Raw genomic sequence first — 49238 nt, 5'->3', positions numbered from 1 at the left:
TCGGCCCCCCCCTTCTGCATCGGCGGCGCGTGCCCCAGTCTGTGAGGGTGCCGTAGGACATCCTGTACGGGGGTGCGCACGGTGCGTACGCGTCTGGACGTTTGAAGAAGCAGGGGAACGTATGGCCACGGTCACGGAGGGACTCGAAGGAGTCCGGCGCGAGCTGGACAGACTTGAGCGCAAAGTCGTGCGGCTCTTCGAGCCCGGGCTCGCGCCCGAGGCGGTGCGGGCCAAGCTCGACGGCGCCCCCGAGGAACTGGTCGCGTGGTTCGGCTGGGCCGACGGCACGCGGGCCGAAGAGGATCAGACGGTGGACGACGCCTCGTTCATCCCGGGCTACGTGCTGGTCAGCCTGGACGAGGCGCTGGAGTTCCGCGACGAGGTCGAGGTGGAGTCCGACGGCGACGAGGAGTGGCTGCCGCTGCTCGTCTCGCCCGCCGGGGACTTCTACGCGGTCGCCTGGACCGCCGACGAGGGCATCGTGCAGGTGTGGAGCTATGTGGACGGCGCCCCGGTCCAGACCGACTACCCCGACATGGAGCGCATGCTGCGGACCTTCGTGGAGAGCTTCCGGACGGGGGCGTTCGAGGTCGACGAGGAGGGTTACCTGGACATGCACCCGGAGCTCGCGGACCGCGTCTACGAAGCGGTCACCCGGGCCTGAGGGCACGGCGGCCGTCGGCCGGGCGTGGCCGGGCCGAGACTCCTGGAGCCAGGGATTCCCAGGCCGGAACCATGGTTGTGCTACGATATGACTGCCTTCGGCGCGCTCAAGCGTAGGATCCATGACTGAGCCCGGAGGACCAGACTTCCGACGAGCCCCGGCCCCCACGGCCGGGGCTCGTCGCTTTCCGGCGCCGGCAGCCCCGGCGCAACCCAGCCTCCGGTCGGCCGCCGGGACCCGGCAGACACGGCAGACACGGCAGGCGCGGCCTAGCCTTCGGCCGCGGCGTTCATCCCGGCCGACCCCGGCTCCGCCGCCCGTACCTCGACCACGTCGTCGACGCCGAAGACCCCGGGCCGCACGACCGACGCGTACATCCCCACGTTGTGGCCGGTCCTGGCGTGCACGGTACGCAGCAGTGCCCGGTCCGCGGCGAGGTCCGCGTGCGGCAGCGGGTGGCTGATCATCACGCACCGCGGGCACTCGCCCTCGACGCGCAGGACGGCAGTGCCGATGTGCAGGTCGAGCCCGGTCCACGCGCGCTCCGGGAAGTCTCCCTCGATCCCGTCCGGCACCGCGACGAAGACGTTGGGGCGGAACCGCCGGACGTCCACGTCGCTGCCGGGGGAGAGCTTGCGCAGCGACTCCAGCGAGCGGTCGGTGAGCACGTGCACCGGGAACGCGTCGTAGTGCGTGCCGGGCATCGTCTGGTTGGTCCACAGCGCGTCCGGGAAGAGGTTCAGGTCCGGCACCTCGGCGCCCTTGTCGACGCCGAACAGCTCCTCCAGGAAGCGCACCCAGTCGCCGTCCTCGGGCGGGAGCCGCCGATAGTACGCCTCGTCCGAGGCGGGCCGCCGGGACCGCAGCGAGGCGGGGCGGCCCAGCACCCGGCTCAGCTCGCCGTGCACGGCGGCGTCCGTCGAGCTGATCACGCTGCCGTCCGGCAGCGTGATCTCGACCGGCGGCACCGGGTCGGCGGCGCTCACCGGGCGCAGGTAGCGCGGGTGCAGGCCGAGCAGGACCGGGTTGCGGCGGGCGTCCGCGATGAAGTCGCCGTCCTCGTCGCGGACCGCCCATATGCGGTCGCCGCGTACGCCGTCGGGGTCCAGCCGGGCCAGTTCGAGCGGTTCGCCGATCATGCTCTTGACCGGGTAGCGCCACAGCGCCGAGACACGAAGTGCGTTGGGGTTTCCGGCCGTTCCGGAGCTCTGCGGGGACACGGGCCACTCCCTTCCCGGCACGTCGGCCAAGACCTCGGTGCCCGGGTCGTCATCGTGGTGGGAGCGGCCGTACGTTATCCCGACCTCCCCCAACAGGTAAGGGTAGTCGGGCAGTTGGGCGGTACGGGAGGTGCCGCGGGACTCAGGCGAAGCCCTTCGCGATGTGCTCCAGCCACCACGCGGGGGCCGCGTTCATGAGCGTGTTGAAGTCCCAATAGTCGTGCCAGCGCACGAGTTTGCCGTCCGGGCCGATTTCGTGGACCGACACGAACGGCAGCAGCACGCTCTCGCCTGATTCCCAGAACCATTTCTCCGCGTGCTCGGTGATGACGACGTCGCCGTCGGCCACGATGTGCTTCAGGTGGTGCTCGTAGCCGGACAGCATCTCCAGACCGAGCCGGAGGCGGGCCGCTATCTGCTCGGGACCGTAGGCTCCGGCTCCCGGCGCCGGCACGTCGGTGTAGTGGCCGTCGGCGGCGAAGTAGGCGCCGACCTTGTCGAAGTCCCGCTCGTACAGGTCCTGCCAGAACTGCTCGATGAGCCGCTTGTTGTCGACTGCGCCGGTCATGCGGTGCCCTTTCGGAACGCGGATGCAGGGTGCCCGCGCAAGCAGGCGTAGCGGAGCCTAGGCACATCTCCGATCAGAAGACAGCATCGAATGGTCCGGTTCCGAACGGCACCGTGATCGGGTGGGTTAGCGTGTGCCGGTGCACATACCCTCCGCCCGGCGATTCCGGGTCGTCGTCGGCGCCTGCGCCCTGGCACTGCTCACCGGATGCTCCCTGGTCGGAGGGTCCGACGGGGGATCGGACGACGACGTCGCGCCGGTCGCCTCCGCGGGTGCCACCGCCCCCGCCGCACCCCAGGCCCCCGGCTCGCCGGCCGCCCCGACCGGCTCGGGCGCGCCGAACGGGGGTTCGCCCGGCACGGTGACCATCGCCTTCGGCGGCGACGTGCACTTCACCGGCCGGACGGTGTCCAGGCTCGGTACCGGGGCCGACACGCTCGGCCCGATCGGCAAGACGCTGGGGCAGGCCGACATCGCCATGGTGAACCTCGAGTCGGCGATCACGGAGCGCGGGGCGCCGGAGGCCAAGACCTACACCTTCCGGGCGCCGAAGTCCGCGCTGGACGACCTCAAGGCGACCGGCGTGGACGTGGTCAGCATGGCCAACAACCACGCGGTGGACTTCGGTCAGCCGGGGCTGACCGACTCCCTCGCGGCGGCCGACGGCGGCGCGCTGCCCGTGGTCGGTTTCGGCCGGAACGCCGAGGACGCGTACACGCCGTGGACGACCGAGGTCAACGGCGTCCGGGTGGCGGTTCTCGCGGCGAGCCAGGTCAACGACCTGACCAGCCAGCGGTATCCGGCGGGGGCCACCAAGCCCGGGATCGCCACCGCGCTCACGTCCACCCGCCTGGTCAAGGCGGTGCGCGACGCGAAGGCGGCGGCCGACGTCGTGGTGGTCTACGTGCACTGGGGCATCGAGGGCGACAAGTGCCCGTCGGCCACGCAGAAGGACCTCGCGAAGGACCTCGCAGAGGCGGGCGCGACCGCGGTGGTCGGCACCCACGCGCACGTGATGCAGGGCGCGGGCATGCTCGGCGACACGTACGTCGGCTACGGCTTCGGCAACTTCCTCTGGTACGGCACCTCGCCCTACCCGAACTCCAACGACACCGGTGTCACCACGCTGACCGTCACCGGCGGCAAGGTGGTCAAGGAGGTCTTCACGCCGGCGCTGATCGACTCGCGCGGCGTGCCGGTGCCGCAGAAGGCCGGCGAGGCCAAGCGCATCACCGACCGGCGGGCGTCGCTGCGGCCGTGCACGGGGCTCGCGGCGGCGCCCAGGTAACGGGCGCGGACGGCGCGGACATGCGAGGGGCTGGCGTACGGGGTCCCGTACGCCCGCCCCTCGTATGTCCGCCTGACGGCGGTCAGCCCATCCCGGGGGTGGGCGGGGCTATGTACATGTAGCCCTTCTCCTCCACCCGGGACTTGATGCGCCACTGCCCGTCCACGCGCACGAACGTGTCGAGGTACCACAGGCCGCAGAGCATCAGGCTCTGCTGCCCGTCCTCGCCGGGCATGACCATCGGGTTGTGGCACATCGTGCGGCCGGTCGCGGTGTCGCCGTCGAGGGTGACCGCCGAGTTGCCGACCATGTGCTGGAACGCCGGGAAGTTCGGCATCACGTCGGCGAGGAACTTCTTCGTCGACGCCAGATCGCCCGTCGAACCGCCCATCGCCGAGTAGTCGATGTGCGCGTCCGCCGTGAAGACGTCGTCGAGCAGGTCCCACTGGCGGGTGTCGACCGCGTGCGAGTAACGGACCATCAGGTCCTGGATCTCGAACCGGTCCGAGATCTCTTGCAGCGACAGCATGGTGCCTCCGGGTTGCGCTGGTCCATGAGCCCGGCGGGCACGGAGCGGCCCGCCGCGTCGCAATGTCACCCGGGTTCGCCCCAGGAAGCAAGGGGGCGGCCTCGGTGGACAGGGCCGGGCGGGTGATTCCCCGGCGTTTCTTTTTCCGGCATTTCGGGCATTCGTGAGCGGATCCGGAAGAGGTTCGGACGGGATCCGGGCGGGGCCGGGTCCGGGTATGCGAGGGAGTCTGCGGTGTCTGCACGGACTTGGGCGGGACTGGGACGGCGGCGCCGTGCGGCCGCGGCGCTGGCCGCCGCGACGGTGCTCGCGGTCGGTGCGGCCGGCTGCTCGGACGACGGCGACGACAAGGGCAGCGCCGCCAAGAACGCCCCCGCGCGGGCGTCGGCCGACGCGGCGCAGTCGCCCGGGCAACCCGCCGCGGACGGCGGCACGGACGGCCTCCAGAACGCGTACCGCAAGGTCGTCACCGACGTCCTTCCGTCGGTCGTGCAGATCACCACCTCGGACGGCCTCGGCTCCGGAATCGTCTACGACGACAAGGGCAACATCGTCACCAACGCGCACGTGGTCGGGAACGCCACCGCGTTCCAGGTCACGCTGGCCACCGGGGCGCAGCCGCTGACCGCGAAGCTGGTGGCCTCGTACCCGCCCAACGACGTCGCGGTGATCCGCCTCGACAATCCGCCGGGCGACCTCAAGCCCGCGCAGTGGGGCGACTCGTCGCAGATCGACGTGGGCACCATCGTGCTGGCGATGGGCAATCCGCTCGGCCTGTCCGGCAGCGTGAGCCAGGGCATCGTGTCGGCCCTGAACCGCACCCAGAGCGAGTCCGCGGAGCAGGGCTCGCCCGGCGCGACCATCCCCAACCTCATCCAGACCACCGCGGCCATCAATCCCGGCAACAGCGGCGGCGCGCTGGTCGACCTGGAGGGCAAGGTCGTCGGCATCCCGACGCTCGCGGCGGCCAGCGGGGCCGGCAACAGCCTCGCCCCGGGCATCGGGTTCGCGATCCCGTCCAACACCGCAAAGAACCTGGCCGACCAGATGATCAGGGACGGCAAGGTCACCGACTCCGACCGGGCCGCGCTCGGCATCACCGCGACCACGGTCGTGGGACGCGGCGGCAACGCGGCCGGGGTCGGCGTCGTCACCGTCGACCCGGCCGGCGCGGCCGCCAAGGCCGGGCTCCAGGCCGGCGACGTCATCACCGCGGTCAACGACACCGAGACGCCCAACCAGGCGGCGCTGGCCGAGGTGTTGGCGGGCCTCAAACCGGGCGACACCGCGAAGGTGAGCCTGGTACGAGCGGGCGGCGGGGACGCGACCGTGGACGTGACACTCGGCGAACTGTCCTGAGAGCGGCGTGGCGTGGCTTGACGCCCCGGGCGACATCGCGGGACCGTCCGGGGCATGACGTTCCCTCAGCAGCCGGGGCCGAATCGGGGGCAGTACCCCGGAGGCGACCCGGGAGCCGATCCCGGGGCAGCCCCCGGACCGCAGCCCGGGCAGTCGCCGGGGCCGTATCCGGGGCAGTACCCCGGCCAATATCCGAGCCCGCCGCCCGGCGGCCAGTACCCGGGGCAGCCGCCCGGTCAAGTCCCGAGCCAGCCGCCCGGTCAAGTCCCCGGCTATCCCGGCCAGTCCGGCCCGGTGCCGGGCCCCTACCCCGGTCAGCCGGCGGCGTGGGACCCGCAGGCGCCGACCGCGACTGCCTGGCAGCCGCCGCCCGGGCAGCCGTACGACGGTCCGCCCGGTGCGCCGGGCGCCGCCGAGCCGCCCGCCGATCTCCCGCCCGCGTCACGGCTGTTGCGGCTCCTCGCGCGCACCGTCGACTACCTGCTGATGACCGCGCTCGTCGTGCCGCTGTGGTTCGTCGCCTACAACTACCTTCAGGGCAAGGCCGCAGAACTCCAGAACACGACGTTCGAGAAGACCTTCCGCGCGCTCCTGCTCGGTGACGCCGACAAGGCGCAGCGCGCGCCGCTCGACGCCGTCGACGGCCTGTGGGACAAGACGAAGCTGATACTGCTCCTGCTCGTGCTCGCGCACCTGCTGGTGCCGACGATCTACGACTGGCTCATGCACGCCAGGTTCGGACGCACCCTCGGCAAGATCGCGTTCGGCATGAAGGTCGTTCCCGCACAAGGCGGTTCGAGCCGCCTGGGCGTCCTGCGCTCGGCCCGCCGCACCTTCGTCGCGGTGCTGCTCCCCTGGGGCGCGCTCATGCTGATGTGGTATCAGATCATCCTGCGCGACGGGCAGTTGGCGCTCGTCTTCGGGCTGGTCAGCCTCGTCGGGTTCTTCGACCCGCTGACGGTCCTCGGCCCGCGCCGCCGCACCTGGCACGACCGCACGGCCGGGACCGTCGTCGTCAACGTCAAGCCGCTGGCCCGGGCCGCGGCGCTCGGCCGCGGCGCCGGGGGCGCGGTGCGGCAGGCGTACCAGGGCTCGTCGATCCCCGGGCAGGCGTCCCGTATCGGCTCCGGCGCCGCGCAGCAGACGCGCGACATCCGCGACCGGATCCGCCGCCGGCGCTCCTGAACAGGGCCGGTCGGCGTCCGGCCGACCGTGCTCAGTCCGTCAGGGTGATGGCCCGGGTCGGGCAGACCCGGGCCGCCTCCTCGACGTCGGCGCGCAGTTCCTCCGGCGGGTTCTCCTGGAGGATGTAGAGGAAGTTGTCCTCGCGCACCTCGAATACGTCGGGCGCCTCCGCCATGCACAAGGCGTTGCTCTTGCACTTGTCGAAGTCGACGCTGATCTTCATCCGGCCCTCCGGTACTCGACGGCGGCCCGTCGTGGCGGGCCCCTGCACACCTATCACGCACCGCCGTTGGTAAGGCCAGACTTCCTACGCCGCCGAGCCCCTGCGACCCGCCCCGGCGGCGGGGGTGGGGACAACCCCACCGAGAACCCGGGCGGTCGCCGGATCGAGACGTGATCACGGAACAGACAGGCTGGTCACACGGTCGGAAAGCCCGGCCGCGGACAGGAGGACCGGCCATGGGCAGGCGTGCCACATCCGTCATCGAGGCCCGTGCGGCCGCCGCCACCTCGGCGGTCAGCCTCACCGGGGTCACCAAGGTGTACGGGCGCGGTGCCGAGGCGGTGCACGCGCTGCGCGGCGTCGACGCCGACATACGCAGGGGCAGCTTCACCGCCGTGATGGGCCCGTCCGGTTCGGGCAAGAGCACGTTCCTGCACTGCGCGGCGGGGCTCGACCGGCCCACCGACGGCCGCGTCGAACTGGCCGGCACCGACATCGCGACGCTGTCCGAGACCAAGCTGACGAAGCTGCGCCGCACCCGCGTCGGGTTCGTCTTCCAGGCCTTCAACCTGGTCGGCTCGCTCACCGCCGAGCAGAACGTCACGCTGCCGCTGCGTCTCGCGGGCGAGCGCCCCGACAAGAAGTGGGTGCGCGAAGTCCTCGGCCGCGTCGGCCTGGCCGATCGCGCCCGGCACCGCCCCGCGCAGCTCTCCGGCGGCCAGCAGCAGCGCGTCGCCATCGCCCGCGCCCTGGTCACCCGCCCCGACGTGCTGTTCGCGGACGAGCCGACCGGCGCCCTCGACACCCGCACCGGACGCGAAGTCCTCGCGCTGCTGCGCCAGGTGGTCGACGGTTACGGGCACACCGTCGTCATGGTCACCCACGACCCGGTCGCCGCGTCGTACGCCGACCGCGTGGTCTTCCTCGCCGACGGCCGCCTGGTCGACACGCTGGAGGCGCCGACCGCCGAGGCCGTCGCCGACCGCATGATCCACATGGAGGGCTGACCCGTGCTCCGCCTCGCCCTCGGCACCCTGCGTACCCGGCTGGCCGGGTTCACCGGTGCCTTCCTCGCGGTCGCGCTCGCCACGGTCCTGGTGACCGGCGCGGGCATCATGCTGGAGTCCGCGCTGCGCACCGACTCGCCCGTGGAGCGGTTGCAGGGCACCGACCTCGCGGTCGCCGCGTCCGACCACCTCGCGCGCACGCCGCAGATGGACAAGCCCTCCGGGGAGGACGAGGCGGAGTCGGACCCGCTGCGGCAGACCTCGCGCATCCCCGCCGAGCTGGCGGAGCGGATCGCGGCCGTGCCCGGGGTGCAAACCGCGGTCCCCGACCGCAGCGTGCCGGTCGGGCTGCCGGGTGGGCTCGGGGCGGACGTGCACGGTTGGGGCAGCGCCCAGTTGACGCCGTACCGGCTCACCGACGGCCACGAGCCACGCGCCGCCGACGAGGCCGTGGTCGACACCGCGACCGCCGCCGCGCTCGGTCTGCGGCCCGGGGCACGACTCGACCTCGGCACACCGCTCGGCCCGCGCACCGTCACGGTCGTCGGCATCGCGCAAGGGCAGGGCGCCCCCTCGGTGTTCCTGCCCGACGTGCAGGCCGCCGGGCTGAGCACGGTGCCGGCGCTCGCCGACTTCATCGGTGTGACGCTCGACCCCGGCGCGGACAAGAAGCAGGTCCGCTCCGCCGTCCGCGACATCCTCGCCGCGGCCGGACCGCAGTTCGGCGACCCGACGCGGGCGCAGCCCGAGGTCAAGGTGCTCGGCGGCGGCGCGCTCGCCCGGCTTGAGGCGCCCGCCGCCACGTCGATGCAGGACGCCACGATCCCGGTGGTCTCCGTCTTCGCCGGTAGCGCCGCATTCGCCGCGGTGTTCGTCATCGCCGGGACGTTCGGCTTCTCGGTCCGCCAGCGCGTCCGGGAGATCGGCCTGCTGCGCGCGGTCGGCGCCACGCCGGGGCAGATCCGCCGCATGGTGGCTGCCGAGGCGCTGCTGGTCGCGGCCATCGCGTCCGCGGTCGCGGTGCCGCTCGGGTACGCGTTCTCGCACGTGCTCGCCGACCTGTTCGACCGCGCCGACGCGCTGCCCACCGGATTCTCGGTGGTGCAGTCCTGGCTCCCCGGCGTCGTCGGATTCGGCAGCGCGGTCCTGGTGACCCAGGTCGCCGCGCTGGCCGCCGCGGGGCGCGCCGCGAAGGTGCGGCCCACCGAGGTCTTCGGGTCGACGGCCAAACGCCGCATCCTCGTTCCGCTGCTGCGGTACACGCTCGGCCTCGCCGCGCTGGCGGGCGGCGTCGCGCTGGTCTTCGTCTCGACGAACCTCGGCGGCGACGAAGGGGCGGGCGCCTCGGTCGGCATCGTGTTCACCTTCATGGTCGCGGTGGCGCTGCTCGGACTGCCCCTCGCCCGCGCCTCCGTCGCGGTCGTCGGCCGCCTGCTGGCACCGACCGGGGACGCGGCGGGTCGCCTCGCGCGCGCCAACGGCGCCGCCGAGCCCGGGCGGGTCGCGTCCATCGCGGTACCGATCGCGCTCACCATCGCCTTCTCCTGCTCGATCCTGTTCATCGGCACGACCGTCGCGGACGAGACGATCTCGCAGAGCAAGGCGCGCACAACGGCGGAGTTCATCGTGGACGGCGCGGACCGGGCCGGCATCCCGCAGTCCGCGGTCGAGCGCATCCGTGCGCTGCCGGGCGTCCAGGCCGCGTCCGGCACCGTCGAGACCACCGTGATGGACGGGTCGATGAACGACGCCGTCGAGATGGACGCGCGCGGCATCGGGCCGGAGACCGCGCAGGTGATGGAACTCGGCGTCCGCGAAGGCGATCTGTCCGATCTGCGCGGCGCGGACACCGTCGCGCTCGGCAGCCGGCACGCCGACGCCAAGAACAAGCACGTCGGCGACAGCATCAAGTACTGGCTCGGCGACGGAACTCCCATGAACGCGCGCGTGGTCGCGGTCTATGACAACGCGTTCGGCTTCGGCGACTTCCTGATGCCGCGCGACGTGGCCGCCGCGCACAGTACGGTCGGCACGTTCGACAAGGTGTACGTGACGACCGGGCCGGGCGCCGACAAGGCCGCGCTCGCCGCCGCGCTGGAGCGCGAGGGGCACGTCCTCGACCGCGGCGCGTACCTCGACGAGGTGTCCGACGACGCCAACGAGAGCGCGTGGGCCAACGCCCTGATCCTGGGCGCCATCGCGGTGTTCACCGCCCTCGGAGTGGTCAACACCATCGTCATGGCGACGCGCGCCCGGGCCCGCGAACTGGCGGTGCTGCGCCTCGCCGGCACCACGCGTAGCCAGGTCATGGCGATGCTGCGCCGCGAACTCGCGGTCGCCGCAATCGTCGGCGTGGCGGTGGGAACGGGCATCGCGTGGCTCACGCTCGGCGCGTTCGCGAACGGGATCACCGGCTCGTTCGACCCGTCGATGCCGCCGGAGATCTACGTGCCGCTCGTGGCGGTGGCGGTGGCCCTGGTGTTCGGTTCTGGCATGCTGTCCGGCCGGTCCGCCCTGCGGATGGACCCGGTGGACGCGGTCGGTGCGCGCGACTGACAACCCTCTCAGGGTGGTTCATCGGCATCTGATGGAATTCGGTACTGTTTGGCGGAGTTCGAGGGGTCTCTTCCGTCCGGAGGGATCCCTCGAACCCGTATGTCCGGGAACCGCGGGCGTTCTGACGGCGTGTCATCGCCAGTGGGCAGGGTGAGAGGATGCCCCGGACGAGGAGGCGGGCGCTCGGGGCCGCCTCCGGCGAGTGAGTGCGCGGAGGCGGTATGGCAGCCGAAGCCGGTGCGGGGATACGGCCGCTCGGAGACGCGGATCCGCGGACGGTCGGGCCGTACCGGCTGATAGGCCGGCTCGGATCGGGCGGCATGGGCTCGGTGTTCGCCGGGCTCGACCACTTCGAGCGGCGCGTCGCCATCAAGATCGTGCACGCGCAGTTCTCCGACGACCGCGAGTTCCGCGCCCGGTTCAGCCGCGAGGTGGCGCTGCTCCGCCGCGTGCAGGGCACCTGCACCACACCGGTGCTGGACGCCGATGTGGACGCCCCGCAGCCGTGGTTCGCCTGCGAGTACGTGCCCGGGCCCACCCTCCAGGAGCGCGTCGAGCGCCATGGGCCGATGACCGGCGACGACCTCTTCGCGCTGGCCGCCGGGCTCGCCGAGGCCCTGGTCGCGCTGCACGGCGTCGGCATCGTGCACCGCGACCTCAAGCCGCAGAACGTCGTGTGCTCGCCCGCCGGTCCGCGCGTGCTCGACCTGGGCATCGCCCGGTCGATGGAGGACAGCAACCTGACCCGCACGGGCATGATGATCGGTTCCCCGGCGTGGATGAGCCCCGAGCGGTTCCGCGGCCAGACCAGCACCCCGGCGGCGGACGTCTACGCGTGGGCGATGATGGTCGCGTACGCCTCCACCGGAGTCATTCCCTTCGGCACCGGCGCGCCCGAGGTGGTCGCGCTGCGCGTGCTCCAGGAGGACGCCGACACCGGCGGTGTCCCGCAGGCGCTCCGCGGCATCGTCGACTGGAGCGCGGACAAGGACCCGCTGCGCAGACCGTCCGCCCACCAGGTTCTCGAGACGGTCACGGGCACCTGGCGCGGTGCGCTGGGCGCGGGCGCCCCGGCGGCCGACCTCGTCTCGGACGCCACGTCGCTGATCCATCTGCACTGGAAGGCCCCGGTCATGGACGGGGGCTGGGGCGCCGAGGGGGCGGCCGCACCTCCCGCACCCGGCACGGGCAGGCGCCGGGCCGGACGCCACGCGGCGGCGCCCGCGGCGGAGTTCGGGTCGGCGGCCGGGGACGGCCAGGCCGGACCGGCTGCGGCGCACGGCTTCGGGCAGCCGGGCGGGGCGGCGGACGGCGCCACGGTCCCCGCGCCGCTCCCGGCGCCGCCGGGCGTCCCGCAGCCGCGCGGCCCGGTCGGCTCGGTGCCGCCCCCACCGCCGCTTCCGCCCACTCCGCCGCCGATGCCGCCGCCCGCGTCACCGCCGGGCGCCGCGATGCCGGGGGGCGGCGCGACGGGCTACCCGCCGTACAGGAACGACGCGTTCCCCACCGCGACCGCCCCCGGCTTCCCGCCCGGCCAGGCGCCCGGAATGCCGCACATGTCCACGGCCGACGACGGGGACACGATCGTCGGCGACTCGCTGGCCGGGCTGTTCGCCGACGGTGGCCTGGGCGGACCGGGTGGACCGGGCGGCGCCGCCGGTCGCCGTCGCGGGCGCGGCCCGGGTGACGGCTCGGGCGACGGCTCGGGCCCCGCGGGCGGCGCGTTCGGGCGGCACCGCAAGCCGCTGATCGCCGCGGCGGCCGTCGTGGCCGCCATCGTCGGCGTGGTCGCGGCCGTGGCGGCGCTGGGCGACGACAAGAAGGAGAAGCCCGTCGCACCGCCCGTCGCCAAGCCGGACACCCCGCCGCCGGGCACCCTCGTCGGACCGGGCGTGTTCGAACTGGCCGGTCTCAAACTGACCATCCCCGCAGGCTGGGACGCGCGGCCCAACGGCCCCGCGACGGTCTGCGTGGCCCCGATGGAACTGCCCGCCGACGTGCGCACCGACTGCCTGCACGGCGGACTGCGCGTGTGGGTCGGCAGCGACCCGAACCGCAAGGTGGACCTGGACGACGCGGACGGCTGGACGCTGGGCACCCCCGCGCCGTGGTGCCAGCCGCTCGCCCCGGGGGCCTCGCCGAAGCCGAAGACCACGGGACGGACGTTCCAGAAGCTCGGGTCGCTCACGTACGAGTACGCCCGCTACAACATCACCTGCGGCGACGGCACCGAGATCGAGCCGCAGGTGTGGTGGCTGCCGCAGTCGAAGATCTCGTTCAGCACCGGCGGACTGGCGAAGAAGTACGACGACGTCGTCAAGGACCTGGTGGCGACGATGGACAAGAAGTCCTACAAGGCTCCCAAGGCCAAGTAGCCGCGGGGACCCCGGCCGGAGCCCGGCCGGGGCGGGAGCGCCGCGGGGTCAGAAGACCGCGACATCGGTCGTGGCGACGAACGGGTTGTCGGGCCCGGCGGGGAAGGAACTCCAGCCCTGCGCCTCGTAGACGTCCATGAGCTCGTGCTCGGACTTCTCCTCGTCGGGCCACTCCGCGCGCACCACGACGTGCACGGACGGGTGCGGGTACTGCTCCCACCACTCCACGATGTGGCCGTCCAGGTCGACGGGCACCGGGTGGTGCTCGACGCGGTGCACGAGCATGTAGGGGCCGCCGGTCCACGGGCCGACGTACGCCCCGCCCAGCGGTATCGCGGAGATCGAGTCGCCGCCGCGCGGCAGCGCGGGGCCCGCGAAGTCGCCGGACAGCAGCGACCCCACGTACCCCGTGGGGGCCCGGTCCTCCGGGACGTCCTGATAGAAGTCCACCCGGAGTCGGTACCGGATCACGCGCTGCCCCTCTGGTTGCCGAGTCAGGAACCGGCGCCCAGACGGCCGGTTCCGTGAGTCTCATACGTATACCAGCCAATAGCGCTTACGCCGAAGGGCTAGGGCATTTCTCCGTTTTCGCCCTTGTTCGCACCGCCGTTGGTGCCTTCGTCGGCACTCTCGGGCGCGTCCTCGGGGGCGGTGAAGTCGTGCCAGGTTTTCCACAGGCTGGGGACGGTGCCCCACCCGTACGACCGCTCGGGCCAGTTCGCGGGCGGCAGTCCGGCCGGGTTCGCGCCGGCGTTGGCGCCGTACCAGAGATCGTGGCGGCGGCGCACGAAGAACCAGCGGCCGCCCCGCCGCTCGTACACGTCGCGGTACAGGATCGCCTGGTGGATCCAGCGCGGCCCCTCCTGGATCTCGCCCTTGCAGTAGACGTGCCCGGTCGCGTGGTCCTCGTCCAGCAGGTCGATGACGTGTGTGCCGACGTTCAGGATCGTGACCCCGAGCGGCCGCAACTGCTCGGCGAAGGACGCCCGCAGGGCCTCGCGCCCGGAGGCCTCGCGGGTGACGCGCACGTCGTCGACGAACAGCCCGCACAGCGCGTCGAGGTCCCTGCTGTCGAGCGCGAGCGCGTAGCGCGCGGCCAACTGGCGGATCTCCTCGTACGCGAGGAGCCTGCCCACGTCCCGCACCGCGCCCTCGTCCATGCCGTCTCCGCTCCGTGTCCCGATGGACCGATCTTGATGATCCGTCAGTTCCTTGATACCCGATAAGGGCAGGGAAAGGATCCGCGGGTATGCGTGGGGGCACGCGCGGGAGATTGCGCGGACACGCGCGCGGAAGTTGGTGACGTCGATGAGCGGGAGCCTGGACGGACGGGTCGCGGTGGTGGCCGGGGCGGGCGAGGGGATCGGCCTGTCGACCGCACTCGCGCTCGCGGGCGAGGGCGCCGACCTGGTGCTTGGGGCCCGGCGGGCCGAGCCGCTGCGCGAACTCGCCGACCGGGTCGCGGCGCGGACCGGCCGCAAGGTGCTCGCGGTGCCGACCGACATCGCCGACCGCGACGCGTGCCACGCGCTGGTCGACGCCGCCGCGGACGGGCTCGGGCGGGTGGACGCCGTGGTTAACGTCGCCACGTACAACCCATCCGGACGCGTCGAGGACCTGGACCGGGACGAGTACCGGCGGGCGTTCGACGTGAACGTGCTGGGCGTCCTGGAGGTCAGCCGGGCCGCGCTGCCGCACATGCGGGCGGTGGGCGGCGGATCGATCGTGCAGATCAGCACCGAGGCGCCGCGCATGAAGCTGCCCTACATGGCGGCGTACGCGTCGACCAAGATGGCGATGGAGATCGCGTCGGCGACCATGGCGCGCGAGGTGGGCCGCGACAACATCCGGGTCAACGTCGTCGTGGCCGGCTACACCGACAATGCGAAGCTCGCCAAGTACCTGGAGGAGGTCGCGGAACGCCGGGGGCTGACCGCGGAGGAGGTCCGCGCCGAGTTCGCGGCGAGCGCCGCGCTGCGGCGCGTCACGCAGCCCGAGGACATCGCCGAGGCCGTGCTGTTCCTCGCCTCGCCGCGCTCACGCGGGATGACCGGCACCGTGACGCACGTGACCTCGGGAGTCGTCCTGGAGCCGTGACGCTCCCCATGACCGTGACGCTCCTGGTAGCCGTGACGCGCGAACGCGGGCGTGCCGCGGGTCGTGTCCTCACATTCCCGCCGGGCCCGTGGGCCGTCCGACGGAAACGTGAAGACACTCCCTTGCGGCATGCCCGCGCGCGTTCCGGGCATCTACCCCGAAAGGGTGTGGGTGCAAGGTGGGAGGGGGCGGCCGGTGGGGCGGAACCGACTCTCGGAACGGGCGGGCGACGCCGCGGCGCTGACCTTCGTGTTCTTCGCCATGACGATCGTCTCCGGCATGGTCGCGGCGTTCGGGGTGATCGCGCACTCGTGGCTGTGGGTCGTCGCGCTGATGTTCGCCGCGTTCTTCCTGCTCGCCTGCGGGTGGAGCGCGCTGGAGGTCGTCATCGCGCGGCAGATGGACCGCGAACGGCGGGCCCGGGCGCGCGGGGACTACGCGGTGCGGCCGATGGACCGGCGCTGAACGGGCGGCTTGTCGGCCCGCGGCTCAGCTCCGCGACAGGCCGCGCTCGCGCAGGAAGCCGCCGATCTCGGCGTTCTGCTCGGCGCTGAAGATCCGGTGCGGCACCATGATCGCCTGCGCCGGGTTGAACTCGAAGATCCACTGGTCGTCCACCGACCGCAGCTTGCGGAAGGTGCTCCACGGGATCTCGGCGCGGTTGGCCCCTATCGCCGACCGGTACACCTCGTCGGTCAGCGTGACCTCGCACACGTCGCCGTGCATGTGCCGGTTCTGCCGGGCCGCCTGGAGCGGGGCCCACAGCCGCAGCCCCAGCATCGCGGCGCCGAAGGCCAGGAAGATGAACGGCCAGAACGCGACGCCGCCGTCCAGCGCGCCGATCAGCAGCACCACGAGACCCGCCGCCAGCAGGATCGCGCCTCCCGCGGTCAGCCCGCGGAACAGGCCGCGGCGGAACGCGATGACACCGTCGGCGATGTCGCGCTCGGTCGGGATGTAGTTGACGCTGATGTGCACGGGCAGTCTCCAGTCGGGCCCACGGGCGGGCAGCGGGCGGGGACCATAGTCCCACGTGCCCGGACCTGCGGCGGACGCACCCGCGCTCGGCGTCCGGTACGGCTCGCCGGGTGCTTCCGCGGCGGTTTCAGCCCGCCGCCTCACCCGCGGGGGTCGTCGTGTGGGGGCGCGGGGAGTGCGGCTGCGGCGTGTACGCGGCATAGGGGTGCGCCGCGAACGGTTGCGGGGCGTACGGCTGCGCGGCATATGGCTGTGGGGCGTACGGGTGCGCGACATATGGCTGCGGCGCGAACACGGGTACGGGCGCGGGGGCCGCGTAGGGGTTCGTCGAGTACGGAGCCGATTGCGGCATCCAGGCCGGCCCGTACGGCGGCCAAGCCACAGCCTGCGGCGGCCACCCGTACGCGGGCGTCGGCCCCCAGCGCGGCGTCGGCATCGTGCGCTCCGGCACCTCGCCGAGCGCGCGGCGCAGCGCCCAGAGCCGGTCGAGGAACACCCGCTCCTGCGGTGTGAACTCCTGCGCGGTGACGCCGCCGCGGACCGCGCGCTGCCGCAGCTCGGCCAGCCCGGTGGCGTTCCAGTGGTACTCCCGTGCGGCGCGTTCGCCCGGCTTGCCGTACAGCGCGAGCGCCGCGCGGCGCTGGCGGCCGCGGTCGGCGATCGAACCCAGCACGTGCGGCTCGTTCCAGGTGAACCACCCGGCGGCGACGTACTGCGGCAGATGCGTGCGAACCGCGGCGAGCTGCGCGCCGCGAAGCTTGCGGCCGGTCACGAACACCCCCGCCAGCAGCGGCGCCATGACGAGGAAGTAGACCGCGAGCATGATCGCCGGGTTGTCGTCGGCCGTGGTCTTCCACGCCGAGCCGTTCCACGCCGAGTGCAGACCGACGGCCACCAGGTAGCCGCCGAGCGACACCAGGACTGCCCGCGAACGCCGCCGCAGCAGCACCGCGACGCCGAGCGCGAGGCCCGTCGCGGCGGTGAACAGCGGGTGGGCGAACGGCGTGAGGATCGCCCGGCCGAGGAAGATCGCCGCGGTCTGCGCGGCGGCGTCGCCCTCGTCGCTGCCCTCCCCGAACGCCCGTCCGAAATACAGCACGTTCTCGGTGAAGGCGAACCCGGCGGCGGTGGTGGCGGCGAGCACGAGGCCGTCCAGCGGGCCGCGGAACCACGGGCGGCGGAACACCAGCAGGAGCAGGACCGCGGCGCCCTTGGCCAGTTCCTCGACGAACGGCGCGACCACGGTCAGCCCGAGCAACTCGCCCTGGTGCTCGCCGGAGCGGTCGACGATCGCGTCGATCGACCACGAGTTGGCGTACAGCGCGGCGAGCGCCCCCGCACCGGCGCCCCACGACAGTGCGAAGGCCAGGTGCTGCCACGGCTGCGGCCGGGCCCGGGCGAGCAGCAGGAACGCGCCGACCACCAGGGGCACCGGGGCCGCCGCGAGCGGTATGCCGACCGCGAGCCCGTCGAGGCCGGTCACCTCGCTCATCTTGACCGCGGCGGTGATCCAGCACGCCGCGAACAGCAGGCCGAAAACCACCACCCGGTTGCGGGGCCTGGCGAAGAACGCCCGCAGCGCCCGCGCCTCGGCACCGCCGGACGGGCCGGCGGCGCTCAGCGCGTGATCGGGCGTGTCCATATGGTGTGACGATAGCCGGGCGCGGCGACCGGTTCGTTTCCTTGGCCCAAAATGCGTCGTCCTGTGTCTCGCGGACCGGACGGTCCGAGGCGTCGAACCCCGCGGTCCGGGAAGGCCCGCGGCGCGGTCGGAACGCGTCGTCCCGTGCCCGCCGGACCGGTCCACGGCAGGGGGCGGATTCCCGCCGGAAGCCCGCGTGGACGGCGGGGGCAGCAGCGGGTTGACCGTCGCGCGAAATGCCCGCGCCGCGGTCAGACGCGCCGGAAGACGAGGTCGGCGACCTCGTGGCCCTTGGCGAGCCCCTGCCGCTCGAAGCGCGTCATGGGCCGCCAGTCCGGGCGCGGTACGCGGCCCCCGCCCGGCCCTGCCGTGTTGGCGAGCGCGGGTTCCGCCTCCAGGACCTCCAGCATCCAGGCCGCGTACGGGGCCCAGTCCGTGGCGCAGTGCAGTGTGCCGTCCGGCGCGAGGCGCGACGCGGCCAGCGCCGCGAAGCCGGGCCGGATCAGCCGTCGCTTGTGGTGGCGCGACTTGGGCCACGGGTCCGGGAAGTACACCCGGATCCCGGCTAGCGACTCGGCCGCGACCATGTCGGTCAGCAGGACGACGGCGTCGCCCTCGGCGATGCGCACGTTGGCCAGGCCGCGGTCCTCGACCAGGTGCAGCAGATTGCCGATGCCGGGGGTGTGGATGTCGGTGGCGAGGATGTTGACGCCGGGCTCGGCCGCGGCCATCGCCGCGGTCGCCTCGCCCATCCCGAACCCGATCTCCAGGACGACCGGATTCCCGTTGCCGAAGAGCGCCGCGAGGTCGCGAGGCTTGCCGTCGACGGGCACGCCGTACGCCGGCCACAGCCGCTCGATCGCGTCCTGCTGCTGCGGGCTGAGCCGCCCTCGGCGCGGGTGGAACGTCCGCACCACCCCGACCGGCGGCCCGCCGAAGGGATCGGGCGTCAGCGTCGACTCGGTCCCGGGAGGCGGCGACGCGGGCCTGCGCGCGGCGGCCGGGCGCTCGCCGGGCGACGCGGCGCCGGACTCTGCGGAGGACGGGGCGGAGGACCAGGCGGAGGGCAAGGCGGAGGACATGGAGGGGAGGCCGTCGGTTCGGGGGCACGGCACGCGGAGGCCGTGCCGGGAGACTCTTCGATGCTACGGGAGACGCGGTGCGCGCCGGTCAGCCCTGTTCGGAGTGGTTGGGGTGCGGCTCGGCGGTCCGGTGCGCGTCGCGCGCGTCGCCGGTGCGGGCCTCGGTCCGGCGTCCGCGGGCGAGGAAGTCGAGCGCGACCAACTGGACGGCGTCCTGGGGGCTCTTGGTGCCGGTCATCAGCATGAGCTCGATCGCGAGGTCGGCGTCGAGGGAGATGGAGACCTGGGCCATTGCCGCTCCTCGGGTGTCAGTTGAGTAGGTCGGGCACGAGACGTCGGGCACGCGACGCCGGGGACGCATGCGGGGCACGCATGCCGAGCTCATCACGTGCCCGCCGCGAGGCGTTCGCATACGCGGTCGGCGATCTCCTCGCCGATCGGGAGGGACGCGGTGGCCGCGGGCGACGGCGCGTTGAGCACGTTCACGATCCGCTCGCCGCCGGTGAAGAGGAAGTCGTCGACGAGTTCGCCGTCCGGCCGTACCGCCTGCGCGCGCACGCCCGCCGGGGCGCGGACCAGGTCGGCCGCGGTGACGGCCGGGAGCATGCGCTGCACGGCGCGGGTGAACGCGGGCTTGGCGAGGGAGCGCAGCATCTCGCCCGCGCCGTACCGCCAGTGCCGTCGGGCGATGTGCCACATGCCGGAGTAGCGGAGTGTCGCGGCGAGTTCGAGGGGGCTGGCCTGCGTCCACGCGTACCCCTCGCGCCGCAGTGCCAGGACCGCGTTCGGGCCCACGTGCACGTCTCCGTGGATGCCGCGCGTCAGGTGCACGCCGAGGAACGGGAACGCCGGGTCGGGCACCGGGTAGACCAGCCCCCGGACCAGGCCGCGCCGGTGCGGCGCCAGCTCGTGGTACTCGCCGCGGAACGGCACGATGCGGACCGGCGGCGGGGGACCGCCCTCGGCCCGGGCCGCCATCGCGGCGATGCGGTCGCTGTAGAGGCCCGCGCAGTTGACCACGACCTGGCCGCGCACCTCGCCGAGGCGCGTCTGCACGACGACCTCGCCCGGGTGCACCGCGAGCGAGGTGACCGCGGCGCCGGTGCGCAGCGACACGCCCTCGGCGTGCAGCAGGCCGACGAGCGTGCGGCAGACCTCGGTGTAGTCGACGATCCCGGTCGTGCCCACGTGCAGCCCGGCGATCGCGCGCACGTTCGGCTCGTACTCGCGGATCTGATCGGACGTCAGCTCGCGTACGGGCACGCCGTTGGCCTCGCCGCGCTGGTACAGCGTCTTCATCCGCCCGAGCTCGGACGGATCGGTGGCGACGACAAGTTTGCCGGTGACCTCGTGCGCGATGCCGTGCTCGGCGCAGAACCCGACCATGCGGCGGGCGCCCTCGACGGCGAACCGGGCCTTGAGGCTGCCGGGCTTGTAGTAGAGGCCGGAGTGGATCACGCCGCTGTTGCGCCCGGTCTGGTGGGCGGCCCAGGAGGTCTCCTTCTCCAGGACCGCGACGGTGGTGCCGGGGGCGCGGCGGAGCAGGGCGTACGCCGTCGACAACCCCACGATGCCGCCGCCGATGACGATCACGTCGTACCTGAGCATGCGCCCTCCGCGTTCCCGGCCCGCCCCCGGCCGACCTCCGATCGGCCCCGGCCGACGCCCAGTATCGCGCGGACACGCGCGGGCGCGGCGTCAGGCGGTGACGCCGATGGAGCCGCGGACCTGCTCGGTGAACTCCCGGACGACCGGCTCGCGGCCGTGCGCGGCCTGGAGCCCGGAGACGAGGTCGCGTATGTAGGCGCTGTTGCGCGCCGAGTGCACCCGCTGGGCGACCGCGAGCGCGCGCATGCCGCCGCCGCACGCCGCGTCGATGTCCCCGGCCGCGAGGTCGGCCTGCGCCCCGACGGCCAGGCGCAGGCCGTGCGAGCGGATGTACGCGTCGCTCCGGCCGGCCAGCGCTGTCGCGGTGAACCGCCTTGTCTGCTCGGGCAGTCGGAGGTCGCGGTAGCACTCGGCGCCGTCCGCGCAGAGGCGGTCGTACGAGAAGAAGTCGATCCACTCGGGGTCCTCGTCGCCGGGCCGGGCGCGTTCGAGGTGCGCCTCGGCGGCGTTGAGCGACCGCGCGCAGGCGCCCGGGTCGCCCGCTCGGGCGTGCGCGCGCGCCTCGACGAGGTGGAGGAATCCGGTGACCTTGGCGGTCGCGACCCCGCGGTTGCGCTCCACGGCCGCCTGCGCGAGGTCGACGGCGGTGTGCGGGTGGCCTCGGTAGGTGGCCTGGAGGCTCATCGTCGCGAGGACGTACCCGCCGAGCGGCACGTCGGCGGCCGCGCGGGCCAGCCGCAGGGCCTGGATGTAGTAGCGCTGGGCCATCTCGTGCTGCCCGGTGTCGAACGCCATCCACCCGGCCAGCCGGGACAGTTCGGCGGTCGCGCCGAACAACTGGCGTCCCACCGAGTCCTGGTAGGTGCCGCGCAGCAGCGGTGTGGCCTCGGCGCGCAGGCACTCCGGCACCATCGACGCGCGCCAGTCACCACCGCCGTACTTGCTGTCCCAGCGCCTCGCCTCGGCCGCCGCCTCCCGGAGTTTGGCCACGTCCGTCTGGCCGACCCGGCGGTCCGAGCCGCGGTGTTCGGCCAGTGCGTCCGCCGGGGCGATGAGCCAGCGTGCCAGCGGGGTCGCGAAGGCGGTGACGGCGAAAGTGCCGGTCAGGAACTCGCGGCGGTTCACGTGGTCGTGCCTCCACAAGTCGGTGGCCTTGACGACGGCTTCGGCAAGGTCGCGCGGGAAGGAGAGGCCCAGGTCGGGATCGGTCGGGCCGCTCTCGTCGAGGCCGATCTCCGCCAACGGCACGGGGCGTCCGAGCCGTTCTGCGAGGACCGCGGCGATGAGGTGGGGGACGGGACCCTGCGGGGTCATGCCCTTGCCGACCCAGCGGGCCACGGACGTCTTGTCGTAGCGCAGGGTGAGGCCGCTGGCGGCGCCGAGGTCGTTGACCCGGCGCGCGAGACCGGCGTTGCTCACCCCGGCGCGTGCGAGGAGCGCGCCGAGGAGCCCGTTCGGTCCGCGGGTCGGCTGGTCGCGGCCGGGCGGTGCGGCCTTGGAACGCTCGGGGCCCGATTGTCCGGCGCCTTGCCCGGCGTCGGGCTGCCCCGCCGCGGACTGCCCGGTGTCCGAGGGCTCGCGGCCGGATCGCCGGCGGGCGGACCGGCGTGCCGGTGACGCGCGTACGGGCGTCTCGCGTAAGGACTGCTCCGCGGATACCGGTGCGGCGTCCGGGGGTTCGTGGGCGCGCAGCTCGCGCGGACGGGGCAGCGGTCGCGGGAGGCGGGAAGCCGTCACCGCGGGTCGGAGTGCGGCTTGCCCCGACCCGTCGCTCTTAGGACCACTGCGCATGGCTTGCCCCCAAAGGCGACTTCCGTCTACCTCAGAGTAACCGGCGGGGGTGGCGCGGGTAAGGGGAATGACGCATTCGTACGCGTGCCGGTCAACGTGTGTACGAGAGGCGTCAGGACGGTACGCATCAGGTAGCTGATAGGCCGTCAAAATCCACCATCAAATGGTGAAAAACCCAACAAAAGAGCGTCTCTCGGGCGCGATGATGTGCCGTGCGCCGGTACCGTGTGCCTGTGCGCCCGCCCGTGCGCTCTGCACAGGGTTGCCTAACCTTGCTTCACTGGTAAGGGTTTGGTGCCGGCAGTGGGTGGCCGGTGCCGTGGAGGACCGCGGTACAGGGGGATCTGACATGCGCTGGTTCGCTGGGACGAGCGGCAGCCACTCGGCGCCGCGACCCGACCACTCGACGGTCGTCTGGGACGGCCCCGACCCCCTGTGGCTGGTGGGTGACTGGCCGCGGGACGAGGTGCGCACCGTCACCCGGGGCCGGGACAGGATGGCCGTCCTCGGCGACTGCCGGGCGACGGACGCCGAGCTGGAGGTCGGCCTCGCCGTGGCGCGCGGCGGCGGCCTGCGGCATCTCACGTGCTGGCCGGGCAGCTACCACGTGGTCCTGCGGCTGGGGCGCCGCACTCTCGTGCTCGGCGATCTCGCGGGGCTGCGGCAGGTGTACCACGCGCCCTTCGAGGACGGCGTCGTGTACGCCTCGCTGGCCCTCCCGCTCGCCGACCTCATCAGCGCGCGCCTGGACCGCGACCTGCTGGCGGCCCGCGTGCTGTGCCCCGACGTCCCCGAACTGACCGCCGGGCGCTCGCTGTTCGCGGGCGTCGACTGTCTGGGACCGGGCCACACGCTGGAGTTGACCGGCTCCAAGATCCGGCTGCGCCTGCACGAACAGGGCGCCGCCCCCCTCGACTTCCCGGCCGCCGCGGCGGCGCTGCGCGAGGCGCTGACCGCCGCCGTGGACCGCCGCGTCGGCGCCGCCGCCAAGGCCGGGACGGACCTGTCCGGCGGGCGCGACTCGACCGTCCTGTCGCTGCTGGCCGCGCGCGCAGCGCAGCACGAAGTCGTCGCGGTGACCTGGGCGGACCCGAGCGCGGGCGACGACGTCGAATACGCGTCGCAGGTCGCCACCAAGTCCGCGCGCCTGCGGCACCTGCTCGTGCCCGCCGACGCGGACTGCCTGCCGTACACCCGGCTCATCGACGCGTTCGACGCCCCGCCGGTCCCGGACGACCCGGCGTCGCCGCTGGTCACCGTGGCCCGCACGCAGCGGCACCTGGCGGTGGCGCAGGAGGCGGGCATCGACGTGCACCTCACCGGGTACGGGGGCGACGCGGTGCTCGGCACGCCGCTCGCGTACCTCGCCGACCTCGCGATGGACCGCCACCCGGTGGCCGCGATGCGGCACGCCCGCGCGTGGGCGCGGGTCGCCGGAGTGCGGCCGGGGGACCTGGCCGCGGCGGCCCGGCGCGTCGGGCGCACCGGGTTCGACCAGGCGCTCCTCGGGCTGGCCGAGGTCCTGGAGGCCGGCGAACCCGCCGTGTCGGCCGGGGGGATGGACGCCCTCGTCAACTGGGTCGCCCCCGGCCCCACGCTGGTGTGGGCCGAAGCGGACGCCCGGCGCGGGGTGGCGTCGGCTCTGCGGGCGTACGCCGCAGAAGCCGCCGAGGACCCCGCGTCCCGCCGCGCCGACCCGTCCGTGCACCGCAGGCCGGGCGACCGCGCGTCGTGGGTCTCGGTGCGGCGGGCGGCGGACCGGTACCGGGTGATGCAGCAGGTCGCGGACGGCAGCGGGGTCCGGATGCGGGCGCCGTACCTGGACAACGCCGTGGTCCGGGCCGGGCTCGCGCTGCCCGCGTGGGCGCGCGGCCGCGGCGACGGGCCGCGCACGCTCCTGCACACCGCCGTCGAGGGCCTCGTGCCGCGGTCGGCGCTGTCGCGAACCGGGAAGGGCGACTACACGCGCTCGGAGATCCGCGGTTTGCGCCGCAACGCCGCCGACCTGCGGGACCTGTTCGCGGCGCCGCTGCTCGCCGAGGTCGGCATCCTCGACACCGCGGCGCTGCGCGCCGCACTCGACCGGGCCACGCGGCCGGTGCTCGGCAAGGGCGGCAGCGGCGGGGACCCGGGCGAACTCCTGGGCGGCTTCGCCGACGTCGTCGGCGCCGAACTGTGGCTGCGCGGCGTCGCCGCGGGCCGGGCCACCCGCTGGGGAACCGCCGCGACGGCAGGCAGCGTGATCGCCGCGGTCGCCTGAGCGGGACGAGTTGCGACCGCCCTCACCCCGCCTTCAACCGCCTTGGCCGCGAGGCCAGACAGCGCTGCTCGGCCATGATCGCGGTGGCCCGGGCCGCGCGGCGGAGATGTCGTACGCCTCCGCCGCGTCCCCGGTGCGCTCCAGCAGGTGCGCGCGTACGGAGAGCCGGTGGTGCCCGGCCACCCGGGTGTCCTCGGTGTGTCGTTCTGTCACGCCTCCAAAGGTCCGTCGGAGAAGATGACCTGCCGAATCTCGACCCCCAGCCCGTCGACCGCGGCGTCCGGAATCCGGGCGGCGAGCTCGATCGCGCGCGCCTTGTCCTCGACGTCGACCAGGTAGAAGCCGCCCAGAAACTCCCTGGACTCCAGGAACGGGCCGTCCGTCACCACCGGCTTCCCGCTGCGGACCGTGACGACGGCGGCCTGCGAGGGGTCGACGAGCGCCTGGGTGGTCAGCAGCTCGCCGGACTCCTTCAGGTCCGCGAGCAACCTGCCGTGGCCCTCGCCGATGGCCGCCTTCTCCTCGTCGGTGAGCGCGTCCAGCACCGCCGGGTCGATGTGCATGCTGATCAGGAACTGCATCTCGGGGCTCCTCGTGGCTCGCGGGCCCCGGCCGGGGCCCTTCGCGAGGTGGTCGGAGCCGGCGGCGTCGTCTCGACATCCTCGCGGCACCGATCTCCCGAAAGCCTCCGACTCATGTGGCGCGGCACCGTTCCGCGCCCATCTCTTGATCCAGTCTTGCTCCGGACCCCGTGCGCGCCTAGCATCCGACCGGAGAGTCGGAATTCCTACCCATGGGTTGACGATGGCACCACGCAACAAGCTGATGCGCGACGAGATCCGCGGCACCGCGACGCGGCTGTTCGGCGTGCGCGGCATCGGGGCCGTCACGCTCCAGGAGATCGCGGACGAGCTCGGGGTCTCCAAGGCCGCGCTGTACCACTACTTCCCGAACAAGGAGGCGCTGGTCCGGGCGATCTTCGAGGACTGGGCGCGGGTCGGGACCGACCGCATCTCGGCGGTCGTCGTCCTCGACGAGCCCGCGTCCGTACGCCTGCGCCGCATGATCGAGCTCCACGTGCTCGGCCTCACCCGCGACCTCGACCTGTACCGGCTCGGCTTCCGGGACGAGGACCAACTGCCGGACAGCGCACGCGAGGTCTTCGACAAGTTCAAGCGCGACGTGGACACCGCGGTGCGCACCGTCATCCGCGAGGGCGTCGCGGACGGCGAGTTCATGGCGGTCGACCCGAAGATCGCCGGGTTCGCCGCCATCGGCATGTGCAACTGGATGTTCAAGTGGTACCGCCCGGACGGCGAGTACACCGCCGAAGAACTCGCCGCCATGCTCGCCCGGTTCGCCCTCGGCGGGCTGCTGCGCCGGGACCCCGCGCGGGCCGCCGACCCGGGCGCCGCGGTGGACCGCGCGGCGCTCATCGCGGAGATGGCCGCCGATCTCCAGCGCGAGGTCGACACGCTGCGCGCGGCCGCGCACCCGCCCGCGCCGCTCCCTTCGACCGCACAACCTGCGTCCATCGCACAATCTGTGTCCACCGCCCAACCTGCGTCCACCGCGTCGCCCGCGTCCGCCGTGCCTTCCGGGCCGCCCGCGCCGGCCCGGTCATCCGAGCCCAGACAGGGGGATCAGCCATGAGGGACCGTCATCTCGACCCCGAGCACATCGCGTTCCGGGAGAGCGTGCGGGAGTTCGTCCGCCGCGAGGTCACGCCGTACCACGAGGAGTGGGAGAAGGCCGGGATCGTCGACCGCGAGCTGTGGCGCAAGGCCGGCAAGCAGGGCCTGCTGGGCATCGACGTGGACGAGGAGTACGGGGGCGGCGGCGTCCGCGACTTCCGCTACCTGGCCGCCATCTCCGAGGAGATCGTGCGCGCCGGGGCCAGCGGCGTCGGGTTCGGTCTGCACAACGAGGTCGTCGCGCCGTACCTCAACGACCTGGCGACCGAGGAGCAGAAGGCCCGCTGGATGCCGGGCTTCTGCTCCGGCGACATCATCACCGCCATCGCGATGACCGAGCCCGGTGCGGGCAGCGACCTCCAGGGCATCCGGACCACCGCGGTCCGCGACGGTGAGGACTGGATCCTCAACGGCGCCAAGACGTTCATCACCAACGGCATCAACTCCGACCTGGTGATCGTGGTCGCCAGGACCGACACCGAAGCCAAGGCCAGCAAGGGCACCAGCCTGCTGGTGGTGGAGCGCGGCATGCCCGGCTTCGAGCGCGGCCGCAACCTGGACAAGATCGGCCTCAAGGCCCAGGACACCGCCGAGCTGTTCTTCAACGACGTACGCGTGCCGGGCGTCAACCTCCTCGGCGAGCTCAACCAGGGCTTCTACCACCTGATGCACAACCTGCCGCAGGAGCGCCTGGGCATCGCGGTGGCCGCGGTGACGGGCGCGGAGGCGGTGTTCGAGGGCACCGTGGAGTACTGCAAGTCGCGCACCGCGTTCGGGCAGGCCATCGGCAGCTTCCAGAACACCCGCTTCGAACTCGCCGAGATGGCCACGGAACTCGACATCGCCCGCACGTACCTCGACGACTGCATCATGCGGCACGTCGACGGCGAACTGGACGCCGTGCAGGCCTCCAAGGCGAAGTGGTGGACGACCGACCTCCAGAAGCGCGTGGTCGACCGCTGCCTGCAACTGCACGGCGGCTACGGCTACATGATGGAGTACCCGGTCGCCAAGGCCTTCATCGACAGCCGCGTGCAGGCCATCTACGGCGGCACCAACGAGATCATGAAGGAGATCATCGGGCGCTCGCTCGGCGTGTGAGCCGGATGGTCCGGGCGAGGTGTGCGGCCGTGGGGCTTCAAGGTTCGGGGCGCGTCGAGGACGATGCTTACCGTTGGTTGGTATCCGGCGGCACGAGTACGGCGCGCCGACGTCCGCGCCCCGTCCCCGTGGTTTCCGGCCGGGCTGGGAGGTGCCGGCGTGGAGCACGCGCGCAACCTGCTGGCGGCGCTGTGGCGGGCCGCCGACCACTGGCCCGAACGCCGGGCCGCGCACTGGCGCGACCCCGCAGGCCGCACCGAACGTTCGCTCACCTGGCGGGAGTTGGAGGACCGGGTGGTCGCGGTGGCGGCCGGACTCATGGCGGGGGGAGTGCTGCCGGGGGACCGCATCGGGGTCATGGTCCGGCCGTGTGTCGAGTGGACCGTGCTCGATCTCGCGGTGCTGGCCGCCGGGGCCGCGACGGTGCCCATGCCGCCCGGCCAGGGCGTCGCGGCGTGCCACCGCGCGCTGCGGGGTACGGCACCGCGCATGGTCTTCGTGGAGAGCGACGGCGACGCCATGACGGTAGCCAGGGCGACCGGCGGCGCGGCGGACCCGCCGCAGGAGATGTTCGTGCTGAGGGAAGGCGGGCTGCGCGTGCTCACCTCGTGGGCGGAGCCGCGCGACCGCGACGCGGTGCGGCCGTACGCCGAACGCGTCACCACCTCCACGGTCGCCCTGTTCGACCGCGGCGCCGCGGCGGAGACGCACGGCCCCGCCCGGCCCATGACGCACGGCGAGGTGGGTCGCGCCGCGGTCCGCCTCGGCGCGCTCCTCGGCATATCGGGACCGGGGCGCAGCCCCGGGCCCGCGGTGACGGTCGGCCCGCTGCACCGGCTGCTCCCGCACCTCGTGCAGTTCGCCGCGCTGGAGGCGGGCCGCTCGCTGGCCTTCTCCGGGCGCGCGGCTCGCCCCTACGCCGCGGCCGGCTAGCCGCCGTGTCCGGACGGCCCCGCGACCGGGGTCCGTCCACCTGTTCCGACCGCGGCGCCGCACCGCCCGACCCCGCCGCGGGCACCCGACCCACCGGCACCGACCGGCACCGACCACGCGAGAGGATGGGCACGATGGCCTGGGACTTCTCCACAGAGCCGGAGTTCGAGGAGCAGTTGGAGTGGATGCGCGGATTCGTCCGCGACGAGATCTACCCGCTCGAAACGCTCGAACTCGACGACGCCACACTGCGCGCGGTGCTGGCACCGCTGAAGGAGGAGGTCAAGGCCCGCGGCCTGTGGGCCGCCCACCTGCCGCCGGAGCTCGGCGGGCAGGGCTTCGGCCAGGTCCGCCTGGGACTCATGCACGAGATCCTCGGCCGCACGCCGTACGGCCCGGTCGTGTTCGGCAACAACGCGCCGGACTCCGGCAACGCCGAACTGCTCGCGCACGGCATCGCCGCCTCGGGTCGCGACTGGCACCGCGAGAAATGGCTCGAACCGCTCCTCGACGGCCGCATCCGCAGCGCCTTCTCGATGACCGAGCGGGACACCGCCGGCTCCGACCCGACGCTGCTGGCCACCCGAGCCGTGCGGCACGGCGACGAATGGGTCGTCGACGGCCACAAGTGGTTCACGTCGAACGGCTCCGTCGCCGACATCCTCCTGGTGATGGTCGTCACCGACCCCGAGGCCAACCCGCACAGCCGCGCCTCGATGATCGTGGTGCCCGCCGACACCCCCGGCGTCGAGATCGTGCGCGACGTGGCGACGCTGGAGGACCCGGGCCGCACCGAGCGGTTCCACGGGTTCGGCGGCCACGCGGAGATCCGCTACGACGCGGTGCGGGTGCCGTACGAGAACCTGATCGGCAACGAGGGGGACGGCTTCAAACTGGCCCAACTCCGGCTCGGCCCCGGCCGCATCCACCACTGCATGCGCTGGCTCGGGCAGGCGGAGCGCGCGATGGACATGCTGTGCGAGCGGGCGCTGTCGCGGTACGCGCACGGCTCGCTGCTCGCCGAGAAGCAGACCGTGCAGAACTGGATCGCGGACTCGTACGCGGGCATCCAGGCCGCCCGCCTGATGACCCTGCACGCCGCCTGGCGCATGGACCGCGAGGGAGCCGCCGCGGCCCGCACGGACATCTCCGCGATCAAGTTCTTCGGCGCGCAGGTCCTCTACGACGTCATCGACCGCGCCGTGCAGATCCACGGCTCTCTCGGCTTCTCCACCGACCTGCCGCTGGAGCAGATGTACCGGTACGCGCGCGCCGCCCGCATCTACGACGGCCCCGACGAGGTGCACCGCGTCAGCGTCGCCCGGCAGGTGCTGCGCAACCACCGCCCCGCGGAGGTGCCGACCGAGCACGTGCCCACGCGCCGCGAGGAAGCCCGCAAGAAGTTCGCCGCCCTGCTCGACGCACCGGAGGCCCAGGCGTGACGGAACCAGGCACCGCGGCCCCGGCCGGGGTCGACCCCGACGAGGTCACCGCATGGCTGTCCGAGCGCGTGCCCTCGCTCGTACCGCCGCTGGCCTTCACCCCCGTCGTGGGCGGCCACTCCAACCTCACGTACGTGGTCGAGGACCGCGCGGGCACCCGCTGGGTCCTGCGCAGGCCGCCGCTCGGGCACGTCCTGGCGACGGCCCACGACATGGGCCGCGAGCACCGCATCCTGGCCGCGCTCGGCGACGGCCGCACACCGGTGCCGGTGCCGCCGGTCGTGGGCCTGAGCCCGGACGCCTCGGTCAACGGCGCGCCGTTCTACGTCATGGAGTTCGTGGCGGGCGAGGTGCTGCGCAGCGCCGAGGCCGCCACCCGCGCACTGGACCCCGCCGGGCGGCGCCGCGCGGGCGAGCAGCTCGCGGACACGCTCGCCGCGATCCACGCGGTCGACGTGGACGCGGTCGGGCTCGGCGACCTCGGCCGCCGCGAGGACTACATCGGACGGCAGTTGCGGCGCTGGCACCGGCAGTGGGACGCGACGCGGCTGGACGGCGTACCGGAGATAGACGAGGTGCACGCCGCGCTCACCGCGTCGGTGCCGGAGCAGCAGGGCGCCACGATCGTGCACGGCGACTTCCGCCTCGACAACTGCATCATCGGCCCGGACGGCAGCGTGCAAGCGGTTCTGGACTGGGAGCTGTGCACCCTCGGTGACCCGCTCGCCGACGTCGGCACCACCCTCGTCTACTGGGTCGAGCGCGGCGAGACCGGGGACCTTCTGCCGTCCGACGGGACGGCTTCGGAGGGCTTCATCGACCGCACGGCCTTCTGCGCGCGGTACGCCGGGGCCACCGGGCGGGACCTGTCCGGCATCGCGTGGTACGCCGCCTTCGCCTACTGGCGCCTGGCCTGCATCCTCGCCGGGGTCCTCGACCGCTACACCGCGGGTGCGATGGGCGACCAGGCCGGGGACGGCGGGGCGTCCCGGTTCAGCAGGGAGAAACTCTCCGGTCTCGCGGCCAAGGCCCGGACCGTCCTCGAAGAAGGGAAGTTCGTGGCATGACGCTCGACTTGACGGGCCAACTGGCGGGCAAGGCGGCGCTGGTCACCGGGGCCAGCCGCGGCATCGGGCTCGGCATCGCGGCGGAGCTGGCGGCGCGCGGCGCGAAGGTGTGCCTCACCGCCCGCAAGAAGGAGGACCTGGACGCCGCGGTCGAGGAACTCGGCGGCCCTGACGTGGCCGTCGCGGTCGCGGGCCGGGCGGACGACGCGGCGCACCGCGACGAGGCGGTCGCGGCGGTGCTGGAGCGCTTCGGCTCGCTCGACATGCTGGTCAACAACGCCGGGATCAACCCGCACTTCGGACCGCTGATCGACGCGGACCTCGGGGCGGTCCGCAAGATCATGGAGGTCAACCTCGTCTCGGCGCTGGGCTGGACGCAGGCGGCGTACGGCGCGTGGATGCGCGAGCACGGCGGCTCGGTGCTGAACGTCGCCTCGGTCGGCGGCATCGTCGCGGGCCCGTTCATCGGCGCCTACAACGTCAGCAAGGCCGCGCTCATCCACCTGACCCGGCAGCTCGGCGCCGAACTCGGCCCCGGCGTACGGGTGAACGCGGTCGCCCCCGCGGTCGTCAAGACCCGCTTCGCGGAGGCGCTGTACGAGGGCCGCGAGGACGAGGCGGCCGCGGCCTACCCCATGAAGCGGCTCGGTATTCCGGAGGACGTCGCCAAGGCCGCCGCCTATCTCCTCTCCGACGACGCCGCGTGGATCACCGGCGAAACCCTGGTCGTGGACGGCGGCGTCTCCCTCTCGGGCAGCGTGGGCTGACCCGCTCTCGCACCGCCAGAACTCCGGCGGCCGGGGAAGGACTTGCGCCACCACCCCGGCCGCCGCACACGCGTCATGTTGCCGTCATCTGTTCCTAACACCCGCTCGATAGCCTGCGACCCTCCGAACCCGGCGGATGCAATCCCCGCCCCGGAGCCGAGTCCGGTCGTGGGAAGGTCCGCCGGGGGGCGCCTTCCCATGACCCCTCGCCCTGTGCCCGGATGAAGGCCCGCCACGGCCGCCTTCCGAGCCAACGCGAGCCCACGGCGCGCCACACCCTCGCCGAAAGCCGAGGCAGGTCGTGGGGGAGGTCCACCGGGCACCGACCTGGCCCCGTTGCTGCGTCGGCGCCGCGGCCGTGCATGTACCGGACCTGCGGCAGCTCGCGTGCCGGGGCGACCACACGTTCGGGAGCGGACTGCGCCCTGCCGCCGCGTCATGTCCCGTCGCCCCCGGGCCCGGGCTTCACCCTGCGGCGGCTGCACGGCGCCTGGGCGTGGCGGCCGCTCTCGCCCTCGGCCGCCGCGCCGCGAGCGCGTGCCGCGCGGCCACGCCTCCGATCGCGCCCCCTTGCCCCGCCGCCTCGCATTCGGCAGGGTCTCGCGTCCGGTTGTCGCGTTTGGTCGTCGGGGGTGTCGGCTTTGTGGGTGATCTGGCGAGTCCAATCCTCAGAAAATGTGATGAATTGTCGGTTTTGCGGTACCAGGTCTCCCAGCCTCGCGGAGACGCCGGAGGCGTGCGTACCGGGAGGACCGGCGATGGCAGAGGACGAACCGCGCGGGGTCGTGGTCGGTGTCGACGGGTCGGAGCCCGCGCGACGGGCGCTCGACTGGGCGATGACCGAGGCCCAACTGCGCGGCCTGCCGCTGTACGTGGTCAGCGCCGCACCGCCCGCCGGTGCGTACGCCGCGATGGCCCCCGGTGCGGTCTACGTCGAGGACATGCACGCGGCCCTGGAGGCGGTGCGCGGCGAGACCGACGCCCTCGTGGCCGACGTGAACCGGGCGCGCGACACCCCTTTCGAGGGGGACCTGCGCGTCCAGGTCTTCGCCGGGACGGCGACCGAGGTGCTGCTCGGCATGTCGGAGCGGCACGTGATGGTCGTCGTCGGATCCCGCGGCACCGGCGGATTCTCGCGGCTGCTGCTCGGCTCCGTCAGCACCGCCGTCGTGCACCACGCCGCCTGCCCGGTGCTCGTCGTCCGCGAATAGCCCCGTCACCGGCACGGCACGGCGTGCGGTCCGTCCCGCGCGCCACCGGCTCCCAGGTCGTGCCCGGCCCCGTGAGATCCCGCGCGTGCTCGTCCGCACGAGCATGATCATGCCCGGGGCCGCACCCGCGGCCGACCGGGTCACGCAACCCACAGCCCGCCCCGCCGGCCCGTGCCCTCGGTCGGCCACGGTTCCACGCGCACGACCGACGGGCGCAGCGTGGGCACGGCGTTCCGGCCGGTCGCGGCGAGTACCGGGTCGTACGGCGCCAGTTCGGCCAGCGGCAGAAGCGAGGGCAGCACGTCGTGGCGCGTCGTGGCCACCGCGAGACGCCCGTCGCCGAGCAGGTGCGCGGGCGCGCCGAAGATCTCCATGACGTGCTGCGCGACCAGCAGCGTCAGCCGCAGCCGCTCGTGCAGCGGGTACGCGCCGATCTGCGGCTCGATCGCGACCACCGCCGGTCGCTCGTGCGGCGCCAGCGAGGTGTCCGCGGCGATGCGCATCAGGTGGCGGCGCAGCAGCACCTCGGTCGGCAGCTCGGACACCGGGTCGTAGCCCTCGACGACGGGGCTGCGGGCGTGCCGGGCGGCGGCGTACCCGGACACCAGCGAGTCGGACGCGCCACGGCCCACCGCGGTGAGGAAGAGCAGGTCCAGGTCGGACAACGCGGTCAGCAGTGGGACGTCCGCGTCCGCCCGGTCCCGCGCCAACTGCTCGCACGCGCCGCGGACCCGGCCGGGTTGGAAGAACGCCCCGACGGCCGCCTCGGCCCCCGGGGTCAGCCACACCGCGTGTCCCGGCCACCCGGCCGCGTAACTGCGCCGCCGCCACTCGGCGAGCAGCCAGGCCAGGTGCCGGTCGGTGGCGCAGCGCGGCTCGTCGGCGGAGAGGTACGGGTTCTCGCGGCGGGCGTTCTGAGGGTTCGTCATACCCATGGAGAGCGGGCAGGCCCGGAATCGTGACGCGGGCATCGCGGTGACTTGGTGTGATCTACGTCACTCTCACGGGGCGTCGGTCGCGCACGAACCAGTCCCGGCACACCGCGGCGAACGCGGCCGCCCGCCGGGTGGGCCGGATCCCGTGCGCCTGCGCGAGGACCAGCGGCAGCGGCGGCAGGTCGTCGGTCAGCTCCAGCACCACCACGCGCCCGCCGTCGTACGTGGTGTCCGTGGCCGGACGCTGGTTCAGGATCGCGAACCCCTGCCCGCCCGCCACCAGCGCCCGCACCAGCTCGGGACTCCGGCTGCGGAACCGCACCCGCGGGCTGATCCCGGCCCGGCGGGCCAGCACCGCGAAGTAGTCGCGGTTGTGCGGCAGGTCCAGCAACACCATCGGCTCGGCGGCGAAGGCGCGCAGCGACACCGCCTTCTCCCCGGCCAGCGGGTGGCCGGGCGGCACGATCACGTGCGGGGGTATGCGGGTGAGGAGTTCGCCGTCCAGCGTCTCGCCGCCGCCGTTGCCGTTCGCGTTGTTGCCGAGGTCGTACATCAGCGCCAGCTCGCAGCCGCCTTCGAGCAGCGTCTCGCGCAGGCCGTGGTCCTCGCCCTCGGTCATGCGCACCTCGACCTCGGGGTGCCGCTCGGCGAACTCCGCGAGCAGCGGCGGCAGGTAGAACGGCGCGATGCTGTCCGCGCAGCCGAGCGTCAGTACGCCGCGCAGCGCCCCGCCGAACGCCTTGGCCGTCGCGGCCATCTCGTCCGCGTGCCCGAGCAGTCCGCGCGCCTCCGCCAGAAACCTTTCGCCCGACGTCGTCAGGGACAGCCCCTTCGCGTGGTGGCGTACCAGCAGTTGGACGCCGAACTCCCGCTCCAGGTGCGCGATCGCGGCGGAGATCGCGGACTGCGACACCATGAGCTCGCGGGAGGCCCCGGTCATGCTGCGGTGCCTCGCGGCGGCCACGAAATAGCGCAGTTGGACCAGGGTGAAGTTCATGCGGAATGCCGCTCTGCGCAGGGCTTCCCGGGTACGGACTCCATGCCGACGATGCTAAGTCGGGGCCGCGCCGACCGCCTGCGGAAGGCGGTCCGGCGCGGCCCGTTCGCTCGGTGACGTCCGGTGTGTCGTCCGGCCCGGCCGTCGCGCGTGGTGCGCGGCCGGTGCGTCCGGGGCGGGAGGGAGTCGGTGGTCGGCTGACGGCCGAGGCGGCTGACCGGTCGGTGCGGGCCGGGCCGGGCTGGTTCGGTGCTGGTTCGGTCGGTGCGGGCCGTCAGGCCGAACGGACGGGTGGGACTGCCGGGGTCGGTCCGCCGCGGTCGCGGCGCCGGGTCAGCGCGGTCCGCCGCGCAGGAACAGCATGTCCAGTTCATCCTGGGTGAAGGGCTTGCCCGGCAGCGGCGACGGCCGCTCCGCCCGCAGCCCGTCGAGGACGACCTCCAGGTACCGCGCGGCGACCGTGAGCCGCTGCGCCTTGGGCAGCCCGGGCGGCGGCAGGAGGCACGACAGCAGCAGCGAGATGTCGGCGTCCGACACGTCCTCGCGCAGGTAGCCCTCGTCCTTCGCCCGGTCGACCAGGAGGCACACCGCGTCGTTCAGCGCCGCGCGGCCGGTGCGCATCTCGTCGGTCACCGGGACGCGCCCGCTGAGCGCCGGGAAGAGGCGCCCCGCGCCGGAGGCGACCGCGCGCCGCAGGTAGCGGTTGAGCGCGGACCACGCGTCCGCCTCCTCGGCCAGTGCGGACACCGCCTCGCCGGTCAGCCGCGCCGTCTCGGTGATCATGATGCGCTGGACGAGCGACTCCTTGCCGGAGAACCGCCGGTAGATGGTGCCGACGCCGACACCCGCGCGCCGGGCTATCTCCTCCATCGGCGCGTCGTAGCCGAGCTCGCCGAAGACCTCGCGCGCGGCGCGCAGCACCTGTTCCAGGTTGCGGCGCGCGTCGGTGCGCAGCTGTGTGGTGGATTCCGGATCGGCGGCGCCGGGCGGCGCGGTGACCGCGCTCCGTCCGCGCTGTGGCCGGCGGGCCGAGGGGATCACGGCGGCGTGCGCCCCCGCCGGCCTCCCCACGGTCTCCCGATCCCGTGTCAGATCGTTGGTGAACGTACGTGAAGCGCCCATGTGCTTCCCCCGAAGGCAAGTGTTCGTGTCCCAGCCCGGACCGCTCAGTCATTGCCAGTTCGCCGAGCGTACCGGACGGAATCTCGCGTCAGAAGCGGAATCCGACGTAACGGTTGTGGAGGAACGGTGCGGTGTTGACGCTGAGTCAGCGATGACAGGCTCTCGGCGTCCCCGCGTGGACACTGCGTCGACATGCGCCGCCGGTTCACCGGCGGCCGCGACCGCCGTGTGACCGGGGTCACTCCGCGGGCCAAATGCGCACTCCGGCCCTCGCGGACAATGCGGGCGCGCGGCCGAAGAGTCCCCCGAACGGGGGGTCGGGCGCGGGGTCGCGATTCCCCTGTGGCCGAGTTTCGCCCACACTGGTGACGTCACTTGAGGTAAACCTCACGGCACATAGTGTGAATAACTCATCCATCAGGAAGCAGGCGGTTGAACATCACTCGGTGGGGCGCCCGGCTGTCCGGCGACCGGCGGCGATCCGTGCCCGCGGCGCGGATGCAGGACCGCATCGACACCTTCTCGCTGCGGGAGGTGCTGGCGCACGCGCCCGCGCTCATCGCGGTCACCCGGGGGCCCGCCCACGAACTCGCGTACGTCAACGAGGCCTACCGCGAGGTCTTCGGACCCCGCCGCATCGGCCTGCCCGCGCGCGACATCCTGCCCGAACTGGCCGACCACGGGCTGCTGGCGCTCATGGACCAGGTCTACCGGACCGGGCGCGGGCGCACCGTGCGGGCCCGCCGCGTGGACCACCACACCGCCGCGTACCCCGGGATGCCGGAGAGCGAGCGGCGGCACGGCTACTACACGTTCGTCTGCACGCCGGTGCGCGCGGAGGGCACCCAGGGCGGCGGCCGTTCGGTGCGCGGCGTCCTGGTCTTCGCGGTCGACGTCACCGACCAGGTGCAGGCCACCGACCGGCTCCGGGAGAGCGAGCGTCGGCACCGGCAGGCCGCGGTCACGCTCCAGCGCAGCCTGCTGCCGCAGCGCCTGGAGAACCCGGACGACCTGCGCGTCGCGGTGCGCTACCTGCCCGGCGGCGCGGACGCGGCGGTCGGCGGCGACTGGTACGACGTCATCACCCTCGGTGCCGGACGCACCGCACTGGTCATCGGCGACGTCATGGGCCGCGGCGTGCGCGCGGCCGCGGTCATGGGCCAACTGCGCACCGCGGTACGGGCGTACGCGCGCCTCGACCTGCCGCCGCACGAGGTCCTGCAACTGCTCGACGGCCTCGCCATGGAGATCGACGCGACACAGATCGCGACCTGCGTCTATGCCGTGCACGACCCGAGCGAGGGCGTGCTGACCTACTCCACCGCGGGCCACCTCCCGCCGCTCGTCCGCGACCCCGAGGGCCGCGTGCAGCGGCTGGACGACGCGCTCGGCCCGCCGCTGGGCACCGGCGGGAGCTGGCCGCACACGTCCGGCAGTGTGCCGCTGGAGCCCGGCTCCACGGTGGTCTTCTACACCGACGGCCTCGTGGAGCGGCGCGGCGAGGACATCGACCGCGGCATCGACGACCTCGCGGGCGCGCTGGACGTGGCGACAGGTCCCCCCGAGGCGGTCCGCGACCGCCTCGTCGAGCACATGCGGCTGCCTGTCGAGCACGACGACGACGTGGCCCTGCTGGTCCTGCAACTGCCCAAGCACGAGGGGCGCGAGGCGACGCTGTTCCGCACCGCGTCGCTGGACCTGCTGGGCGGCCATGAGGTCGCGGCCCGGGCCCGCGCGTTCACCAGCGGGGTGCTGGCGAGCTGGCAGGTCGGCGAGGAGCTGCGGGAGTCGGGGGTGCTCGCGGTCAGCGAGTTCGTCGCCAACGCGCTGACGCACGGGGCCGCCCCGATGCGCCTGCGGCTGCGCCGCACCGACCGGCGGCTGATCGTCGAGGTATCGGACGCCGACGACCACGTGCCGCGCAGGCGACGCGCGGCCGCCGACGACGAGAACGGGCGCGGCGTCGCCATCGTGGCGACCATCGCCAGCTCCTGGGGATCGCGGCTGACCTCGACCGGCAAGACGGTGTGGTGCGAGTTCCTGCTGTGAGGGCGGCGGGAGGCGCAGGACCTCCCGCCGCGTTCGGCATCAGACCGCGGCCGGGACGGGGGCGGCGGCATGCGGCCGGTCCGCCGCCGGGGCGACCGGGACGGGGATCGGGGCGGCGTCCGGCTCGACGGACCCGTCCGGGTTTGCGGCCGGGGACGTGCCGGGGCTAGGCGCCGGCTTCCCGACCGGGCTGCCGGCCGGGTTCGCCGCCGGGGTCGCGACCGGGCTGTCGACCGGCACGGACGCCGCGACCAGCACGCCGTTCTGCACCGGGCTGAGCTTGCGCCCCATCCGGACGGCCAGCACCGTGATCAGCACCGAGCAGGCCATCAGCGAGACCACGTACGGCCCGTAGGCCCCCGAGCCGACCATCAGCCCCGCGTACGCCGGGCCCGCGGCCATCGCCAACTGCTTCACCAGCGACTGCGCCGCGTTGTACTGCCCGAGCAGGTGCGCCGGCGCGAGGTCGGCGACCATCGGGCCCAGGGTCGGGGCGAGCAGGCTCTCGCCGACGCCGAGCAGCGCGTACGTCGTGATGATGGTGACCGCCGCAAGCACCGCGTTGCTGTGCACCAGGCCGGACACCGCCGTCACGATCCAGGCGAGCAGCCACACCAGGCCGGTCGCCGCGATCACCATGCTGCGGCGGCGCCGCGAGGTGATCTTCAGGACGGTGAGCTGCCCCAGCACGATGACCGCGGTGTTGGCGGCCAGCGCGACCCCGAGCATGCTCGGCGAGATGTGGCTGACCTCGGTCGCGAACGCGGCGAGGCCGGACTCGAACTGCCCGTAGCAGGTGAAGAAGACCAGCGCGCTGACCACGCTCAGGCGGACCATCGCCTTGTTGTGCAGCAGGTGCCGCCAGCCGGCACCCGACCCGGCGGCGGCCGTCCCGCCCGCTGCGCGCGGCGCGGCGGGCACCCGCGCGGTGCCGACCACCGCGCCGAGCACCAGGAACATCGCCGTTTCCATCGCAAACAGCACGGTGAAGCTCGCCGGGCGCGACGGGTCGACGATGAGGCCGCCGATCAGACCGCCGATGCCCAGACCCAGGTTGTTGAAGGTGAACTGGAGCGCGAACGCCCGGGCGCGCGTCATCGCGGTGGTGCAGCGCACGATCATCGTGGCGAGCGCCGGCTGGATCGCCGCGATGCCCGCCCCGAGCAGGGCGGCGCCGGCCATCACGAGCGTGGCGTCGACCGCGAGCCCGAGGGTCAACGAGCCCGCCGCGGCAACGACCGCACCGGCCACCGCGACCGGGCGCGGCCCGCGCCGGTCGATCGCGGGGCCGATGAACGGCAGGGCGGCGAGGGCGGCGACCGCGAGGACGCTGAACATGAGCCCGGCCTGACCGGCGGTCATGTCACGCACCCGCGTCACGTAGACGAAGAGGAAAGGAACGGTGAACCCGCTGCCGAACGCGCTGAGCGCGTTCCCGAGCTGGATCCGACGGAGCGCCGTGTTGGTCGCCACCACACACCTCCTGACTGTCGTGTGCGCGGGCCCGGCCGTTCCGGCCCCGCTCGGGGAAGCCCGCAGACGCGACCGGGCGCAACCCGACGAAACCGCCGCACCCGCCGGAAGGGCAGGGGCGACGGCTCTCGTGGGTGGTTCGGAGGCTTGAGTCTGAAGACTTCAGAACTAAACTATACGTACCTGAAGTGTTCATGTCTAATGACTTAAGCCGATGTGGGTATGCTGCACGCCATGGAGTCGGACACAGAGTCGGGCCCGGGGTCGAGCGCGGATTCGCGCGCAGATTCGGGCGGGGACGAGCCGGCGACCGCGGAGTCGTCCCGGGAGTCGTCCCCAGAGTCGTCCGCAGAGCGGTCCGAGCCGGCGGCCCTGCCGGAATCCGACCTGGAGGCCCACCTCGCGGTCTTCCAGCGCGAGTTTCCCGAGGTCGACCCGCAGGTCGAGATCATCGTCGCGGCGCTGTTCCGGCTGCACCGGCGCATGTCGGTCGCGTACAGCCGCCAGTTGACGGCGCTCGGCATCACCAACGCCGAGTGGGAGGTCCTGCGCGCGCTGGTGCTCGTGGGCGCGCCGTACCGGCTCAGTCCCGGCGAGCTGGCCCGCAGTCTCGGGCTCACGCCCGCGGCCATGACGCACCGCATCGACCGCATGGTCACCGACGAGCTGGTGACCCGGACGCGGGACGAGAACAACCGGGTGCGCGTCATCATCGAGCTGACCGACACGGGCCGGGACATGTGGGTGCGCGTCGTCCGCGAGGCGGCCGGCTTCGAGGCCGCGTTGTTGCAGGACCTCGGGTCACGGCAGCGGGACGCCCTCGCGGAGGGCCTGCGGCGCATGCTCGCCCGGATCGAGGAGACGCAGCCGGACGGGACCGGGCGTACCGAAGGCTGAGGCCGCCGGCGTTCCACGGGTGCCCGGGATCGACACGGCCGGAGACGGGCACGGCCCGGATCCAGGGCGGAGGTTGGTGGGTCGAGTCGACCGGCGGGTCACCTTACGGCCACGCGGCGGCCGACTCGGCCACGGTACGTAGAGCGTTCCCCGTCGGTGAACCCGCGATTCCGCCTGGGCGGTGCGGTTCACCCGAAGGTGTGCTTCAGCGGCGTATTCGGCGTGTCACAGGGCCTTTTCGGGAGGTCCGCCCTCCCCGGGCGGGCGCCGCGCGGTCTCCCGCCGGACCGCCTGACGCAACGTCAGACGCAGCCATATCCACAGCGCGAACCCCGCGAGGAACACCACGAGAAGCAGCATCGCGCCGAACACGATCCAGAACGTGGTCGCGGGCGGCAGCGCCTCCGGCGGCGTGTCCGGCCACGCGGCGGCCACATCGCCCGGCTCCGCGGTCAGCTCGCGGATCGCCGTACCCGAGCTGGAGAACCGCACGTTGTCCGGCCACTCCTGATGCGACACCAGGCCCGCGAGCCCGGTGGACAGCCACGTCGTCGCGGTCGCCCCCACGAGCAGCACCAGCACGCCGATCAGCGCGCCGTCGGGTATGCCGCGCTGCGGCGGCCGCCGCGGCCCCTGCTCCGCCATACGCCTCCCCTCGACCGCCGCCGGGCGGCGGCCGTCACACCGCCGGGTCGCCCGCCAGCGCCGCCTCCGCGCGCACCCGCTCCTCCAACGCGTCCTCGGTCATCGCGCGGTCCGTGTAGACCATCGGCCGCTCGGTGTCGGTGATCAGGTGCTTGACCACCTGCACGTTGCCGTTGACGTCCCACACCGCGATGCCCGGGGTCAGCGTCGGGATGATCTCCACCGCCCAACGCGGCAGCCCCAGCACCTTGCCGGTCGCGCGCGCCTCCTCGGCCTTCTGCATGTAGATGGTCCGCGTCGAGGCCATCTTCAGGATCGCGGCGGCCTCCTTCGCCGCCGCGCCGTCGACCACGTCGGACAGGTGGTGCACCACCGCGACGAACGAAAGGCCCAGCCGCCGGCCGAACTTCAGCAACCGCTGGAACAACTGCGCGACGAACGGGCTGTTGATGATGTGCCACGCCTCCTCCACCAGGAAGATGCGCTTGACCCGGTCCGGCCGGATCCACGTGTGCTCCAGCCACACCCCGACGATCGCCATCAGGATCGGCATCGCGATCGAGTTCCGGTCGATGTGCGACAGGTCGAAGATGATGAGCGGCGCGTCCAGGTCGATGCCCGTGGTGGTCGGGCCCTCGAACATGTTCTTCAGGTCGCCGTCGACCAGGCGGTCGAGCACCAGCGCGACGTCCAGGCCCCAGATGCGCACATCCGCGAGGTCCAGGCTCAGCAGGTCCGCCGACTCCTTGGTCGGGTTGCGCAGCGCGTCGACGACGTCCGGGAGTATCGGCTGACGATCGGTCACCGTCCGCACGACGTGCACGTGCGCGGCCTTCAGGGCGTACCCGGCCCGCTCCTCCAGCGGGCGGCCCATCGCCACCTCGATGATCGTGCGCAGCAGCGCGAGTTGGCCGGTCGAGGTGATCGCGGGGTCGAGCGGATTGAGGCGTACGCCGTCGCTGCCCGCGTCCGTCGGGTCCAGCCGCACCGGCTTGATGCCCAGCGCCTCCGCGATGTGGTTCCATTCGCCGACGCCGTCCTCGCCCTGTGCGTCCAGGACCACCACCTGGCGGTCCCGGAAGCGCAGTTGACGCAGCACGTACGTCTTCTCCAGCGCCGACTTGCCGTTGCCCGACTCGCCGAGCACCAGCCAGTGCGGGGCGGGCAGTTGCTGGCCGTAGAGCTGGAACGGGTCGTAGACGTAGCCCTTGCCGGAGTACACCTCGCGTCCGATGATCACCCCGGAGTCGCCCAGCCCGGGCGCCGCGGTCGGCAGGTAGACCGCCTGCGCCTGCCCCGTCGAGGTGCGCACCGGGAGCCGCTGCGTCTCCGGCCTGCCGAACAGGAAGCTGGAGAACCCCTCGGTCAGTAGCGACATGATGCCGGTCATGGCGTCACCTCTTGATGCCGGTGGCGAACGGGAGCGTGTTCACGAACGCCCGGTGTTGCTCGCGGTCGCACCACTCCAGTTTGAGGAAGCACTTGCCCGCCGACGCGCGGATCGTGCGCTTGTCGCGCGCCAGTTGCTCGGGATCGCGCGAGGACACCGTGATGTAGCCGACCAGGTTCACCCCGGCCGCGCCGCCCGCGAGGTCCTCGCCGCGCTGGTCCACCCGGCCGGTGTGGGCCAGGTCGCGGGGGTCGACCGTGCGGTTCATCTTCGCCGCCCGGGCCGCGTCCGCGTCGTCGTTGGTCTTCTCGGTCAGCATGCGCTCGATCGCGATGTCGGTCGGCTCCAGGTCCATCGTGACGGCCACCGTCCGGATCACGTCCGGCGTGTGCACCAGCAGCGGCGCCAGGAAGTTGACGCCGACGGGGGTCAGCGGCCACTCCTTGACCCACGCCGTCGCGTGGCACCAGGGGCGGGACGTCTCCGACTCGCGCGTCTTGGCCTGGAGGTAGTTGGGGTGCGTCGCGTCCAGCTCGGCCGGCCACGCGTACCGCGCGCGCATGCCGTCGAACTGGTCGATCTGGTGCTCCGGGTCGTACATCGAATGGATCAGCGAGGCCAGCCGCGCCTCGTTCATCGGCTGCCGCACCCGGATGTCCGCCTCCGCCAACCGCGCGCACACGTCCGTGAGTTCACGTGCCATGACCACGCCGAGGCCCTTGTCGCCCTTGCCCATCACCGAGGACTCGGCGGCCAGGTCGCGGTTGTAGTGCATGCAGGCGACCAGGTACGCGCGGTGCTGTTCGCTCGACGTGGACACCATCGACTGGAGCTGGTCGTACGAATCCTTCACCCAGCGCGGGGCGTTCGCGTCTCCGCGCCGCGCGACGTCCTTCGCGTGCGCGTCGGGGTCGGCCGGCATCGTCCGCGCCAGGATCTGAAGCCGCGTCACGAAGCCGTCCCCGTTGGCCACATGCTTCAGCAGCGTGCCGAACCGCTCGACCAGCGCCTCCTGGTCCTCCGAGTCGCGCAGCCCCACGCCGGGGCCCTCGATCTCGATGGCGGCGGTGACCGTACGCCGCTCCAGGTGCATCAGTACCGCGAGCTCGTCCGGCCCGAACGGCACGCTCAGCCATGTCAGCCGCCCGATCCCGGGCGGCGAGCCGACCGCGACCCCGGCCCCGTCCAGGCGCGTCCCGGCCTCCATCACCGCCGAGCGGTAGCGGGCCCCGCGCTTGAGCGTGCGCTTGTAGTTCCGGTTGATCTCGAACCACTTGTAGAACGTGCGCTGCTTGTACGGCATGTAGACCGCGGAGAACGCGATCAGTGGGAACCCGGCGAGGCCGACGATGCGCACGACCAACACCGGGACCAGAAGGCCCCACAGCAGTCCGAGGCCGCCGCCCGCGATGATCAGGAAGATCTCGCCCGGCTCGCGGTTCTTGCCGATGACGGCCGTCGGCTTGGCCTTGCCGATGAGGAACGTGCGGCGTCGGTGGATGGGCTGTGTGGTCATGGTCAAGCCTCGTTCCCGGTCCTGGCGTGCGGCGTGTTGCCCGGGCTTGCCGGGGGTGGTGCCGCGGTGCCGGCCCCCGTACCGCCGCCACCGCGCTGGCCGTGCGCCGCGATGCCCGAGGACACCGCGGCTCCCGCCGCGGCCGGAGCCGGCCGGCCCCCGCCGTCTTGACCGCGCCCCGCGTGCGCGCGGATCCCCTGCTTCATGAAGTTCGCGGGTCCGCTCACCATCCCCGCCACGCCCGAACCGGTCAACGCACGGCGGCTGTTGTGCAACTGCGCCATGTCGTCGCCCAGGTTCGGCACGAAGCGGTAGATCAGCACACTCGCGAAGATCGACAACACCATGATGGCCAACCCGCTCAACACCGCCGAAAACGCATCCTGCCGACCACCGTTCGGTCCGCCGTTCGACGATACGGCGGTGGCCAGGCCCAACACGATGACGACGACCGGTTTCGCGAGCAGTACGGCCGCCATGATTCCCGCCCAACGCCGGACATGGTGCCACATCGCCTTGTCGACCAAGCCGGAATACACGGCGGTTCCGAGCATCGCGCCCACGTACAGCATCGCCGCGCGGATCAGCAGCTCGATCCACAGCACCGCGGCGGCGGCCATCGACAACAACGACACGAAGATCAGCATCACCGGGCCGCCGCCCAGACCGGCGTTCGGATCAAGCGCCTTCGCGAACCCGCCGAGGAACCGGTCGGTGTCCTGCTGCGTGCCGGACGCGATCGCCGCGGTCAACCCGTCGGTGAGCGACACCGCCAGATACAGCGTCAGCGGCGTGAACGCGGAGGCGGTCACCGCCAGCCACAGGTACCCGACCGCCTCGGTGATTGCCGTCGTGATGGACGCCCCGCGCACGGCCCGCTTGGCCACGGCGAGCATCCAGAGGAGGAGGGTCAGGAACGTCGACGCCGCGAAGACCACCGCGTACTGCCGCAGGAACCCCGCGTTGGTGAAGTCCACTTGCGTCGTGTCGTTCACCGCGTGGGCCAACTGGTTGAGAATCCACGTCGCGGCGTCCGCACACCCCTTCGCGATCGACCCCAGCGGATCCGCCACAAACCCCGCCGTCTGCACCGGATTCCCCGGCACCCCGACCGGCGCCCCCGCATCGCCGCTCTGGCAGTACGTCTTCGCCGGGCCGGTGAGCATGTCGCAATACGCCTGGGCCTGGCCTCCTTGCGGGGGTGGGCTGACCGCGGGACTGGGCACGGCAGGCACCGCGGGCGCCCCGGGGCCTGGAGAAGGGACCGGCGCCCCGATCGCCGTGGCCCCACCGGCCAGCGCCAGCCCGGTCCCCACCGAAGCCACCCCAAAGACCTTGCCCCAGAAGAGCGGCGTGGAAGCGGACTTCCGCTCCGCGCCTCGGGAACGGTGTCGGGCCGGTCGGTGCTGGGAGGCGTTGTCCTTGTCGGGCATCGCCCAGTGCCGGCAGGGGAGTTCCGGGCGGTTGGTGGCGAGGGAGGGGGCTGGCCGTGATGCCGTCCCGACAGCGCTGCCACGTGGGATGACCGGAGTGGGAGACTGGAGACAGGGGCTAACGTGCATAGCGAAGTTCCTCGAAGTCCCTGACCGCTTGCGCGATCTCCTCCGCACCCGATGCGCCCTGTAGGCCGCTGACCGGGGTCGGCCCCTCCTTCTGGCTGAAGTCGACGAGCTTCCAGTCGCCGTCCGCCCAGGACAGCCGCATCGTCGTGGTGGTCCACGCCTCGGTGACCGGCTTCGTCGAGCCCGTCCCGGCGAGGCCGATCAGACCCGCGCCCCACACCTCGACGGTGGCGGTATCGGGTGTGTACGCCGCCACCTTGGTGCCGACCGGAAGCGCCCGGCAGACGAAGGTGAGGCCCTTCGGCGGGTTCCCCTCCGCGTCCAGGCCGAACAGGGTGTTCTGCGCCGCGAACGCGCTGTCCGCGCGCGTCTGGAGGCCGTCCTTCGCGGTGGGCGCGGCGAGCGCGGCGATCACCGCGCGGCGGGACGCGGGCTTGAACATCGCGGAAGAGCCGTACGCGGTCGAGTAGTTGGCGGCGGCAGACTGCGCGCCGTCGCGGGTGCGCGCGTACCCGACCGGGACGCCGGCAACGGCTGCGGCCGGGGGAGCCGCCGCGGTCGTGGGCGCGTTGTCCTGCGAGGTGCCGGCGTTCTCCGCTCCGGGGGGCGTCTCGCCGCCACCGCGCCGACTCGCGTATGCGAGCGTCAGGACGACCACCATGATCACGACGACCACGCCGATCCCGGACAGCACGGGATTGCGCCGCCGCTCCGGGGCACCGGCGCTGTCGTTGCGCGGCGGCAGCAGCGTGCGCGTCCGCGGCAACTCGTCACTCATGGGCGGACCCCTCCCCGGGCGGGAGCGGAATCCGCGGGTAATTCATTCCGTTCTGATGAGTAAGACCCGGTGTTCCCGATTTTCACCGAAAGAGACTGCGATCTTCGGGCATACGTCGCAATTTGGGAGTTCTGCGGGCAGGCGTACGCCACGTGAGCCACCTCGGGTCGGCAAATTCGGGAGGGCCCGGTCTAGATCGCCATCCCGTAGATGATCGTGAAGAGGGTGCCCAGTGATCCGATGATGAACACGCCGGTGAGCCCGGCGATGATCAGTCCCTTGCCCTGCTCGGCACTGAACGTGTCGCGCAAGGCCGTTGCCCCTATCCGCTGCTTGGCCGCGCCCCAGATGGCGATGGCGAGGCAGATCAGGATCGCGGCGGCCATGACCACCTGGACCATGGTGCGGGCCTCAGCGCCAAGCGAGGCGAAAGGGCCCCATTCCGGGGCAATCCCGCCGATAATCTCATCAATGTTGCCGTCTGCTGCTAGGAACATGCCGTTCACCGCCCCCGACTGGGCTTCTCGAATTACCCCCGCCGGGTGGAGCGGGGGCTGTGTGCCACTCGATTATTCTGTCCTGACGACACCGTTCGGGCCACCACCCCCGAGAGACAGTCCGCTCACTCTGTGTATCACGGGTGATTGCGCAGAGCAATCATGGCGCGCACAATGGCGGGAGCACGACGCGTGCGCGGTCCCTGCCCGTCGCCGCACCCCGCAGGTTCCGACCGAATTACCGGCCGGTCCCGTGTTGTCCCGGATGGTGTCCCGTTCCATGAGGTCTTTCCCCGTGCGGCCCCCGACCGCGCATGCGTAAGGCACGTATTGCCGTCGGGATGGGCGTCGCCGTCCCGTTCGGCTTCGTCGGCCTGCTCGCCGTCGCGGTCAGCGGCATGTCCGGAACGCCCGCGCCCTCCGGCGGAGGCGACCACGTACCGCTCGCGCCCGGAACGGTGCCCGCCGCCTACCAGGGCGCGATCGAACGCTGGGGCCGCCTCTGCCCGGAGATCTCCCCGGCACTCCTCGCCGCCCAGCTCTACCAGGAGAGCGGCTTCGACCCGAAGGTCGTCAGCCCCGTCGGCGCCCAGGGCATCGCCCAGTTCATGCCCGGCACTTGGCCCCAGTGGTCCACGGACGGCGACGGCGACGGCCGCCGCGACCCCTTCGACGCCGACGACGCGATCCCCTCCGCCGCGAAGTACGACTGCGCCCTCTCCAAGTCGATCGCCTCCGTACCGGGGGACCGCACCGACAACATGCTCGCGGCCTACAACGCGGGCGCCTACCGCGTCATCCAGTACAAGGGGATCCCGCCATACAAGGAGACCCGCAACTACGTCAAGAACATCCGCTCGCTGGAGCAGAGCTTCGGCGCGGTGAAGGCCCCGCTGCCGCCGTCTGTCCTCGCCGTCGGGGCCATCGAGTTCGCACAGTCCAAGCTCGGTACGCCCTACCTCTGGGGCGGCGAGGGCACCGCCGCCCACCGCGGGCGCTTCGACTGCTCGGGCCTCACCCAGGCGGCGTACCAGAAGGTCGGTATCAAGCTCCCGCGCGTCGCCAACGACCAGTGGAACGCCGGCCGGCACCCCGGCCGCGCCGAACTGCTGCCCGGTGACCTGGTGTTCTTCGCGTACGACCTCAAGGATCCCCGCAGCATCCACCACGTGGGCATCTACGTCGGCGGCGGCATGATGATCCACGCGCCTTACACCGGCGAGGTCATCCGCTTCGGCAAGATCGACAAGCCCGACTACATCGGTGCCACGCGTGTCACCCCCGAGGGGGCCGAGGCGCTGCCGGTACGCGGCGGTCCCGCCGTCGCCAACGTCGCCGGTACGGCCGGCGCGGGCGCGCCCCGCACGTCCTTCACCGACACGGCCGCCGAGCCCGCCGCAACCAGCGCGCCGAGCTCACCCCCGGTCCCGACTCCCGCCCCGAGCAGGCCAACAGGGCAGGCGACCTCGCCCCCACCCCCGCGTGCCGACGTCGCAAAGACCACGCGTCCCACCCCCGGCAAATCCCAGCCGTAGACCGAGGTTACCCACCCGCAAACGCGGCAGGCCCCGGACCAAAGGGCCCGGGGCCTGCCGCGTACTGCTTCACATCTCTACCGCACGCCTTCGCGCGACGGCGAGCTCACCTCGACCGATCCGTGCAGCGGGATCAGACGTTCACGCCGTGGGCGCGGAGGTAGGCGAGGGGGTTGATGTCCGAGCCGTAGTTCGGGCCGGTGCGCACCTCGAAGTGCAGGTGCGGGCCGGTCGAGTTGCCGGTCGAGCCGACGAGGCCGACCTGCTGGCCGGTCGACACCTTCTGGCCGACCGAAACGGAGATCTTCGACATGTGGCCGTACTGCGTGTAGCGGCCGTCGGCGTGCTTGATGACGACCTCGTTGCCGTACGCCCCGCCCCAGCCCGCGGAGACCACGGTGCCGGAGGTGACGGCGCTGACCTTGGTGCCGGCCGACGCGCGGAAGTCCTCACCGGTGTGGCCGTTCGACCACATGGAGCCCGAGCGGCCGTACGACCCGCTCGCCGCACCCGGGACCGGACGGACGTAGCCGGACGACGACGCCTCGCTCGACGACGAGTTGCCGCTCGACGGCTTGGCCGCGTTCGAGCTCGTGCTCGGCTTGGCGCTGTCGCTCTTGGCCGTCGGGGCCTTGTCCTCGGTCAGCTTCGCGCCCGAGGGCTTCGTGGACGACGAGGAGGTGGACGGCTTGGGAGCCGGCTTCGCCGGGGTGTCCTCGGTCAGCTTGGCCGGGGCGGGCTTCTCGGCCGGCGCCGCGGTGGACTGGCCGCCCAGGGCGAGCTTCTGACCCGGGAAGATCAGGTTCGGGTTGCCGCCGACGACGCCGCGGTTGAGGTCGTACAGCTTCTGCCAGCCGCCGGTGACGTCGTGCGCCCGGGCGATCTTGAACAGGGTGTCGCCGACGACGACCGTGTAATCGGCCTTGGCGGTGCTCGCGGACGGCGCGGGCTTGGCCGGCTTGGCCGGCGCCTGCTGCGTCTTCGCCTCGGGCTGCGCGGCCGGCTTGGGGGCGGCCGGCTTGGTGTCCTCGGTGAGCTTCGCACCCGAGGACGGCTGCGAGGACGTCTTCGGCGCGGTCTGCGTGGTGGTCTTGCCCGAGCTCTGCGACCCGCCGGTGTTGATGGACGGGGTGCCGCTGTTCTTGGTCAGGCCCGCCTTGACGGAGCAGACCGGCCAGGCGCCGGGGCCCTGGCC

The 49238-nt window shown here is 72.8% G+C and carries 44 protein-coding genes and 1 pseudogene; 20 read left to right on the top strand and 25 right to left on the bottom strand.

Annotation, left to right across the window (positions count from 1 at the left end; all coding sequences use genetic code 11):
• Positions 1–121 precede the first annotated feature (121 nt).
• Positions 122–664, top strand: a complete 543-nt coding sequence (locus tag ACRX5S_RS06225) for a hypothetical protein (RefSeq protein WP_436771758.1) — start codon at positions 122–124, stop codon at positions 662–664.
• Positions 665–933: 269 nt separating this feature from the next.
• Here ACRX5S_RS06225 and ACRX5S_RS06220 read toward each other — a convergent pair whose 3' ends face one another.
• Both ACRX5S_RS06220 and ACRX5S_RS06215 read right to left on the bottom strand, forming a co-directional pair.
• The gene (locus ACRX5S_RS06220; RefSeq protein WP_436771757.1) at positions 934–1884 is read right to left on the bottom strand and encodes an MOSC domain-containing protein; all 951 of its coding nucleotides are present in this window, start codon (positions 1882–1884) and stop codon (positions 934–936) included.
• 142 nt (positions 1885–2026) lie between these two features.
• Positions 2027–2452 (bottom strand): nuclear transport factor 2 family protein, encoded by a 426-nt coding sequence (locus ACRX5S_RS06215; protein WP_436771756.1) that lies wholly within the window; start codon positions 2450–2452, stop codon positions 2027–2029.
• Between the two features lie 139 nt (positions 2453–2591).
• On the opposite strand from ACRX5S_RS06215, the gene ACRX5S_RS06210 reads away from it, so the two are divergent.
• A complete protein-coding gene (locus tag ACRX5S_RS06210) occupies positions 2592–3740 on the top strand; it encodes a CapA family protein (protein ID WP_436771755.1) in 1149 nt (382 codons plus the stop codon).
• Between the two features lie 82 nt (positions 3741–3822).
• Here ACRX5S_RS06210 and ACRX5S_RS06205 read toward each other — a convergent pair whose 3' ends face one another.
• Positions 3823–4269, bottom strand: a complete 447-nt coding sequence (locus ACRX5S_RS06205; protein ID WP_436771754.1) for a nuclear transport factor 2 family protein — start codon at positions 4267–4269, stop codon at positions 3823–3825.
• Positions 4270–4503: 234 nt separating this feature from the next.
• Here ACRX5S_RS06205 and ACRX5S_RS06200 point away from each other — a divergent pair, with 234 nt between their 5' ends.
• Together ACRX5S_RS06200 and ACRX5S_RS06195 are read left to right on the top strand one after the other, a co-directional pair.
• Positions 4504–5628, top strand: coding sequence for a S1C family serine protease (locus tag ACRX5S_RS06200; RefSeq protein ID WP_436771753.1), 1125 nt, complete (start codon positions 4504–4506; stop codon positions 5626–5628).
• 54 nt (positions 5629–5682) lie between these two features.
• Positions 5683–6813, top strand: coding sequence for an RDD family protein (locus ACRX5S_RS06195; protein ID WP_436771752.1), 1131 nt, complete (start codon positions 5683–5685; stop codon positions 6811–6813).
• A 31-nt stretch (positions 6814–6844) separates the two neighbouring features.
• On the opposite strand, the gene ACRX5S_RS06190 is transcribed toward ACRX5S_RS06195, so the two are convergent.
• A complete protein-coding gene (locus tag ACRX5S_RS06190) occupies positions 6845–7036 on the bottom strand; it encodes a ferredoxin (protein ID WP_436771751.1) in 192 nt (63 codons plus the stop codon).
• Positions 7037–7272: 236 nt separating this feature from the next.
• On the opposite strand from ACRX5S_RS06190, the gene ACRX5S_RS06185 reads away from it, so the two are divergent.
• The 3 genes from ACRX5S_RS06185 to ACRX5S_RS06175 all read left to right on the top strand — a co-directional run bounded on the left by ACRX5S_RS06185 (position 7273) and on the right by ACRX5S_RS06175 (position 12974).
• Entirely contained in the window at positions 7273–8043 is a 771-nt protein-coding gene (locus ACRX5S_RS06185; RefSeq protein WP_436771750.1) for an ABC transporter ATP-binding protein, read from the top strand.
• A 3-nt stretch (positions 8044–8046) separates the two neighbouring features.
• Positions 8047–10599 carry an FtsX-like permease family protein gene (locus tag ACRX5S_RS06180; RefSeq protein ID WP_436771749.1) on the top strand — a complete coding sequence of 851 codons (2553 nt, stop codon included), beginning with the start codon at positions 8047–8049 and terminating at the stop codon, positions 10597–10599.
• A gap of 221 nt (positions 10600–10820) precedes the next feature.
• A complete protein-coding gene (locus ACRX5S_RS06175) occupies positions 10821–12974 on the top strand; it encodes a serine/threonine-protein kinase (protein ID WP_436771748.1) in 2154 nt (717 codons plus the stop codon).
• A gap of 48 nt (positions 12975–13022) precedes the next feature.
• Here ACRX5S_RS06175 and ACRX5S_RS06170 read toward each other — a convergent pair whose 3' ends face one another.
• Positions 13023–13445, bottom strand: a complete 423-nt coding sequence (locus ACRX5S_RS06170) for a hypothetical protein (protein WP_436771747.1) — start codon at positions 13443–13445, stop codon at positions 13023–13025.
• A gap of 98 nt (positions 13446–13543) precedes the next feature.
• The gene (locus ACRX5S_RS06165; protein ID WP_436771746.1) at positions 13544–14134 is read right to left on the bottom strand and encodes a nuclear transport factor 2 family protein; all 591 of its coding nucleotides are present in this window, start codon (positions 14132–14134) and stop codon (positions 13544–13546) included.
• A 148-nt stretch (positions 14135–14282) separates the two neighbouring features.
• On the opposite strand from ACRX5S_RS06165, the gene ACRX5S_RS06160 reads away from it, so the two are divergent.
• Positions 14283–15071 carry an SDR family NAD(P)-dependent oxidoreductase gene (locus ACRX5S_RS06160; protein WP_436771745.1) on the top strand — a complete coding sequence of 263 codons (789 nt, stop codon included), beginning with the start codon at positions 14283–14285 and terminating at the stop codon, positions 15069–15071.
• 195 nt (positions 15072–15266) lie between these two features.
• Entirely contained in the window at positions 15267–15536 is a 270-nt protein-coding gene (locus ACRX5S_RS06155; RefSeq protein ID WP_436771744.1) for a hypothetical protein, read from the top strand.
• Between the two features lie 24 nt (positions 15537–15560).
• Here ACRX5S_RS06155 and ACRX5S_RS06150 read toward each other — a convergent pair whose 3' ends face one another.
• From ACRX5S_RS06150 to ACRX5S_RS06125, 6 genes are all read right to left on the bottom strand, one after another.
• Positions 15561–16049 carry a YcxB family protein gene (locus tag ACRX5S_RS06150; RefSeq protein WP_436771743.1) on the bottom strand — a complete coding sequence of 163 codons (489 nt, stop codon included), beginning with the start codon at positions 16047–16049 and terminating at the stop codon, positions 15561–15563.
• A gap of 127 nt (positions 16050–16176) precedes the next feature.
• Positions 16177–17691: a PrsW family glutamic-type intramembrane protease gene (locus tag ACRX5S_RS06145; RefSeq protein WP_436771742.1), complete on the bottom strand. Its 1515-nt coding sequence runs from the start codon at positions 17689–17691 to the stop codon at positions 16177–16179.
• 251 nt (positions 17692–17942) lie between these two features.
• Positions 17943–18773 (bottom strand): tRNA (guanosine(46)-N7)-methyltransferase TrmB, encoded by an 831-nt coding sequence (trmB, locus tag ACRX5S_RS06140; RefSeq protein WP_436771741.1) that lies wholly within the window; start codon positions 18771–18773, stop codon positions 17943–17945.
• Positions 18774–18861: 88 nt separating this feature from the next.
• Complete coding sequence (locus ACRX5S_RS06135) at positions 18862–19065, bottom strand: hypothetical protein (protein WP_436771740.1); 204 nt, start codon at positions 19063–19065, stop codon at positions 18862–18864.
• A 92-nt stretch (positions 19066–19157) separates the two neighbouring features.
• Positions 19158–20381: an L-2-hydroxyglutarate oxidase gene (gene lhgO, locus ACRX5S_RS06130; RefSeq protein ID WP_436771739.1), complete on the bottom strand. Its 1224-nt coding sequence runs from the start codon at positions 20379–20381 to the stop codon at positions 19158–19160.
• Positions 20382–20471: 90 nt separating this feature from the next.
• Positions 20472–21800, bottom strand: coding sequence for an MFS transporter (locus ACRX5S_RS06125; RefSeq protein ID WP_436772222.1), 1329 nt, complete (start codon positions 21798–21800; stop codon positions 20472–20474).
• A 721-nt stretch (positions 21801–22521) separates the two neighbouring features.
• Here ACRX5S_RS06125 and ACRX5S_RS06120 point away from each other — a divergent pair.
• Positions 22522–24432, top strand: a complete 1911-nt coding sequence (locus ACRX5S_RS06120; RefSeq protein WP_436771738.1) for an albusnodin/ikarugamycin family macrolactam cyclase — start codon at positions 22522–22524, stop codon at positions 24430–24432.
• Positions 24433–24465: 33 nt separating this feature from the next.
• Here the strand turns inward: ACRX5S_RS06120 and ACRX5S_RS06115 are convergent, their stop codons facing one another.
• Together ACRX5S_RS06115 and ACRX5S_RS06110 are read right to left on the bottom strand one after the other, a co-directional pair.
• A complete protein-coding gene (locus tag ACRX5S_RS06115) occupies positions 24466–24645 on the bottom strand; it encodes a hypothetical protein (protein ID WP_436771737.1) in 180 nt (59 codons plus the stop codon).
• Entirely contained in the window at positions 24642–25013 is a 372-nt protein-coding gene (locus ACRX5S_RS06110) for a YciI family protein (RefSeq protein WP_436771736.1), read from the bottom strand. The genes ACRX5S_RS06115 and ACRX5S_RS06110 overlap by 4 nt, the downstream gene beginning before the upstream one ends.
• Positions 25014–25236: 223 nt before the next feature.
• Here ACRX5S_RS06110 and ACRX5S_RS06105 point away from each other — a divergent pair, with 223 nt between their 5' ends.
• From ACRX5S_RS06105 to ACRX5S_RS06075, 7 genes are all read left to right on the top strand, one after another.
• Positions 25237–26085 (top strand): TetR/AcrR family transcriptional regulator, encoded by an 849-nt coding sequence (locus tag ACRX5S_RS06105; protein WP_436771735.1) that lies wholly within the window; start codon positions 25237–25239, stop codon positions 26083–26085.
• The gene (locus ACRX5S_RS06100) at positions 26082–27227 is read left to right on the top strand and encodes an acyl-CoA dehydrogenase family protein (protein ID WP_436771734.1); all 1146 of its coding nucleotides are present in this window, start codon (positions 26082–26084) and stop codon (positions 27225–27227) included. Before ACRX5S_RS06105 ends, ACRX5S_RS06100 begins: the two co-directional genes overlap by 4 nt.
• A gap of 159 nt (positions 27228–27386) precedes the next feature.
• The gene (locus ACRX5S_RS06095) at positions 27387–28160 is read left to right on the top strand and encodes an AMP-binding protein (protein WP_436771733.1); all 774 of its coding nucleotides are present in this window, start codon (positions 27387–27389) and stop codon (positions 28158–28160) included.
• A gap of 134 nt (positions 28161–28294) precedes the next feature.
• Positions 28295–29602, top strand: coding sequence for an acyl-CoA dehydrogenase family protein (locus ACRX5S_RS06090; protein WP_436771732.1), 1308 nt, complete (start codon positions 28295–28297; stop codon positions 29600–29602).
• Positions 29599–30669, top strand: a complete 1071-nt coding sequence (locus tag ACRX5S_RS06085) for a phosphotransferase family protein (protein WP_436771731.1) — start codon at positions 29599–29601, stop codon at positions 30667–30669. Before ACRX5S_RS06090 ends, ACRX5S_RS06085 begins: the two co-directional genes overlap by 4 nt.
• The gene (locus ACRX5S_RS06080; RefSeq protein ID WP_436771730.1) at positions 30666–31436 is read left to right on the top strand and encodes an SDR family oxidoreductase; all 771 of its coding nucleotides are present in this window, start codon (positions 30666–30668) and stop codon (positions 31434–31436) included. Before ACRX5S_RS06085 ends, ACRX5S_RS06080 begins: the two co-directional genes overlap by 4 nt.
• A gap of 758 nt (positions 31437–32194) precedes the next feature.
• Complete coding sequence (locus tag ACRX5S_RS06075) at positions 32195–32647, top strand: universal stress protein (protein ID WP_436771729.1); 453 nt, start codon at positions 32195–32197, stop codon at positions 32645–32647.
• 140 nt (positions 32648–32787) lie between these two features.
• Here ACRX5S_RS06075 and ACRX5S_RS06070 read toward each other — a convergent pair whose 3' ends face one another.
• The 3 genes from ACRX5S_RS06070 to ACRX5S_RS06060 all read right to left on the bottom strand — a co-directional run bounded on the left by ACRX5S_RS06070 (position 32788) and on the right by ACRX5S_RS06060 (position 35701).
• Positions 32788–33576, bottom strand: coding sequence for a hypothetical protein (locus tag ACRX5S_RS06070; RefSeq protein WP_436771728.1), 789 nt, complete (start codon positions 33574–33576; stop codon positions 32788–32790).
• A gap of 61 nt (positions 33577–33637) precedes the next feature.
• Positions 33638–34579 carry a LysR substrate-binding domain-containing protein gene (locus ACRX5S_RS06065; protein WP_436771727.1) on the bottom strand — a complete coding sequence of 314 codons (942 nt, stop codon included), beginning with the start codon at positions 34577–34579 and terminating at the stop codon, positions 33638–33640.
• Between the two features lie 333 nt (positions 34580–34912).
• Entirely contained in the window at positions 34913–35701 is a 789-nt protein-coding gene (locus ACRX5S_RS06060) for a TetR/AcrR family transcriptional regulator (protein WP_436771726.1), read from the bottom strand.
• A 432-nt stretch (positions 35702–36133) separates the two neighbouring features.
• Between ACRX5S_RS06060 and ACRX5S_RS06055 the strand changes: the two genes are divergently transcribed.
• Positions 36134–37750, top strand: a complete 1617-nt coding sequence (locus ACRX5S_RS06055; RefSeq protein ID WP_436771725.1) for a SpoIIE family protein phosphatase — start codon at positions 36134–36136, stop codon at positions 37748–37750.
• Positions 37751–37789: 39 nt separating this feature from the next.
• Here ACRX5S_RS06055 and ACRX5S_RS06050 read toward each other — a convergent pair whose 3' ends face one another.
• Positions 37790–39226 (bottom strand): MFS transporter, encoded by a 1437-nt coding sequence (locus ACRX5S_RS06050; protein WP_436771724.1) that lies wholly within the window; start codon positions 39224–39226, stop codon positions 37790–37792.
• Positions 39227–39457: 231 nt separating this feature from the next.
• Between ACRX5S_RS06050 and ACRX5S_RS06045 the strand changes: the two genes are divergently transcribed.
• Positions 39458–40120, top strand: coding sequence for a MarR family winged helix-turn-helix transcriptional regulator (locus ACRX5S_RS06045; protein ID WP_436771723.1), 663 nt, complete (start codon positions 39458–39460; stop codon positions 40118–40120).
• 225 nt (positions 40121–40345) lie between these two features.
• Here ACRX5S_RS06045 and ACRX5S_RS06040 read toward each other — a convergent pair whose 3' ends face one another.
• From ACRX5S_RS06040 to ACRX5S_RS06015, 6 genes are all read right to left on the bottom strand, one after another.
• Positions 40346–40765, bottom strand: coding sequence for a hypothetical protein (locus ACRX5S_RS06040; RefSeq protein ID WP_436771722.1), 420 nt, complete (start codon positions 40763–40765; stop codon positions 40346–40348).
• A 34-nt stretch (positions 40766–40799) separates the two neighbouring features.
• Positions 40800–42155, bottom strand: a complete 1356-nt coding sequence (locus ACRX5S_RS06035) for an ATP-binding protein (protein ID WP_436771721.1) — start codon at positions 42153–42155, stop codon at positions 40800–40802.
• Between the two features lie 4 nt (positions 42156–42159).
• Positions 42160–43671, bottom strand: coding sequence for an SCO6880 family protein (locus ACRX5S_RS06030; protein WP_436771720.1), 1512 nt, complete (start codon positions 43669–43671; stop codon positions 42160–42162).
• Positions 43672–43673: 2 nt separating this feature from the next.
• Positions 43674–44897, bottom strand: a complete 1224-nt coding sequence (locus ACRX5S_RS06025) for a hypothetical protein (RefSeq protein WP_436771719.1) — start codon at positions 44895–44897, stop codon at positions 43674–43676.
• 325 nt (positions 44898–45222) lie between these two features.
• The gene (locus ACRX5S_RS06020) at positions 45223–46011 is read right to left on the bottom strand and encodes a hypothetical protein (RefSeq protein WP_436771718.1); all 789 of its coding nucleotides are present in this window, start codon (positions 46009–46011) and stop codon (positions 45223–45225) included.
• A gap of 191 nt (positions 46012–46202) precedes the next feature.
• Positions 46203–46508: a hypothetical protein gene (locus ACRX5S_RS06015; RefSeq protein ID WP_436772221.1), complete on the bottom strand. Its 306-nt coding sequence runs from the start codon at positions 46506–46508 to the stop codon at positions 46203–46205.
• A gap of 314 nt (positions 46509–46822) precedes the next feature.
• Here ACRX5S_RS06015 and ACRX5S_RS06010 point away from each other — a divergent pair.
• A pseudogene (locus tag ACRX5S_RS06010) lies at positions 46823–47812 on the top strand (NlpC/P60 family protein); the annotation flags it as partial.
• 364 nt (positions 47813–48176) lie between these two features.
• Here ACRX5S_RS06010 and ACRX5S_RS06005 read toward each other — a convergent pair.
• Positions 48177–49166: a LysM peptidoglycan-binding domain-containing M23 family metallopeptidase gene (locus ACRX5S_RS06005; protein WP_436772220.1), complete on the bottom strand. Its 990-nt coding sequence runs from the start codon at positions 49164–49166 to the stop codon at positions 48177–48179.
• Between the last annotated feature and the right edge of the window lie 72 nt (positions 49167–49238).

It is taken from the genome of Yinghuangia sp. YIM S09857, assembly GCF_051388915.1.
Classification (GTDB): Bacteria; Actinomycetota; Actinomycetes; order Streptomycetales; family Streptomycetaceae; genus Yinghuangia.
This window is presented reverse-complemented; position numbering and strand designations above follow the sequence as displayed.

Coding starts and splice junctions, on each gene's coding strand:
- trmB (WP_436771741.1), bottom strand. CDS start 18,773: ATGTCCTCCGCCTTGCCCTCCGCCTGGTCCTCCGCCCCGTCCTCCGCA.
- ACRX5S_RS06015 (WP_436772221.1), bottom strand. CDS start 46,508: ATGTTCCTAGCAGCAGACGGCAACATTGATGAGATTATCGGCGGGATT.
- ACRX5S_RS06165 (WP_436771746.1), bottom strand. CDS start 14,134: ATGGACGAGGGCGCGGTGCGGGACGTGGGCAGGCTCCTCGCGTACGAG.
- lhgO (WP_436771739.1), bottom strand. CDS start 20,381: ATGCTCAGGTACGACGTGATCGTCATCGGCGGCGGCATCGTGGGGTTG.
- ACRX5S_RS06020 (WP_436771718.1), bottom strand. CDS start 46,011: ATGAGTGACGAGTTGCCGCGGACGCGCACGCTGCTGCCGCCGCGCAAC.
- ACRX5S_RS06030 (WP_436771720.1), bottom strand. CDS start 43,671: ATGACCACACAGCCCATCCACCGACGCCGCACGTTCCTCATCGGCAAG.
- ACRX5S_RS06225 (WP_436771758.1), top strand. CDS start 122: ATGGCCACGGTCACGGAGGGACTCGAAGGAGTCCGGCGCGAGCTGGAC.
- ACRX5S_RS06110 (WP_436771736.1), bottom strand. CDS start 25,013: ATGCAGTTCCTGATCAGCATGCACATCGACCCGGCGGTGCTGGACGCG.
- ACRX5S_RS06175 (WP_436771748.1), top strand. CDS start 10,821: ATGGCAGCCGAAGCCGGTGCGGGGATACGGCCGCTCGGAGACGCGGAT.
- ACRX5S_RS06045 (WP_436771723.1), top strand. CDS start 39,458: ATGGAGTCGGACACAGAGTCGGGCCCGGGGTCGAGCGCGGATTCGCGC.
- ACRX5S_RS06195 (WP_436771752.1), top strand. CDS start 5,683: ATGACGTTCCCTCAGCAGCCGGGGCCGAATCGGGGGCAGTACCCCGGA.
- ACRX5S_RS06080 (WP_436771730.1), top strand. CDS start 30,666: ATGACGCTCGACTTGACGGGCCAACTGGCGGGCAAGGCGGCGCTGGTC.
- ACRX5S_RS06160 (WP_436771745.1), top strand. CDS start 14,283: ATGAGCGGGAGCCTGGACGGACGGGTCGCGGTGGTGGCCGGGGCGGGC.
- ACRX5S_RS06035 (WP_436771721.1), bottom strand. CDS start 42,155: ATGACCGGCATCATGTCGCTACTGACCGAGGGGTTCTCCAGCTTCCTG.
- ACRX5S_RS06060 (WP_436771726.1), bottom strand. CDS start 35,701: ATGGGCGCTTCACGTACGTTCACCAACGATCTGACACGGGATCGGGAG.
- ACRX5S_RS06215 (WP_436771756.1), bottom strand. CDS start 2,452: ATGACCGGCGCAGTCGACAACAAGCGGCTCATCGAGCAGTTCTGGCAG.
- ACRX5S_RS06185 (WP_436771750.1), top strand. CDS start 7,273: ATGGGCAGGCGTGCCACATCCGTCATCGAGGCCCGTGCGGCCGCCGCC.
- ACRX5S_RS06075 (WP_436771729.1), top strand. CDS start 32,195: ATGGCAGAGGACGAACCGCGCGGGGTCGTGGTCGGTGTCGACGGGTCG.
- ACRX5S_RS06100 (WP_436771734.1), top strand. CDS start 26,082: ATGAGGGACCGTCATCTCGACCCCGAGCACATCGCGTTCCGGGAGAGC.
- ACRX5S_RS06120 (WP_436771738.1), top strand. CDS start 22,522: ATGCGCTGGTTCGCTGGGACGAGCGGCAGCCACTCGGCGCCGCGACCC.
- ACRX5S_RS06105 (WP_436771735.1), top strand. CDS start 25,237: ATGGCACCACGCAACAAGCTGATGCGCGACGAGATCCGCGGCACCGCG.
- ACRX5S_RS06145 (WP_436771742.1), bottom strand. CDS start 17,691: ATGGACACGCCCGATCACGCGCTGAGCGCCGCCGGCCCGTCCGGCGGT.
- ACRX5S_RS06205 (WP_436771754.1), bottom strand. CDS start 4,269: ATGCTGTCGCTGCAAGAGATCTCGGACCGGTTCGAGATCCAGGACCTG.
- ACRX5S_RS06065 (WP_436771727.1), bottom strand. CDS start 34,579: ATGAACTTCACCCTGGTCCAACTGCGCTATTTCGTGGCCGCCGCGAGG.
- ACRX5S_RS06090 (WP_436771732.1), top strand. CDS start 28,295: ATGGCCTGGGACTTCTCCACAGAGCCGGAGTTCGAGGAGCAGTTGGAG.
- ACRX5S_RS06070 (WP_436771728.1), bottom strand. CDS start 33,576: ATGACGAACCCTCAGAACGCCCGCCGCGAGAACCCGTACCTCTCCGCC.
- ACRX5S_RS06135 (WP_436771740.1), bottom strand. CDS start 19,065: ATGGCCCAGGTCTCCATCTCCCTCGACGCCGACCTCGCGATCGAGCTC.
- ACRX5S_RS06190 (WP_436771751.1), bottom strand. CDS start 7,036: ATGAAGATCAGCGTCGACTTCGACAAGTGCAAGAGCAACGCCTTGTGC.
- ACRX5S_RS06040 (WP_436771722.1), bottom strand. CDS start 40,765: ATGGCGGAGCAGGGGCCGCGGCGGCCGCCGCAGCGCGGCATACCCGAC.